25 protein-coding genes (1 of these 25 running past the window's edge) are annotated in these 41581 nt (G+C 37.4%); 11 read left to right on the plus strand and 14 right to left on the minus strand.

Going from position 1 to position 41581, the window contains the following annotated elements:
• The 13 genes from FTT77_RS13415 to FTT77_RS13475 form a co-directional block, all read right to left on the minus strand.
• On the minus strand, nt 1–1375 hold the beginning of the coding sequence (locus FTT77_RS13415; protein WP_227504984.1) for an LPD1 domain-containing protein. The gene continues 5852 nt to the left of window position 1, outside the view; only the first 1375 of its 7227 coding nucleotides appear in the window; it begins with the start codon at nt 1373–1375; the stop codon falls past the left edge of the window.
• A 265-nt stretch (nt 1376–1640) separates the two neighbouring features.
• Entirely contained in the window at nt 1641–2300 is a 660-nt protein-coding gene (locus tag FTT77_RS13420) for a hypothetical protein (protein WP_005028677.1), read from the minus strand.
• An 83-nt stretch (nt 2301–2383) separates the two neighbouring features.
• A complete protein-coding gene (locus tag FTT77_RS13425; RefSeq protein ID WP_151532484.1) occupies nt 2384–9670 on the minus strand; it encodes an LPD1 domain-containing protein in 7287 nt (2428 codons plus the stop codon).
• A 208-nt stretch (nt 9671–9878) separates the two neighbouring features.
• Nucleotides 9879–11120, minus strand: coding sequence for a hypothetical protein (locus FTT77_RS13430; RefSeq protein ID WP_180087402.1), 1242 nt, complete (start codon nt 11118–11120; stop codon nt 9879–9881).
• A gap of 12 nt (nt 11121–11132) precedes the next feature.
• The gene (locus FTT77_RS13435) at nt 11133–12323 is read right to left on the minus strand and encodes a hypothetical protein (RefSeq protein WP_005028684.1); all 1191 of its coding nucleotides are present in this window, start codon (nt 12321–12323) and stop codon (nt 11133–11135) included.
• Between the two features lie 5 nt (nt 12324–12328).
• Nucleotides 12329–13165 carry a hypothetical protein gene (locus FTT77_RS13440; protein ID WP_005028686.1) on the minus strand — a complete coding sequence of 279 codons (837 nt, stop codon included), beginning with the start codon at nt 13163–13165 and terminating at the stop codon, nt 12329–12331.
• Between the two features lie 12 nt (nt 13166–13177).
• The gene (locus tag FTT77_RS13445) at nt 13178–14140 is read right to left on the minus strand and encodes a hypothetical protein (protein WP_005028689.1); all 963 of its coding nucleotides are present in this window, start codon (nt 14138–14140) and stop codon (nt 13178–13180) included.
• A gap of 25 nt (nt 14141–14165) precedes the next feature.
• Nucleotides 14166–14966 (minus strand): hypothetical protein, encoded by an 801-nt coding sequence (locus tag FTT77_RS13450; RefSeq protein WP_024160804.1) that lies wholly within the window; start codon nt 14964–14966, stop codon nt 14166–14168.
• Nucleotides 14967–14975: 9 nt separating this feature from the next.
• A complete protein-coding gene (locus FTT77_RS13455) occupies nt 14976–15404 on the minus strand; it encodes a hypothetical protein (RefSeq protein ID WP_005028693.1) in 429 nt (142 codons plus the stop codon).
• 68 nt (nt 15405–15472) lie between these two features.
• Nucleotides 15473–16366: a hypothetical protein gene (locus tag FTT77_RS13460; protein WP_005028694.1), complete on the minus strand. Its 894-nt coding sequence runs from the start codon at nt 16364–16366 to the stop codon at nt 15473–15475.
• A 2-nt stretch (nt 16367–16368) separates the two neighbouring features.
• Nucleotides 16369–20811 carry a hypothetical protein gene (locus FTT77_RS13465; protein WP_005028696.1) on the minus strand — a complete coding sequence of 1481 codons (4443 nt, stop codon included), beginning with the start codon at nt 20809–20811 and terminating at the stop codon, nt 16369–16371.
• A 312-nt stretch (nt 20812–21123) separates the two neighbouring features.
• Nucleotides 21124–27756 (minus strand): strawberry notch C-terminal domain-containing protein, encoded by a 6633-nt coding sequence (locus tag FTT77_RS13470; protein WP_005028698.1) that lies wholly within the window; start codon nt 27754–27756, stop codon nt 21124–21126.
• A 31-nt stretch (nt 27757–27787) separates the two neighbouring features.
• The gene (locus tag FTT77_RS13475) at nt 27788–29422 is read right to left on the minus strand and encodes a hypothetical protein (protein ID WP_005005782.1); all 1635 of its coding nucleotides are present in this window, start codon (nt 29420–29422) and stop codon (nt 27788–27790) included.
• A 1692-nt stretch (nt 29423–31114) separates the two neighbouring features.
• Here FTT77_RS13475 and FTT77_RS13480 point away from each other — a divergent pair.
• From FTT77_RS13480 to FTT77_RS13505, 6 genes are all read left to right on the plus strand, one after another.
• Nucleotides 31115–31591: a hypothetical protein gene (locus FTT77_RS13480; protein ID WP_005005780.1), complete on the plus strand. Its 477-nt coding sequence runs from the start codon at nt 31115–31117 to the stop codon at nt 31589–31591.
• 167 nt (nt 31592–31758) lie between these two features.
• Entirely contained in the window at nt 31759–33549 is a 1791-nt protein-coding gene (locus FTT77_RS13485; RefSeq protein WP_005005779.1) for a hypothetical protein, read from the plus strand.
• Nucleotides 33542–34144 (plus strand): hypothetical protein, encoded by a 603-nt coding sequence (locus tag FTT77_RS13490; protein WP_005005776.1) that lies wholly within the window; start codon nt 33542–33544, stop codon nt 34142–34144. Before FTT77_RS13485 ends, FTT77_RS13490 begins: the two co-directional genes overlap by 8 nt.
• Nucleotides 34145–34269: 125 nt before the next feature.
• A complete protein-coding gene (locus FTT77_RS13495; protein WP_024160863.1) occupies nt 34270–35115 on the plus strand; it encodes a hypothetical protein in 846 nt (281 codons plus the stop codon).
• A gap of 685 nt (nt 35116–35800) precedes the next feature.
• Nucleotides 35801–36931: a hypothetical protein gene (locus tag FTT77_RS13500; RefSeq protein WP_005005771.1), complete on the plus strand. Its 1131-nt coding sequence runs from the start codon at nt 35801–35803 to the stop codon at nt 36929–36931.
• Between the two features lie 7 nt (nt 36932–36938).
• Complete coding sequence (locus FTT77_RS13505; RefSeq protein ID WP_005005767.1) at nt 36939–37451, plus strand: hypothetical protein; 513 nt, start codon at nt 36939–36941, stop codon at nt 37449–37451.
• Between the two features lie 65 nt (nt 37452–37516).
• Here the strand turns inward: FTT77_RS13505 and FTT77_RS13510 are convergent, their stop codons facing one another.
• Nucleotides 37517–38170 (minus strand): hypothetical protein, encoded by a 654-nt coding sequence (locus FTT77_RS13510; protein WP_005005764.1) that lies wholly within the window; start codon nt 38168–38170, stop codon nt 37517–37519.
• Between the two features lie 164 nt (nt 38171–38334).
• On the opposite strand from FTT77_RS13510, the gene FTT77_RS13515 reads away from it, so the two are divergent.
• The 5 genes from FTT77_RS13515 to FTT77_RS13535 are packed head-to-tail and all read left to right on the plus strand — an operon-like array spanning nt 38335 to nt 41493.
• Nucleotides 38335–38757 (plus strand): hypothetical protein, encoded by a 423-nt coding sequence (locus tag FTT77_RS13515; RefSeq protein ID WP_005005760.1) that lies wholly within the window; start codon nt 38335–38337, stop codon nt 38755–38757.
• A 5-nt stretch (nt 38758–38762) separates the two neighbouring features.
• On the plus strand, nt 38763–39272 hold the full coding sequence (locus FTT77_RS13520; RefSeq protein ID WP_005005759.1) for a hypothetical protein: 510 nt from the start codon (nt 38763–38765) through the stop codon (nt 39270–39272).
• Nucleotides 39273–39281: 9 nt separating this feature from the next.
• The gene (locus tag FTT77_RS13525) at nt 39282–39770 is read left to right on the plus strand and encodes a hypothetical protein (RefSeq protein WP_005005757.1); all 489 of its coding nucleotides are present in this window, start codon (nt 39282–39284) and stop codon (nt 39768–39770) included.
• The gene (locus FTT77_RS13530) at nt 39763–40542 is read left to right on the plus strand and encodes a M48 family metallopeptidase (protein WP_005005756.1); all 780 of its coding nucleotides are present in this window, start codon (nt 39763–39765) and stop codon (nt 40540–40542) included. The genes FTT77_RS13525 and FTT77_RS13530 overlap by 8 nt, the downstream gene beginning before the upstream one ends.
• Before the next feature lie 15 nt (nt 40543–40557).
• Entirely contained in the window at nt 40558–41493 is a 936-nt protein-coding gene (locus FTT77_RS13535) for a hypothetical protein (protein WP_005028393.1), read from the plus strand.
• Nucleotides 41494–41581: the final 88 nt, after the last annotated feature.

A 41581-nucleotide genomic window follows, 5' to 3' on the forward strand; every position in this document is an offset into this window, starting at 1 on the left:
CGGCAACATCATCAATTTCTGGAGTAGGGAGGTCATTTGCAATGTTGAGTAGATCAGACTCAGTAATAGATGCCTTCTCAGTTGCCTCAAAATTAACATCAAGGTCATTCAAGATCTCGTTAACATTTGATTCATTGAGTTGTTCTTCTAGTTTACGCTGTTTGATTTCAGCAGATTGGTGATCATAGAGCGCATTAAACTTAGGAACGATGTTTACAGAGAATTCAGAGAACTCTTGGCTCAGATCGGCAAAGAAAACTTTACCTGTTGGCATCTGGCGTACCATTTGTTGTAAGACATCATGGCGAAGCATGGCAGCGTCATACACCATCTTATCTACAAGGCGTGTTTCAATACCTTGTTTAGACGCCATCCATGTGCCGTGTTCATCTTTATAAAAAGCTGGAATACCTTGTTTAGCTGATTCTAATAGCTTTGGATACGGCAATTGCTGTTGATTAAACACACGGTCTATCACAACAAGATCAGAAGCTAATTTTTGTACATAAGCATCAACATCTTTAAAGCTCATGTTAAACATTCTGTTGCCACGGCCATGCTCAATCAGCTGATTAAAAGTGGACTCGTATTCATGAGCAAAATGCACCAGGTTAATATTGTCATTTAACCCCAATGCTTCATACGGATCATGAGCAAAGATTTCAGGAATATGGCGCAAGTCATCAATAATCAGTAACGAACCATCTTTTTCGTAATTGACGGGTACTGCAAATGGAGACAACTTAATTTTGGCTAGATTATCTAGACTTTCGCCACTGGCCATCGCCGATTCTTCATCTAGATAGACTTTAGAGAAGATATTTTCATAGCCATAATCTTGAAGACGATTAAAAGGAATTTTTGAAGACTGAAATTGAGCCAAGTAGGATTTGTTCGATTCCTGAAGACTGGTTTTCAGCGTATCAAGGATATTAGATCCATTGTTTAGCTTACTGACATACACTTCAGGGAAAGCAGAAAGGCGTTCGGTCGCTGATGCGAAGTAACTTTTCCAGTTCGGAATGTTCTTCTTAAACGGTAGATTGGTGAGATAAATATCTTCTTGCTTAGTCGGTACTTTCATATCGTTGGTAAACGCTGGAAAGACCTTCTGAAGATCGTTTAGATCGATACCAGACTTTGCCGGGTTCTTATAGTAGTACGCATGAATACCATCATCATTTTGCACTTCATAAAAATGGGCATCCATTAACACTTGTTCAAATTGCTTAGAACTGTTTTGTTCAATAGATTTTTTGAATTGCTCAAATTCATTAACAACAAGCATCGCCGTTTTTGGGCGAAAATTGTTGGCTGGCGATACTACAAGACGCGCACCAAGACCAGTTAAATTAGGCCATTTAACTTCATTCACTTTATAGTCTCCTACTTGGTCACATAGCATGATCCAAGACTTTAAAACGACTCTTACGAGTACTTATATGTGCTTATATTAAACTAAAAAATTAACTTTGAGGGAGGGTTTAGGCGTTATTCTTTAAAATAGTATATACCGAGTAAATAGCACTGTTTAAATACCTATCATTTTTAATAAAACCATCTAAAACCGTGCACTATTCTTTCTTTTTTTATAAATAAAAATGCCACCGTATAGGTGACATCTTGCTTAAAGCTGATGGTTACATTTTAACAAATTCGTTTTTAGCGAGTTCGTCTGGTTGGGTGCCATCTTCTACACCTACAATAATTCCAGTACCACGAATAAAGTAGCCACTATTATTCGGATATTGGACCAAGGTAACATTATGCTCAAGGTTACTTTCTAAAAAGGTAGTGCCGTATCCCCAAAACTTATTTAATCCTTGCCATGGAGCATCCTTAATATAATTGTTTTGGGCATATTGAATGGTGTATTGACCAATTGGAAGAGATATATTGACAGTTTGCTTTTTGGGTACCTGAACAACGGCTCGTAACCTTTTAGTGGCCTTATCTCGAATGATAAACACAGTATCAACATTTTGAGATTCCATTGAAACAGGACCAAAATGTTGTGTGTTTTCCATACTGGAAACATTAATCACTTCTTTTTTAAATGGCATGGCTGCACTATTGGCTACCATTTTTTGATGTTCAGCATAGTCTTTTGCCATTTGTAGACCGTTTTCAGGTTCATTCGGTTGGCCTGGATTGGCTGACTCTACTGATTGAGCTTGTTTCGATATTGCCCGTGTAGCACTTTGAGCAAAGAGATCGACCAATCCGAAATGATTAGCCACAGATATAATTGCAACTGCTAGACCAAAACCAGCAAATTGCTTTGGAATTGCTATTGCCATAGTGCCCCCTGATTCCATTTATAAGATTTAAATAAAAAAAAGATGCCACCCACAGGGGATAGCATCCAAGATCTCAAAATTGCTTATAGTGCCAATTCAGGATCGCTATTCTTTTGTTTGCTTAATTCTGGATCTGCTTGTACTTCAATGTTGGTCATGAGCTTAGTCCAATATTCATCGTATTCAGCTTGTGACATCTCATTAATGACTTCATTCCATTTAACTAGGTTCTCATGTTGATCTGTACCCGGTTGGAAGAAGTGCATTGCATTTCTGACATACTGCTGATGATCAGCAAAACGCAGTTCAGCAATATTTTCCTGAATATAGTCCAGGCCTTTCACCGTAAATTCGCGAATCTCCTTCATGATTGCATCTTTTTCTATACCATGCGGTTGAGTTACAGAAGATGAACCACCTTCAGGACATGGGTAAACAAGCCAATCATTACGCAAGTTCATTTCTGCTAAGGTCACTTGTAAGTACTGCTCACCACTACGGGCAAACATTTCATGTGCGGTCGTCCAATACGGCTTCTTAGCACTTGTTAAGCCCTCTAATACCATCGCATTTTTGTAGAAATCAGTTTTTAGCTGAGATTGATTAGTTGATGTTAAGCGATCGTTCGTCTGTAAGCTTAAAGAAATTAACTTTAAGTGTTCATCTGACAATGGTTTAGGGCTGTTTTCTTTGATGAAGTCGAGTGCACATATCGCAAACTGACTACGCAACATTTGTCGATAATCACGGAATACAACTGATCTAAAGACTGTACTGTTCGCTGCACCAAGTACTTGCGCTGCAAAGACACGATCATGATCAATTTCAGAACGAGATTGCGAGATATATTTGTTGAGCTCAGTCCGTGGGATTGGATACTCATTTTCAGACAAGAACTTATGCAAGCCTTGGGCAACGTGCATATAACGTCTATGTTGTATGGCGTCCTTTTGGAAAAGTTCAGGATCTTCATGACGATTAGCGAAGTTAATCAATGAAGATAGTTCAGTATGCAACTTGCCACGTTCCGCAATAAACGTATTAATTTTCTCTTTTATGCTGTCTCTATCTGGCGTAAACAAATCAACAATGTCAGGTTGATCTACCAATGTTTTATCCAAAATCGTTTTGATGCTGGTTTCATAAAACTTGACTTGATTCTCAAGATTCGTGCGAAGTACTTCTATCGAGTCATCCTTTTTCATTGGCAAGTAATACATCGCTTGATTTACTTTGGCTGCAGCTTGCAACAAATCTTGGTTAATGTTGGCATACTTCTCAGACTTAATGTTATTCAATTCTGCAAAACGAGTTAGATAAGGCTGTACGTTTTCCATCATCATTTTTGGTTGATTGCGTGTCATCGCACTAAAAATGAGATGGTCATAGGCATGGAAAAATTCATGACCAAACGAGCCAAAACCTGAATTCTTGGTTAAGTTAATCACACGGTTAGATGGCTCGTAATGTGCCATCGCAGCGGAACGTCCACGCGAACCAAAAGCAACACCCAACATACCGTTAAAGCCAACAAATTTCGGATCTATATCAAGTGCCTTAGCAAGAGCGAAACAACCGTCATATGCGTTATTTAATGCGATTTGACGATCGCTCTGGTTCAAGTACTCGCCAAACTCTACGGCTTTAAATCCAAAGGTCGCTTGCAAGGTATGTGCTGTAACATCTTGGCCATTACGTGAAGCAATGTTTTCCGTCACAACCACATCACTGAGCTTGAATGCCTTACGCATAGTACGAGGCTTAGCATACTCTTTGAATAGGGCATCTAAGGTACTCGCCGTGTCATCTACAATGTTCGATACATTCTTTTCAGATAACGAGACTTCTTGAGTATCATCATTCTCTGCAGTTGCGTCTTTGGTTTTTTTAGCAGTTAACAGATCCATTACTTGTTCAGATAGACCAGCATCAGATCTGCTAAATAGCGTACTCGAATCTATAATGTTGCCACTTCTAAAAGTAACAGTCGCTTTTACTTTGTCTTGGAACGGTTTGGCATCAATCGCACTACGTATTTTTTTATAGATAGAGTAGGTGCCTTTAACTGGCGGTAACTCTTTCCGTAAATGATGAAGTGCTTCAGTGAGCGTTTTACGTGCTTCACTACTATCGGTTTTCGCCAATTCAGAACTAATAATCATGTCAGTGGCAGCATATTCAGCATAGCTTTCTACCAATGAAAATAATGACCGATCTAATGATTTAAACGCCGTGAACAGATCTTTGTCTTCATTCAAACGAACGTATAAATCACATGCATTAGGAATAAATTCACGAACTGTTTTTGCTTCCATTAAAGCATCACGCATACTTAAAACAGCGTCATAGTATCCAGCACCTACTTTTTTAAACTGTTCTTCAGTGGCATTTTCAAGCGGATAACGTGGCTGATCATTCGTCATCTTGCGTACAGCGTCAGTCAGCAAGTGAATGTAAATATCTCGACCAGCTTCTTTTGCTTGTAAAACCGATTCCTTTTTCCAAATTTTGTCACGCGTAATTAGGTTTTTGACTTGCAAAAGCGACATATCTTGAATCTGACTGAGCGATAAACGTGGACCATACAGATCCTTTTTCGCACCAGGCATTTTCATACCCGTATCTTCAATAAGTCCAACTTCAGAACGTGACTCAGTGGCTTTCGGTTTGGTTGTTTTTGGCTCTTTTGGTGCTTCAGCTTCAGGCTTACCCTCAGACTCAAACAGTGATGTTTGCTCTGGAGCAACTGGCTCAGTCGGCTCTACAACTTCTACCGTTGCTTCCTGTACTTCTGGTTCAGTAGGCTTTTGAACTTCAGGTTCAGTTACGATCGGTTCTTCAACCAATGGTTCTTGGGCAACTTCTACAACAGGTGCGCTTTGAACCATATGTTCAGGTTTATATACTTGATCGCGAGACTTAAATAATTCTGCTTTTTTGAATGATTTTGCAAAATCAGTAATTAAGAAGTTCTTAGAGTTCGGGTGCTTTGGCGTAGGAAGAATTTTATAGCCTTGATCAACAAATTGCTGATGTTCGGCATTATTCACAATGGCCAGTTTTAACGGAGATTGATCATCGGCAACTTTAATCGCGAGATCGAACCGGTCTTTAGATTCAAGTAGCTTTTCACCAAAGGTAAAATCAATTTTATTGACCAATGTTGAAATATTAACAGCCACAATCTCATTAAGGCCTTTAACATCAATATTTTCAAAACCGGGTGATAATGGCACCTTGATTGTCTGCAGTATGTTTTCACGTAACCCAAGATCATTTAATACTTGGTCCACAAGATGCGCTTTTATCCCGTTTAACTGGAAGTCTTTAAACAATCCACCACGCTCGTTGAATTTAGCAAACTGCTCAACATTATCAAAAACCCGTAATTGATCATGCTGTAAAACTGGTGTGTCTTTATCTATGACAGAAATCACTAAATCAGCACCGTCATTGGCCACAATAATTTTGGAGCCGTTTTCAAACGCTTGATCCATTTCTTTTTGATGGATGTAGTCGGTAAAGACGTTCATCAAATCAACATTGGTCATCACATCATTGCTTTTCACAAAATCGATTAGATCTTGTTTCGCCGTTGGATCGATGTATTGATTATCGGCATCACGCAAAGTTAATGCCTTGTAATCGTCCAACTCAGGGTTAAACAATACCTTTTCTTTAAGGTGTAGGTTTTCGATCGACTGGAAGATCTGATAGCGTTTTTCTAATGAGTCGATCAAGTACTGCATTTGCTCTTGCGTACTTAAAACTGAATCATTGCTAAGCGTCAAAGCTTTAAACAGCGCCTTATCGTCTGCAGCTAAGTCATTCAGACTTGATTTAACGATTAAGCGATCGGTAGACGGAATCTGTTCACCGCTGAAATATAAGTTAATCGCACCGTGCTTTTGTTCATCAGCTGGTGAAACCGTGAGATAAAAATTTATCTCAGGAAACTCAAACTCTTTGATACGTTCTGGATTGGTGATAATGCTTAAAAGAGATCCCGTTTTTGTCTCGAGAGATTTATTTTTTAGTGCCGTCCATTCTTCAATAGAACGATTTTCAAATGACTGCAGTAGGGCAGAATTGATTAAATCACGGTTGAGGTTAAATCCATTCTTGAGTGAGTCTGGAGTCGATTGTAATGCTTCAAGCACAAGCCCATGTTTAAAGAGATTGCCAAAGTCATTTTCACTGTTAACATCGGTCTTTTCAAGTGGCAAGAAACTTGATGCATGCTCATAGACATTCTTAACTTCAATATCAAGCTTTAAGCCTTTTTCATATTTCGGTACCGCTTCCTTGGTCAAAATACGATTAAGAATTACATTCTTAAGGTCATCATAGGTCAGCTTGTTTTTGCTGATCGGATTAGAGCTCAGGATATGTTCAAACGAAGAAGCACCATTAATCATAATGGTTTTTTGCTTTTGTAATGAACTAACCTTTTGACCTAGATCCATCGGCAGTAAGCGAATGAAGTTCTGATCAGATGCTATCGTACTGCTATACACCGCCAAAGAACGTGCGCTAACTTCAGGCTCAACCATCAAAGCGTTACCTTCAGCTAGGTAGGTTTTTACCGCTTCTTCAGTCAACGTGACGACATTTTCAATTTTCGAGTCTTTTGGCGCCGTGACTTCATTGTAGGTCGGTGTTAGATAACCTAGTGCCATCAAAATATGCTTGTGCTCATTATTAATAATGGCAGTAACCGCTTCAGATTTAGACTCTTCACCCACGGCATTTTGATAAAAGTCTTGTAGATAGCGCTTATACGCCATACTTACCGCGACCTTTTTATTTAAGGCAAAAAGCTGTTCTTGTGTATTTGAGTTGAAGTGGTCTTTATGTATCACCTTAGGCAGATAGTTTTGAAAGCTGTCTACCACATAGATTTCATCTTTTTCGAGTGTTTCTTTTAAAGACAAAACTTCATTGGTCGCAGCAAAAACAATCGCGTTGGCCAGTGCATTACCAGGATTCGTGCGTACACGTAATTCCTCATTTATCGCATGATTGAGTTGCGACCTAATATCAGGTAATCGGTTAAGGATAGGGGAGTCAGGATTGTTGCCAATATTGCTACTCAGCTCAGAAAGCACATGAGCCACATCGATACGCTTATTAAAACCCTTGTAGTTACCGTCCTGTTCTAACAGGTTATAGAATCGCTCTAAGCTTTCATCCGATAAATATTGTGATGCAATGCTATGGGCATCACCATCACCAAGCGCCGTAAATTGGCTATTAATACTATGCAGTTGTTGAAGAATACGAGGCATTTGCTGATGAAATGAAAAGTAGTTTTTACCTACATTTTCAGCACTGGTCGCAATCATGTCCTCAATACTGTTATCCAGCACTGATACAGCATTCGAGAACACCATATCGTTAAAATCTGGCATTGCAGATTCTTGAGATGGTGAATATCCCAAAATAGAATATTCAAACTTTTCGACTGCAGATAACTCTTGATCTTGTTCATCATAATAATGAACCACATCAAACTGGTTAACAGCTTCATTCCAAAGCCCGTTAGGTTCTTCACCTAGATCAACGTTGAAATGATAAATGTCAATGTCATTTGAGGTGTGAGTAGCTTCAAACTCGTTCGCCTCATCCAATAGACGTTGCATTTCATCTTGCAATTCATCATCGGTGACAACGCTTTGTAGGAAGTTATCCAGATCCGTGCCGTATTCTTCACGGTCTATCACTGAATCAAAAAAACTATCATAAAGATTGTTCAGACGCGTAGAAGCAATGTTTAACTGACTTAATGCCAATTCCATTTCATAAGCTTGATCGTCATAGGCTTGCTGATCCAAAACATACGCATTTTCAGTAGCAACAGCGACTTGAATCGCAACCGCTTTTTCAATACGCTCACTGATGGTATGTGTTGCTTTCGCTTCAACAATCGCTTGACGTTCTTCTTTGAGCTTTGCAATTTTTTGTAGGTATTCTTGCTTAATTTTTCGCATTAAAGCGAGTTTAGTCAAAGAGTCCTTAATGACTGGTTCTGGAATGTTCGGCTTAAACTTGGTGTGTCTAAAAAAGTGATCAATTCGATTGAACAAACGTTTTACTGGAACCTTAGGTTCAGGCGGTATGGTTTGCTTAATTTGATTGAGATCCAAGCTTTCTAAACTTGTACCGATGTCATCCAAACTTTCATAAATTAATTCACGATCAAAACTGCTATCACCAATTGAGTAGGGATCAAATGTTCTTAAATTATTAATATTATTTTGAACGCTTTGGATCAGGTCCTTAATCTTATCGGCAAGGTCGAATTCTTCTACATCTAAAGTTTGGTTGTTGTATTCCCAAACTTTCCAATCATTGTCCACCAGCTGTAACGCAGTTGTTTCTATACCAAATGGTGCCAATGCTGACGGGATGCTGTTTTCTTCGTATGAATACAAACAGTCATTGATTTTCGTGACTAAGGTTTGAAGCTTGATCAATCCTTGGTGATTAACGGCATGATCATCCGATCTAAGCGCATTCACAATTGGATCAATGCTCGTATTCAGCCCCTTATTCAGCTCTCGAATATCAATAAATTGCTTCGGTAAGCTGTTATACGCTGGCCATGCTGGATGTGAAGATATTTTATAATTGGTCAGCTCAGGAATTTGCGTAATATCTTTTAGGGCAAGTACTTCACCGCCTGAATTAACCGAAATCACTAGCTGTTTGCTTAGTTCAATAGGCTCTATCGTATCTTCTATGAGTCCAGCATTTAGCGCTGCTTCTTTATCAACATAATAACGAGTCAGTGTTTTATCTGCTTGGTACCCGTAATTGTCTAAATCAGCCAACGGCAATGGATCTACGGACTGCAGTAATGTCGGTAGCTTATTCCAGCCTAAATCTGCTTTATTGAATTGTTTAACCGCACCCATAATGGTTGTATTTGGGGCAAACGGTTTTTGCTGTTTTGCTTGGTAAAGCACAACGGACTTTTGATTATTGAGTTCAAATAGGGATTGCCACTGGTTTTTTTCAGCACTACTCATTGGGTTTTGCAGATATATATCTGACATATCCATTTCAATGAGGTCATTTTTAGAGTCGTAAGGAAAAACAGATTTTATGTCAGCAAGAGAGAGACTATCTTGCGAACTCTTATACATAAAACTAAGGTCGTTATTTTGCTCATTGGTGATATAAACAAACTTTCCAGTCTTTTTTAAACCTGTTAAGAAGCTGTTTAAGGATGTGTTCAACTTTTTCTCTAAAAGCTCAACATCTTTAATCTTAATAATGGCTGCTTGGTTTCTTAAATCAGTTTTAGGGGTTACTACAAGTTGAGCGCCAAAGCTACTCAGATCCAACCATTTCTTTTTAGTTGACATATAAACTCCATGGCAATATGTATAAGCATCTTTTAATTAAAATATCAAAGCACCATCGGTTACTTTTGAACGGTATATACTAAAGATTATAAGAGAATTTATATAAAGAAACTATCTAAAAGGGTTTTAAACAAAGAAAGGGATGGCTTAAAACCATCCCTTTTTTTTAAGTTTTTTTCATTATCAGCCTGATAATGAAAAAATCAGGCTATTTACTTGCCATTGTTTGTGAAAGTGCAATCCTACGAATGTTACCCGTAGACTTAGAACGATCAGTCACTTCAATTGAGCCGTCAGTTAATTTGCTTTCAGCAGAAACTAGCGCAGCCAATACCGCTTCTTTACGTTCATTTGACTTGTATTGTTGATATTGCAAGTTCAAGCGTTCAGTACTTTGAATTAAACCATCGACCATCAAACCACGTTCATCTTTAATCGCTTGTGATTTAGCAAAGTCTTTGTAATCTTGCCCTGAACCTAAATAACGAGAGACACTTTTTTCCAAGTGTTGCATCGGTGCAAGTTTGGTACTTGAATCATGACTATTGGTACCACCACCAGCAACAGGGGAGTATTGCGCTTGAATTGCTTTCAAAGAGGTAATTGCTGGAGAAGTTAAAGCATCTTTCGCCAGTTTAGCCATCACATAATCTTGACCAGCAGATGTTTTCGCAATTCTACCGTCAATTGGAGCATCAGGTAGACCAACCATGTTGTTGATCAATGCATTTTGAGCACGAGCCATCGCCGTGTCTGGCGCTGCAGTCGTGAATAAAGTTGAAGCTTGTAAACTTAGACCAGCATTTTCACCAGCAGCACCACATAGTCCAGACGCAGCCTGAGAAGTGGTACAAAACTCATTATGAGCTTGTAACATAGCTTCTTGTGCTTTGTGAGGGTTCATGTAGACACCAGGCGCAGCAACCACTTCAGAGCCAACTTTATTTAAAATTGAACTATCAGCAGATTTATTGTCTTGTTGAGCTTGTTCACGATCGCCTAAAACTTCACACGCTTTAAATGCTTGGCCATGTGCACCAAACTCAAATTGAGCTTTTTTCATTTGCTCACTTTGTTTAACAGCTTGGTACGCCGTTACAAGACTTTGTGCGTTTTTATGTGCGTTATCTGAAATACCTTGAGCAGATACAGCCTCTTGTTTCGTCAGGATCTTAATCGCTGCCGTCACATCATCTTGTTGCTTTTTAATGCCCAAAGATAAGTTTGTGTCCAACGCACGTAACGCAGCGCTTTCCACCGCATCAGCCTGTTGAATAAGCATATTCAAGGTATTTACTGCCATCGGGTTGCCCACGGAAGCACAGTAATAAGCAGATGCAGAACCGCTAATAATGGCGAGGGTTAAACCGAGTGCACTAATTTTTGAACGAGAGCCGTGCGCTTGTGGCGCTTTCATAACTTTACGTGATGTTCTTTTCGGAGTACGCATTATTTAGTCTCCTTAAAATTGAGGCATAGTTTGTGAAAGCTTAACTTTCACTGACTGGCCGTATTTCGTTTTCACATCATCTTTTATCGGCTGAGATTTCGCTAAAAGTAATGCAGACAATAAACCTTCTTCACGCAAACTTTGCTTGTAAGTTTGAAGATCTAAATAAACAGAAACGCCGTTAATGATATTGGCTTCTTTAAGTAGACCGCGTGGATCTTGCATCGCCATCGCCATTTGCCATTTTTTAGCTTCAGGACCACCGTAGTAACGTGCGATTGTTTGGTCGATCAAATCGTTGGCAGACACCATTTTGCCGTCAATATCTTTGAATGATTTTGTATTTTGCGCGTCAATAACCGCCAAGCTATACGCTGGCATAGCAAGTAAAGCTGTTTTTTGGTTGGTTGCTTGCAAATAATCTCGACCAGCTGGAGTACGTGCCGTTGCATTAGACAATGATTTATCTGGTGTACCTAAAATGTTTTCACGCACGTAATGTCTTGCAAGAGCTTCTTTTGAGCCAGGTGCAACAGACTTAAACAGTAGGGAAGCATTGGTATCGCCACCCGGTAATTTAGACAACGTACATTGACCAGCTTGTGCTTCAGCAACCGTACAGAATTCAGCTTTATGCACGTTTAGGCGTTGATTAATCACTTCCTGTTGAGAGCCAACTAATTTACCGCCGACTTGAGAAGTTTGAGTCGCCATATCAGCTGCTTGATCAATCACTTGACCAGATGCACTCGACATATTTGTATTTTCAGCCAAAACCTCACAAGACTTAAAGCCTTGACCAGTATTGGCGCCATAAGCAAATTGTGCTTTTTTCATGGTATCTGACTGTAAAAGCGCTTGAATACCAGAGGCAATAGTTTGGGTGTTTTTAGTTGTCGCATCGGTAATTTGGTTAGCAGCTTGCGCCTTTTGCTTCACCGCAACTTTAAGCGCTGCAACGATGTTTTCAGTCGAATCATCTAACTTTCTACGGGTACTTTGAGATACTTGTTGAATATCATTTGCTTGGTTGCTTGCATGCTTAGGAATCTGAGAAGACATCTCGCTCATAATCGTACCCAAACCAACCGTAGCCCATTCAGCAAAAACAGGACTACTAATCACCAAAGTTGCACCTAAAATGACAGGTACAAACTTTGATTTTCCTTTAGGCTGTCTTAAAGTATTTTTACGCTTTCTCATAGTCATTACTCAAAGAATTTGGCTGAAGCATTGGAGTTTGGTGTAGTGCGTTGCATCACATTATTAGCCACCGAATAGTTAGCCAGTGATGAAAGAGTACTTCCAGCCATGTATTTATTTTGAAAATCAACGCAAGTTGATGAAGAGCATTCCATCAATCCGACTGGAACAACGTTGTTAGATGCAATTGACGAGTAGTTCAATGCAACAGTCGCTTGCTGTTCAGAAAGTCGAGAACGAGAAAAAACAAAAGCAGTATCAATGTCGCCATACTGCAGACCATTTGGAATCAAATTACAGACACCCATTTTTGCTTCTTCTACGCCACACGAGGTCGCCAAGTGAAACGCATATGGTGAGGTTGCTTCATCTGTTGAATTTGAGAAAAGTTTCCCTGAAACATCTTGCATGTATTTAGAAACGTTAAAGTCTTTTAAGTTTCTATTGAGATCGGTTTGTTCACGTTCTTCAAGAGCCGTACAAAAAGCTGAATCAGGGAGGGCAGCATTCGTACCAGAATTTAAAATCGCTTTTTTGATCTCAATATTTTTATCGACACTTTGAATACCAGCAACGATCATTTCTGAATCACGCGTTTGGTTATCAACAATTTGATTTGCACTGACCGCTGTTTGTTGAGTAGATACACGCACAGCAGAACGTACCATCAATTGCTGAGCTTGTATTGCAAGCTCAGAAAGGATAGTGCCAAGACTAAAAGCATTGGTAAAAAGTGGTACGGATAATAGACCAACCGTTAAAGTACCCACCGCAATTGCTTTAACAGGTGAAAACTGATTAACAGTAATTCTTCTTTTACGCAGATTATTTCTATTTTTCATACCACCCCCAACTTAAGAGAAAAAGTCTTTAATTGATTGGGTGACAGAAGTAGATTCTGAACTTGAAGTTTTTGCGTTAGACGGTGTGCTAGTACTGGCTTTTTGATCAGTTGAATAAGAAACTGGACTAGTCGAGCTACTACCATTGATTGTATAAGTATCTCCACCCTCAAAAGCACCGCTAGGCATAACTAGACCAGGATCAAGTTTACCAAGTTGACCATTCACAGCAGTACCAAGCGCACCCGATACATCAGTATATTGACCAGCTTTGTTGATTTCACCTATAACATCATTCAATGGGCCAACAAGTTCAGTACTTGCAGTTTTCATTGCGTCACACGCTTTTTTAGTCGCGTAATCGACAACCATTTGTTGCGCTGCATTGATGATTGTATCAAGTGATGGAATAGTCACAGAAAGGTCAATGATTTTACCGATGTCAGCAAAACAGCCACCTTGACTAGCTGGACTGAACATTTTGTTAATATCGATTGGACGACCCCAAACCGTCATTTGTAGATCTAAGTTGTCTTTAACGACTTTACCGATCCCATCAGTTGCACATGATTCAATATTGGTTTGAATGTTTTGAGCAGCTGCTTGTTCACCTTTTTTAACCGCCATGAAGTTGTTTTCAGCAGCAGTAGAGTTGAATGACGAATTAGAACTGGTAGACGAATAATATCCGCTATTTGAATTCGACAAAGGCGTATCACCACCAGAGCTACTTGCAATGGTCGATGATGTTGCGATGTTTAAGTTACCCATGTTTTGAGTATTACTGGTAACAGAAGCAACGGAACTTTGTTGAACTGCAATAGCACTTGAACACCCAATAACGGTAGCAACAAAAATGCTTAAAGCACTTTTAGTTTTAAAAGCTGGCTTAACATTTTGTAGATTAGGGTTAGTCCTTAAAGTCTTGCCCCGAACTTGTTGTAGCCTTTTAGCTTTCTTGTGATTGTTACGCATATCTAGCCCTTTAAAAGAGTTATGATTAATGTTTTTTAGAAGCAAGTTCGCAAAGCACTACAACATCTTTTACTACAGCTTCACTACTTAAATATAAGGTAGCTATAAGGTGTTTTAACTCATATATCCTTTTAGCGAACTTATATATAGAATCATAATACCATTCTTCACCATATTGTAGTATATACTTCTCATTGGTTAAACATAGTTTTATGAATTCTTTTAAAATAGGACGCTTAAAAATAATAGCTGTCGTAATATATATAAACTGAGTACTAACCAAACACATTAAAGTATTAATTAGCTCTACTTCCTCTTTTAAGCATTCCTGTAAAACCGATGGCTTTAGGGTTTTAGAAAAACCTTCCTCAGTCACAATATCTTTTAAAAAACCTGAATCCGAGTACTTATTTTTCAGAAAATTACTTAATTCATGCACGTTCTTTAAGTAAATATTGATCTGATCTTTAGACGCAGTTTTGAAATGTTCCTCTACACGTTTTGGATCGTTTAACGTGATGTCGAGCATTTCAGATTCATTGTTTTTTTGATTTAAAAGCACAAAAGCGGTGAAGCTGGTAACTTTGCGTGTTTCGCCAAGATAGCCACTACTGCAAGCATTCAAAAAAACAAGGCAATGCTGTTCAGTAAGATACAAGCCGTATTCTTTTGGTGTACCTGGTTCAAAGAAATTGAGTGAACGCTTATCAAAATGAAAAGTGTTCTCTAAGGTCTGACAAAAGTAGTTAATAGAGTGTACAAAAGCTTCTGGTACAAAGGTTGTAGGCTCTTGAGACAATGCTATGTTTTGGCTTTCTATGCTCATTCCCACGATTTAGTCCTCTTTGAGAGGTAGGGCGTAATAGCCCATTTGACTTAAAACACGTAAAGGAATATCAAAGTTAAGACTTTGCGTTAGACCAGATTTAGGGTTAAAGGTTTTAGCTGAAGCTATAAACAAAGTTTGCTCATTAATAAACACTTGAATGCTATTCGTGACTTTTTGTTCATCAAGTATGACGCCACATACAATATCTAATTTCACATCAAACGTATAAGCATCCATTTGAACGTCTATTGATTCCCAATCGATCGTCATGAACAAGTTTTGGTTTTCAAATTCCAAATTACCTTCTTCAAGAGCTTTATGGATTAATCCCTTTTCTAATAATTCCAAGTAAAACGCATGTAAAGGCGTTGCATCTGCAAAACCATGAGGATTAAACGGCGTTCTTGTCGGTTCAGTGATTTTAGTTTGAATCATGTTTAACTCCATTAAAGGGTATTTAGATTCTATCTTAAAACACCCTAAATGTTTTTATTTAAAATTAATTAAAACCCATTGCTATAAGTTGAAGCGCTTTCTTTAGTTTTAACGTTTTCAAGATTGCTTTGCGTAATAGTATCTTTGTAATGCTGACTAAACGTATTTTTACCCGTTTCGTTTATGTTCTTAAGCTCATTTTTAATGACCTTAAGATAGTCTTGATATTTTGGTGACTGTTCTACATAAACTTCGGTCGCTGCAATTGAGAACATGTTCTTATCATTGGTTGCGATCGGAAATAGGGCAGTATAGGAAGCATCTTGCTTGAGCTGGTCTACAGTTGTTTGTTGCTCAATGATCTTCGCCTGATAGTCCAACAATGTTTTATTGATGTTTTCATGACTATGGATAACGAAATTCAACTGTCTGTCATTCGGACGTTCAAGGGTAAACGGCTGATCGATACCAGAAAGCTTATTACAGATCTCCATATTGTATCGGTAGGCTTCAAACGAGTCTGAAAAGTGATTAAAGTCTTTTCGGAGAGCATTATTGTTTTCTAAGTCTTGCTGAAAGTCTTGAAAGCATTGCAATACATATTCATCTTCATTTTTTTCAACGAATAATTGAGCGATGTTGGAGCACTGGTGCCGTTCGCAGAGATCCGCAAGCTTTTGAATGCTTTTAACCTCATTTTTCTTTTCTAAGATATTGCGTAAATGTAGCTGAGTTGCCCGATACTCTTGCATCAACATATTGTGATGCTCGACAAATAGCTCATAATCGCTTTTAAGGTACGGACTGGCACCTTCAATCTCACGCTCTACCTTTTCATGCTTAGAGTTGATTTGAACACGCTCACGCGTGGTATTCACTGTATTTTGACCAAAACCACCTAAGATTTTATCAAAAGTAATCATCGCATCGATGTCGCCAGTTACGTTTTTATAGAGATCCATGATTAACGCCCCAATGTTTGATCATTGTCATGATCGTTTCTACGTGCGACTTCTAAATCTATATGCTTATCAAGGTCACTCAAAAATTGAGATGTCGTATTTTTCTCAAGCTTTACTTGGTCTAAGTAGTTTTTAGTATTGAGATTCAAACCATCTTGGAGCGCTTCTAAGCGTAGGCCAGTTTTATCAAAATCAGCTTCAAGGATCTGATTCACTTCTTTGATTTTTTCCATGTCTTGCTGTTCTAGACGGTGTAACTTCACATCCTCATGAATCGCAGCGATATAGTGATCGGTTAAGATCTCTTGCTTTAAGTGCTGAAGCGCAATTTCCACGTTTCCTGTTTCGGCAATCACGGCGTTGAAGCTGTCAAAGATTTGACCTGTTTCAGCCGAGTTTCTAAATTCAACAATACGAGGCTCAACACTATTAAGGTTTACAAACTTGGCATCACCATACGCAGTAGGTAGTACTAGATGATCATCCATACATTCAAAAAGTTGCTTATATTCAGCATTCATAAGATTTGATGCTGCTTGAAGCTTTAAATCTTGTTGTAACGTGTCTAGGCGTTGGTTGAGATGTAGAAAGCTTTGAACATACATCTCGTTTTGAGAGTTTTCAGGCGCAACAACGGTTGAGGCCATACCTTTAACAACATTTTTCAGTTGCGTATTTTGAATCTGATCAGCAATTTGATTAAGCGCGTTAATGTGATCGGCTTTCACAAGGTTATTGTTTTTCAGTTGTTCAATAAATTGATTTTGTTCAATCACTTTTTCACTTTCCTTTTCGCTGAATAACGAATCTTTAATTTGTTGTTTCACCTGGTCCAAGTTAGAGAAGAGGTGAAGTACTTCTTGTTCATTGCTGTTATTGACTGCATTTAGCAATGTAACAAACACATCATGGCTGATTAGTTGTTGCTGATTATTTTCCGCATTCTGAAATTCAGCAATTTGACTACGGCTAATGACTTCAACACCAACATCATTGATATAGCTTGCGCCAATCGGGGAGAGTTGATTATCTGGAGCTTTTACGGCGTAGTACTCGCCTGATTTGCCATCATCTTTGGCGCATAGACCAATATATGTATTGCCATCTTGCGTAATGATTTTTGAACCGATGCTATTGAGTGCTGCAGAGGGTTGTAACGTACTCAAAGTTTGAATCAATTCTTTTTCGCGATTTTGATGAATTGCATTACTTACTGCCTGGTAAACTTCAGGATCTAAATAAGTCACCTGATTGGCAGATTCTTCATTGAGCGCCGTGACAGTATTCCACTCTAAAATATCTTTACGCGGTATCGTTGTAATACCGGCATTAATAATATCTTCCGTGGTAATTTGACGATCAAGGTTAGTAATGGCCACGGCGTTGTATTCGGGTGCAATTGATTTATGACCTTCCGAATCTGAAGTCAGTACCACGAATTGACCGTAATCCGTTTTCACCATGGCACCTACAACACTGAGCTTGCCTTCCAAAATCATTTTTGAAAGTTCAAGTTCACGTTCGGCAGATCTGGCATAAGTATTAGTCTGTTCTGCAGTATTGTTGATGGTATCGGCTTTGAGCTTGTCTAAATATTCACTTGAAAATTTACCAAGCGCATTTAACTCGTCTATCGGCTCGACAGACTCCAGCTCATACAGTGGAACGGTAGAGGATTCATTCACGATGTCTTTAAGATAAAGCACATCTTGTTCAGTGATATTTTCGAGATCTTCAATCACCGAAAGAGGCACAACGATCGCACGTTTATCCAGATTATCGGAAGCTATATCCAAAACAACCATATTGGTTTGGGTTGTTTCATCTTCATAAACCATACCGACAAACTGTTCAATTTCAGCATAAGAAACATTGTTGTGACGGTCTTTAAAGAATGCTTCTAAGTCAGAATCATGATCAACATAAATACTGTCATAAGGGTTCATTGGTTTACCGTCATTGTTTTGGTCTTGGCTTTGCGGTGCTGATTGAGTTGCCGACTGTTCTGCAGTATTGCCTTTAAACTTACCCAAAAGGTTTGAAAGTTTAGATTTGACTTTCTTTACTTGATCCGAAATTATTTGACCTGATTGATAGGCACGTTGAATAAACTGATCTTTGTATGAAGCTTTGGCTTCTTCAGTCATTTGTTCTGGATCTTGCCCTAATGGATATTCGGCACCAAGGAACATACGTGCTTGTTCTAAGTACTGAGAACAAATGGGTTCAAAAAAGCGACCTTCAAACTCATGGATCTTTTCAGACTTAATGCCTTCATGCAGTTCTTCAATTGAGAGAAACGTTACTTTGTCTTCAATCGCTTCTAAATAGAACGGCGTAATCGGGGTAGGTGCATCGCTACCTTCCACTTGAGGCGGTAAATCTGCTTCTTTAACTAGTTTGATAAATGGGGTAGAGGATTCAACACCTTCGACAGAATCCTTACCGACTACATCAATCACGATGTATTGTTCACCGTCAATGGCATAGACTTTACCGACATTTAGATCGAATTCTTCTAAGGTAACGCCGTCACGGTCTTTATTCAGTTGAGTGGTATATGGATCGTTTAAAAGAGGCAACATTTGCTCTTTAGAGATCGGTTTTAAAATATCGGCATTCTTACCAAGTTCAGTCAATTTTGATTTATCGGCTGTATTGGCAAGCTGTTCGGGTTGTTGTGCGTCTGGATGGTTACTTTTAACGGTAACATCAGGATTGATTGGTTTATCCCAAATGTTTTTCAGGTTATCAAGGCTTTTGTTCTTGTTGAACATGGCCATAATCGCTGCAATGATCAACTTGATTGTTTTCTTAACCAGTTCAATCATGACTGCAATCATTTTTGCACTGAGCGCAGCGAGTTCATCAGCGACCGTTCGTGGATGGCCGTGGCTATTTTCACGCGCTAAAGGAGGACGTTCGTTACCTTCCTCATTTCGCATATCCTTAAAGCTTTTAGAGGCAACGCTACTTGCAGCCAAACTTGCTTTGTCTTGTGGACCACCAGCAATGTTTAATGTGCTCTTTGGTGTACCTTTTGGTGCATTCGGATCAGCTGATTCAACATCTTCCTTTACTGTCTCTTTAGTCTTCTGATTTTCTTTATGTTCTTTCAAAAGTAGAGCAGCTTGTAACTGGTCGCTATGTTCACGGGTTTCTAATAACTGAATTACTTCCTTGGTTAACGTGTCCGTATTGAATTCAAGATAGTGAATCTCAAGTTGTTCAAGTCGAGCAGCTGTATGGTCGCTATTCACACGCCATTGATCCATGACGATAGATTTTGGCACTAAGCCAAGTTCTTCAGCTTCAATCCCACGAATTAAGCAAAAGTCACGCACTTGGCGCATCAATGCGTTAATTTGGTTTTTATCGGTTAATTCACCTGAAAAATAGGTATTCGGTGCACCCGTAACTTCGTTGTAGATCTGCTGTTTTGCTTCACGCACGACTTGGTTTTGGTTAATCAGGCCTTCAATCGCGAATTGACGATTACTCAGGAAGTTGAGGGCATTTTCTTTAGTTGCACCCTTCAGGCTTAAACCATAGTAGGGCTGAGTGATAAAAGATTTTGTCTCAAAGTTAAAGAGGGTTTTTTCAGCCACTTGAACGGCTTCAAATGGATTCTCTTCTTTGGAAAGGAGGAAATCAGGATCATTGTCTGATAGGTATAATTTAGAGTCTGCAGTTGTATAAACACGGTCTTCAACTGGCAATGAACTGTTATTTTCAGCAATATTGCCTAATCCTTGGTCCAGTGCGTTTTTAGTCTGGATTTTATTCAGAGCCGCAATAAACTTAAGATCATCATCATTCTGCAGATCAAGCCCGATGTCTGCAAAGAATTCTAATTGACTGGCTGGCTCTCTTTGCTCAAGTGCATCAAATACTTTACCAATCAGAACAGGATCAAGTTCAGCTAAATCATTGACAGTGACAGCGGAAAGATCAAACGTGTTTTCAGGAATGATGGACCGTTCATTCTCGTAATTCGGGTAACTACTACGCTCATAATCACCTTCGTCAAAAAACATCGGTTCATCATCGTTCAACCGAGTATCTTCAAGAGGGGGAGCGTAATCATAATCTGGGTGCCCAGGAGGTACAGAGTTACCGCCCATAGGCTGATCATATTGTTCATACTGATCATACTGATCATACTGATTATTTTGATACCCATCATCTTGCATGACTGGCGGTTCTTCCATTAATGGAGGTTCAGATAGGGGATCATTGGGATATGGTTCAGACTGGTATTGTTGCGATTGATCTTGTGCAACATTGTTTTGTTGTGGCGTAGGCTGGATGGATTGAAATTCCACGCCGTCCAAACTTAAATCATCCCACTGTTCCAGGCCCTCATTGAAAGTTAATGATTGGCCGTCTTGCAGTTGATCAAGTGTTTGCTCGTCAAAATTATCTTGTTTAGGGCTTTGGTCCATATTTGATCCTTATGACAGGTGGCCTTCCTGGTTTTAAGAGTCCTTTTTAGAATCTGTATCAACATTCCAAATAAAGTCTTCTTTAAAGTCAGAATTAAAACCAGTTGTGATGTCTAATTCACTGTCAAAATCCACTAAATCTGAGTTATTAGAAGATTCCTCTAAGGGATTAGAGTTGCACATAAAATACCTGTATTTGTTTTTTAAAACGTCAATGTGATCGTCACGGATATGATACATGGTATATACGAACTAGACCACACGTAATTGTTATTCACGTATGGTCTGGTATATACCTTTTAAGGGAGGGTTTTAGAAAGATAATTGCTGGATTTCTTGATCGTTATCTAAGGTTTTACCCTTAGGTAACTCAGCCTTATAAGCTGGCTCTTCTGGAGGATTAAGCATACGGTTAATTTCATTTAAAAAGTAATCATTACCATCAGGAAGCTTAGATTTTAAATCCAAAAAGGCAGCTTCAATTTTGGTTGTACTGTCCAGCTCGTCAACAAAGCGTTCAACATCCTTGAGATCAAGCGCAAATCTAAACTCATTACGGCCTGGCTCAGTAAAGTGGATGTTCAACGATTCATCTGTTTTACCGCCTTTAGGATCATGGAATACGTTGGTATTCGACATAAAGCGATTGAACTGTTTTGCAACAGATTTCACCGTCACATTAAAGCAGTCTGACCCGTTGTAGTAGAACTCAATACTTGCTTTCTTGTACGGGAAATTAACCTTAGTACCCACATAGTTATTGCGGTTGAAATCAATGTTTACAGGCAATTGATTAAAGAAGTTCGCAATCTCTTTAACTTGCTTAAACGTCACTTGGTTTTCAAGAGAGCTTTCAAACAAGTCAGTTGGTGTATTTGATGGCAATAATAACGCACGGTTACGCATACCATCAGCATCGGTAAATATAACGGTTGAATGTCGTAGATCTAGTGAGCTGACAATCTTATGTGCCTTGAACATATTGCCCGTTAAGGTAATCGCTTGTCGTGTGACATCACCAGACGGCGCTTTCTCAAAATAGGTACGCGTATAACGGGAATAATTGTTTTGTTCAGTAAATAAGTTCACCAAGGGTTGACGATCCTCAACATGACGTCTATTCACATCAGCATAAGAATAAAATTCAGGATTGAAGCGTTTTAGGATAATACGTCCTTTTTCACTCACTGGAGCTACCCAATCCAAGTCTTGCTTGGCATTTTGCATGGTGTAATTGATCAGTGGAACTTTAAACGACTTCTTATCACCAGGGTAAACCAAATCAAGCTTAACCGCATTCGGTGTGATTGCACCTACACGTAACGGCGGTAGGTCTAGACGTAGCAAAGCACCTGTTTTGTGATCTGGCGTCACTTCATCATCAAAAAGACTAGGTTTTGAGATAAGGAACAATAACCCATGCGCTGAATGACCTTCTTTTTCGTTCCTTTCCATAGAACGAGCCAAGAATTTTAGATCCTGAACAATTCGATACATGCGATCAAAGTTAGAGGTCAAAATAGGATCATTGGCAAGATAAACCGCTTCAGCTACTTTTTCAAAAGCATCTGCAGAGTGATCATCAGGTTTACGAAATTGAATATCATCAATGTGTTTTACATTGGCTTCAACAACACCGAAATGATCAAATACTTCGTGTCGATAATCACGAATCACTTCACCACGCATTTGCCCATTTTTGAAAAATAACTTTTGCTTAGCAAAGCCTTCATATTTTTGGTACATCAATGCCTCAAAGTTATAGGCATAGTGTAGTAGTCCGTGTACCGTTTCATTGATGTTTTCATTGATACGTTTAAATTGACGCACCAGATAATCATCACTTTCTTTGAACATGAGTTTTAGATTGTCAGCACGTAATGGCTCAACATGTTCAATGTATTGCAGACCTTCAAAACGCACAGGTAGATCAAAGGTATTGATCTTGGCTGCTTCTGTTTCTGAAGTCACGGTAAAGAAGTTGTCCTTCACTTCAAACTCACGGACTTTTTTAGCTTTCCAGTCTAAAAAGTTGGTCTTGAGAGGGTTACGACCCAACAAGTCTAATTCACGGATCTTATCGTTATAGTCAACAACCAAGTCTTGATAAACCTGTTCTTGCTGACTAATCGGCATCAAAATCAGTTTAGATAGCAACTGGTTCACATGATAGTTTTGCGCCGTGCGATATGATGGTCCTTTTTCATCATCCGAAATATCAATATCAAGTGTGTTCGCCAAGTTTACGTTATTTTTTAAATAGTCCAACGCTACCCGGTTGCCAATGTAGTTGAGCATGTCAGGATAATCGTTTTCGTTAAACTTGGTTTCTGAGTTGGCAGAGACGTTCGCTGATAGGGTAGACAGTTTACGCATCATCATTAAGTGCATACGTGTTTCTGCTGGAATACCCGAATCTACTGTCGTCATAATCGGATGTGATTCTTCACCACGGCGACCCACACGACCGATCATCTGAATCGTATCGGTAGAGTTCTCAGGTTTTTGCAAGAAAAACAACTCACGTTGGCGCAAGTGATCCGATGGAATTGTAGGATCAGGGTTTTTGGCTGCATGTAGAGAAATACCCGTACAACCAGAGCGAGTCACAATAACAACATCGATTTCACCAGATTGGAATTTTGATTGAACCAAAATCTTACCTTGTGTCGTATTGTTCTCTTGTTTATTAACCTTCCATTTGCCGTCTCTTGTTTCCGTTAAGTGGATCTGACGGCCAGAGATTTCATCAATCTTGAAGCCAGCTTTTGTCACCTTGTTACGTAGTACGTCCAAAGGCATCAAAGGTAGGTCAGGGAACTTTTGAATCTTTTCTTTGATACGATCCAAAATGATTTTATACGGACTTACCACTGGATCGCCGTTTTCATTAAATGTCACTTCCGTACTGAGCTTCTTAACGAACGAGTTACCGTAGTTATCTTCAGCTTTCACCACATCGATGCGATCTAACATCACTTCAAGCAAGTCACGGAATTGTGGGAGTTCATCTAAAACAGAAATTTGACTTTGCAGATAGCTACCGCGCTTATATTCAAGCTTAGTCAATTCCTTTTGAATATTTTTCGCTGCTTTTTCATCGCCAGCGTCACGGTTTTCTTTGATCATGAGTTTTTGAAGCTCATTTTCAAGAAATTCAATTTCTGACGATACCGACTTGAAGTTATTAAACGCTTTTTCTTTTTCAGGCGAATCAGCGGTAACGTCTTGCGCCGTATCTGCTTTTAAAATCGCTTCCATGCGACTTTGCATCAAAATGTTGAATAGACTCTCACCCGTATTTTCCAAACCAATCACGGGCTTTCTACCCTCATGTAATGCCTGAATCACAGCATCACTTGTAGAGTCAGTTTTCAATGCCAATAGGAATTGCTTTTGGATCTGGTACATTCGAGATCCAAAGTTCATCACACTCAAACTTAAACGGTTTTTCGGATCGTCTGAATCCTGATGAAAGTCTAAATTGGCAACAGCATCATCATCATTGGCAATGTTTTCTAGCGCATCGAGGCGAATATCTTTAGAAAATTTCACCATGTCCGTCAAGATGTCAGAAAGAACATCTGAGTAATTGTGAAATTTCTTAATTTCCTCTTCAGTTGGCACAAAGGTTTGAATGGTAATGTGCGAGAGATCTTGCTCTCTACGAATCATGGCAGAGCTGTCTACCAAACCTTCAGAAATAAACTCCAAAATTGGACCATCTGCATTATCGATAACCTTTTGTAAGTCATTACGAGATACGGATCGAGGGAACAATTTATGGAAGAATTCAAGATTTTCAGGTTTCTTAATTGCCGATGCAGACTGGAAATTAATTAGATTGGTCTGATCAATAACATCTAAGAAAAATTGACTTGTAGCTGATTTCAAGGATGCTGCACGGTGCGTTTCATCCATCACCAAAACAGTGTCTTGATTAATAAAACGAGTCAATAACGCACGTTTCCGGTTTGGTCGGTTAAATTGGCTATACGTTGCCAATACCAAGTCATGTTGCGCTGGAATATCTTCAATTTCCTTAGGTAGATCTTGGCCAGTGAATAAAACCTCTTCAGTACCAAAGCGGTTAATCACAGCATCCGAGTTAAAGATAAACGGATCTTTAAAGAACTTGTCACTGTCTGTAGCAACAATATCACGCCAAATGTCGTTCAAGAGTTGCGTTGTATCTGTAAGGAAAACAGGGGGCTTTCCTCTTAACGCACTATATCGTAAACACGCAGCTGCAATACGACCTTTACCTAAACCCGTCTGGTCGCCAATAAGCACAGGTAAGTTTTGGTCAAAACGTAAAATGATATGGGCAACCGCATCGACCTGTTCACATGCAAAAGCGGACTTTAGTGCATCAAAATTGTCATATTGCAATTTCTTAGCGACATAGGCATCAACAAGAGTAGGGTAGTTACCATTATCGACTTCAGCTTGGAAATTGATACCCCCAAAACCTAATACATTTTGGATGTGTGTAGTCAATTGAGCATTTGCCTGATTAATCGCTTTAATCTGGTTTTTAGCCACTAAAGCAATTGGCTCAGATGCCATAGACATCGGTATATACTTAACTTGGTATATATTTTCCGGAGTTGGTTCTGTTGTGTTTTCAGCATTAGGAACAGGAACAATCGGCTGTAAATTTGATTGGTCAGATTCAACAGTCGGTTCTTCTTTTTGCTCAGTACCGATCGCTAATTCAGAATTTAACTTAGCAATCTCTTCAGCAGTTAAACCCGGTTCCTGTTTTACTTGCTCTACCGCTGGTTCTTCAGCTGGTGTTTGTTCAGGTGTTTCACCCTCATTGGTCGCCGTGGTATCACCTACTTGAAGATTAACGTCATCGTCAAGGTCTTCATCCAGATTTTGGTTCTCGTGCGGATTCTTTACCTCAGGCACGAAATCATTGTCATTTTCATTTTCAAACGTTGGTGTAGCTTCAGTTGGTGTAGGTACATCATCATCTGAACTGGTTGTTTGCGTACTAACTTCAACGGTTCCGAAGTCAAAAGAAACTTTATTCGGTTTTGATTTAGGTTTACGACCAAACATCGGTTTTGGTTTGACAGCTTCCTCTTGCTTAATCTCTTCTTCTTTAGCGACCACGACTTCATCAAACATAGTGACTGCAGACGTAGGCGTTACACTTGATGCAATATCTTCAAGTGGCGAAACAGGCTGTTCATCACCTAGACTGGCAAACAAATCGTCATTTTCTTTTTCAACAGGCTTAACCTCAACAACAGGTTCAACCACTGGTGCTTGTTGTGCTTGTTGCTCAACTGGAGTCGGAGTAGTTGGCTTGAAGTATAGATCCTTATTCGGATTCAAACGATTATAGATTACGTTATTAGCCCATCCCCAAAGTTCGTCATAGTCCGTAATGACTTTCAACTTATCTGGTACCACAGAAGATTGGTAAGTTTGTAGTAACGCTTGTTCGTTTTTACGATTGCCTACCACTAACATACGAACATTTTGATTAGCGCCGTTTCGTGCATATGCATTGCCGTGGATTTCTACAACCGCCTCAACTTCATAATGCTTATAGAGATAATTAAGTAAATTCTTTGATTTACGCTCAACCGTACCATCTGAAATCTGTTTATCTGAGCCAATAATGAAAACTGAACGCCCTTGATCGTTTCGTGCGTTTAGTGATTTAACCAGAATGGCATGGTCCAATTTATCCGTACTGAACCAGACGTTTTCTGATGGATCTACCAATAATGGGTTTGGATCTACGCCGTTACGCTGTTGAACCAAAATTGGTGCAACACGTTCTAGTTTATCCATAGCACCAAAAGGAGGGTTGGCAATCACATAGTCAACTTTTTGCTTAAACGTTTGCTCAAAATCAATTTGTGTAGCATCTGCAGTAACAACCGTGCATTCATAATTTTGAGTCAGTGCTTTTGTACGTTCAGCACGTTTGGGATCTAACTCAACCGCATAGACAGAAGCATTACGCTCTTGGGTTAATAAACCGATTAAAGATCCATTACCCACAGTTGGCTCGAGCACGGAAAAGTTTTGTTTTGTTCGGTTATCACCCTCAATCAATAAGCGCTGAGCCACAAGTGACATCGGGATTGGAGTCGAATATTGCTGTAACATACGAATCGTATTGTTTCGCATGGTCTTAGTCGGCATGCGATTGTATAACGCTAAACTCGTTTTAAATGAGCTCTCAGTAAAATCAAGCTCACCTAACTTTTCGACCATCACTGTTTCAAGCGCTTCTTCTGCAGTATGGATCTGTTTATCTGTTACCTTGGATACATCAACGTCAGCATTTTTGGCTTGCGTGATTAGAGCTAAAAACTTTAAAAAGTCCTGGTGATTATGGCTCTTTGTTTCATGTTCTAATTGATAGATATAGCCTCTTAAGCATTCTTTTAAATCTTTTTGCTTGGTCGCACGTAAGTACAGACTAGACGGCTGATCATTAGGACCTTCAGGTATTTGCGTACCTTGGGCATTCACGTAAAAACGGTTATGAGCTGAAGCATAGATTTTGTTGCCATCAGAGTTATAACCGAGTGGAGTTGCACTATTCAACGCAACGTTCAATCGTTGTGGCACCAATGTTTTTGCTTGGGCATTGAACAAATCATGCAATTCTTGGCGAGTCGCAAGCACACTACGGATAAATTCTTTTGGAATACCCAAAACTTCATGAAACAGTCTTGGTTTGATCGTTTCATTCAAATTGTATTGATACAAGTGACCGTCAAAGTGAGGATAAGCCTCAAACTTCATCGGTGTAAAACCAATGTTATTCAAATTTTCTTTAGATAGTTTTTTTTGAACGTCCAATAAGAGTAATTGGCTATCCGTCTGGCCAACACGCCGTACATCGAGATATACACCAGCTTGTGATAAGTCGATCCATTTAATTTTTTCGTTTAAATCATGAGTAGTCATAGCGAACCTGAAGAAGAATTATTAAATTTGATTAAAAAGTCATGTCGTTATAGACATCAGAAGTCGCAGCCTTTTCTTGGCTTTTCTTAACATCCATTTCTGGCTGTCTGACTTTCATCATTAACTCTTGTGGATCAGGTAAAAGATCGTGGTTGAAGTTCTTAGATAACGGACTATCGATTGAAGCTTTATGTTGCTGTACATGCTCTACCGTAATTTCTGAAAAGTTCAACGCATTCATACGGGTTTGAGTAAGTTCAACAGGCTCGATAAACGAGACAAAACAATTATTCGAGTTCCGTTGGTGTGGTTGAATAACAATAAACGCTTCAGCAAATTGCTGTTTTGCATGCGTCAATTTATTCATGGTCTGACGATCAACTTGACTTAAAAATTGAGGATTTAAGTCGTGCGGTTTTGGATTGCCGTAGTCATCGGTAAATTGATTCACTAGGGGAGGTGCACCAACACCACGAACACCCTCACCAGTACGTAAATCTATTTCTGGATCTACCTTGCGAAAACCAGCGTGAGGCGTTTTATTGTTGAAAAATTTCTTTAAGAACGTGTCTTTGTAAAGCGCACCTAGTTGTAGTTGTTGGCCATGATAAACCTCAGGCAGTAATTTTTGACTCACCAAGCCAGCGTAAAGACGTTTTAAATTTTGATTTTTTTCTTTGTCTACATCTTCATTGTAGAACACTTTAATTTGTCGATCGCCAAGTAATGCAAACAGGGCAATACGGGCCTGGTCCATAACATAAACGTTCTGAGCCTGTTTATCGAACTGGTCTTTTTCATGCTGGTTGGATGGTACAAAATTTGGATCAAAAGTTGCGGTGTGAAAGTCATTGCCGTTCAAAATATCTTTGATACTTTCAATCGGATCTTTAGCAACCCGATAAGACTTTTTAGTTTTATCAATACCGCCACGTTGCATCAACGGATCTGGCTTAGCGAATTGCTTAACACTTTCACGATCAGCACTGTCATAGGTTGGAATCAATGGGATTGTAGTTAATACAGAACCAGACTCATAGCGCACAACAATTTTTGAAAATGGAATGCGCTCAGGTTGGTTGTCAGTACTATTCGATAAAGATTTAACAAGAAGCTGTAAATTATTTTTAATAATAGCGTTATGAAGTGCTGGAGAATTAATTTTTACATTGGGCACTTGCATATGTGCTGCATCTTCAATGATTTGAGCTTTAACAAAGAAATCGCCGTTTTTTTGTTGATGCACATTGATAGAAGTGACTGCTTTGATTAATTGTGAATTCGGGTTGTTACTCATTACGTTGCACCACTGAGCAACATAAGTTTTATAACCGTCAAGAGATTCGTAGGGTGAGTCAACACATTTGTCAAAACAGATAATTCGACCACGGTTAGCACCGCGATTATGTGTGTCTAATGAAGTACGTTGGTTACGTCCAGAATCAAATTTTGCGTGGACTTCATCTACTGAAACATTCTCAGTATGATGCTTGTTGAGTTTATTAATGATCTTCGTGAATTCTTCAGATGAACTCATTCGTATGCGAACTGGTTCATTGGTAGACATATCAAAGCCGTATGCATACAGCTCGTCTTGTTCATCATGTTTGTAAAATTGATCTACAGTCATGACGATACGTTTAATCGTATTATCACTTTTACTCATTTCTTAAATTCCACGCTTTATATTTTTGATTGCTGGTCATTGACTCAAGCTATTTATAAAATACTACAAAACCTCATTGGTATATACTAAGGAGGCAAATAAAAAATTAAAAAATATATTAAAAAGTTTAAGAGTAAATTTTTAAAAAGAAATTTTTTGTTTATTATCTTTCTAATTAAGGGAAGTTAATTAGGGACATTTTTTATGCTTATTTTTCATGATATTACAGGATTAGTACGGAAAAACACAAATGGTACGAGCGAAAATCAAATTCATTTGAGCGCAAATTGAATTTGAATTTTTAGAAAATAAGGCGTTTTTAGCTGGTTTTTGATGTTTTTATCCACTTTCCTATTAAATTCTATCCACAAATTAAGTTCTTGTATATTAGAATGAATTTAAAAATATGAGTAAAATATTGTTCATTTTTTAGCTTTTTGCAATATTGGAAATTTGCAAACTAGCAAGTGTTGTAAGTCGCTGTTTATAATAAAATTAAATAGAATAAAAAATACTTCCAGCGCAAATTAAATTCATTTGAGCGCAAATTAAATTCAAAACGTTGCGGATAACTTCTCCAATTTCCTGAGAGCCTTGATAATAAAGACTTTCAGATTTTATGAGGAATAGCCCTTATATATGACCCAACGATCGCTATTTAGCTTGTTTTACGACAAATCAATAACTTACGCCATTAGGACGGAAGAAAGTTTACAACCCATTTATAAAAAACTTTCGCTGAGTTCAGACTATAACAGAAAATCAATGAGTTACGCCATTAGGACGGAAGAAAGTTTACATCCACTTATAAAAAACTTTCGCTCGTATTTTGACACAACTATAAATCAATAACTTACGTCATTAGGACGGAAGAAAGTTTACAACCCATTTATAAAAAACTTTCGCTGGAAGTTAGGTACAGCCAAAAAGTTATAACCTAACCTTAAAACATACTAAACATACTATCTATGATAGTTGAGCTATTGGATCTGGACAAAAAAGTAAAATCAATAACTTACGCTATTAGGACGGAAGAAAGTTTACAACCCATTTATAAAAAACTTTCGCTCGTATTTTGGCACCACTATAAATCAACAACTTACATCATTAGGACGGAAGAAAGTTTACACCCACTTATAAAAAACTTTCGCTCGAAATTTGCCAGCAATATAAATCAACAACTTACATCATTAGGACGGAAGAAAGTTTACAACCCATTTATAAAAAACTTTCGCTCGAAATTTGCCAGCACTATAAATCAACAACTTACATCATTAGGACGGAAGAAAGTTTACAACCCATTTATAAAAAAGTTTCGCTCGAAATTTGCCAGCACTATAAATCAACAACTTACATCATTAGGACGGAAGAAAGTTTACAACCCATTTATAAAAAAGTTTCGCTCGTATTTTGGCACCACTATAAAACAATAACTTACGTCATTAGGACGGAAGAAAGTTTACAAACCATTTATAAAAAAGTTTCGCTGGGTGCCTATCTTGAGCACATATTTATTTGATCAAGTATTACATTGGTTAACTTACATTGTAATTGTGAATATTACTCATATAAGGCACTGTTTTTCATAGTCTTATTTATTAAGAAATTACTGTTAAAAATGCTTTTAATCGTAGTCTAATTAACGAATTGATGCTATAATGTCTACTCAGAATGCCTATGGGAATTCGAGATATGCAATATCAATCATTTAGTCTTAGACATCAAAAAATACTCATTGACTTCAATGTGTTTAGCTCTGGCTCGTCTGATATTTTGCTAAAAGGTGTTTTATCTGCCGAATTGCTTATTCTAGTTGATAATTTAAATGCATTTTATTCTGCAGAAGACGGTAGATACGTTGTATCAGCTGAAAAAGTTAACCACGTTACAGGTCTAGATTTTAATAAGAAAACTATCAACCAGATCATGCGTGAAGCTTGTGATTTATCATTTATGATTGATACAGATGCGAAGCAAGCTGCAGCACCTATGATTGACGAAATTCAAATCTTATCAAGTGGCGATATTACTTTTAAACTCACTAAAAGCTTTGATTTTTTTAGAAATTCTCTTAGTTTTAAAAGCATATATGAGAAGCTACCATACAGGTTCACTACTTCTAAACTAGAGTTACCGCAGATCGGTCAACAAATAATGTTAATTGCGTAATTAAGCCTCTGACGAGGCTTTTTTATTGTCTAAAATTTAGTTAGTATATACACAGCTTTAAAGCGAAAAGACTACAACGTTAGTTGGGTTGCAAATATATTTTTATTTTTATTTTTTAATTCAATCTCAGGCAATGTACGTTGTACGTTGTCTAAAGTGGAGCAGTTATGCAAGATTCTTCACAAGTCTGCATAAGTAAAGGAATTTCAGAAGATGAAATTTTTGGACTATCGCAGTCAATCAAAGACTCAATTATTAATGCCGAAACAAAAACCATGGATCTCTTGGGTTACGGCAACAAAATCAGTAATTTCATAGTCGAATGTTATCTAGATATTCCAGTTGTTGATCAATTCATTTTTTACTTAATGTTGGTGAATGCCAAAAATAAGTATGCACATCAGCTGCAGCGCGTTATCGCTGAAAAACCTGAATTATCCCAAATTGAAGCATTACAACTAGCGAACAACTTTGTTCTGAATTTTGAATACATCCGTCAAATTCTTTTATTCAAAAATAAAGCTAATTACCTTAGCAATGGCCGTATCAAATCTTTGGCATGGAATACGCTAAATAGTGTTGGTAAAGTGATGCTACCAATGAGCTCTTTACGCCAAATGGACAGCGAACCATTTTCAAGAAATGACGTAGACAGCGTAACTCATAAAAGAATGTTTGCCAGTACGGGCTATTTTGAATTAGATAACAATGCGTTTATTTGCTATCAGCTTGAAGAAACGTTGATTGCCAATCTATCTGAATTAGATTTTGATAAAAAGGGGCGCTACACAGTTCTCGACACTTTAACGGTTCTTGGATTTAAGGACCGTTTTGATCTTTATATGTATAACTTGATGAAGATCAATGAGTTTCGTGGCGAAGTGGTTATTCCTTACATTGACTTCAAAGCATTAACCGAGTTTTCAGTAGAATTTAAATACAAAGCAAGTGATTTTTACCGTAAACGACTTCTTGTTTCATTAGAAAGACTGAATAACAATCCATCTATTGAATTATTTATTTCTGTTAAGTATGAACCATGCAATAAGCGTACACCAGATCGTGACAATTTTTGCAATTATCGTTTTCAGATTCAGTTGAAGTCCAACTATCGTAAAGCGCTTAATACATTAAATGAAATGTGTGCAAAGGTTCAGGATGAACAGGGCAATGAGCTTAAAATCAGTAATGCGCTCTTCACTTCAGCAATTCGATTGAATAATGGTGAACCTGAAAAAGTAATAGAACTTGTTAAGGATCGTTTAGCTGCTTATACAACTAAGAATGGACCATCATATTTAGCTAAAAATCTTAATTTGGTTGCGTCTTATGTTACGCGAGCTCTAGAAGATCTATATAAAAGTAATCACTTCTTTGAAAGATTCCTAAACGATATGAAGCAAGCAGATAATTTACTTTATCTGAGAAATCGTGATAAGAAAGTTGAGATCGAAAACAAAAGTGCATCTACTTTCTCAAGCGAATTCATTAATATTCGCGACAAAGTTGATGTTACCACTTGTGAAATTCTTACAAACGCTGAGTACATTTCAAAGAAAACGGAAGCTACTGTAATTATTGATTATGCTTTCATACGTAATTCTATTTTTATTACACATCCTCATTTGCGCCACCAGCGAAATGCAGACGAGAAAAAATACATAGATCTCGTGTGTGAAAGCACAAAGCTTTGCCAAATATTCTTTGGTACGGGTAATGAAAATAAAAAAACGTTAACTCAAAACTATTTAACAGAACTCCTGTTTGAACATTTTTTTGATGATAATTTCCACTTGAACTCAGATGTATTAAAGAATCTTCTAAAAAAAGATAAGGACTATTGGGTACAAGAAAAGCAAAAGACATTTATGCGGTTGTGGAAACTTGCAAATGAGTTCAGTTTAAAAGCTATTAGTCCAGCGAACTACAACGGTAAAGAGAGTTCAGACAATGAATAATAAACTTTATTTATGTGCAATTTTTACGGCTACTATATTGAGTAGTAGTGCAAATGCCGATTTTAGTGATTGGTATAAAAAAGCAACTTCAAATGAAGATTCAACTCAGCAAGTGCCAGCTCAACAACAGCAAGCACCTGGTCAAATTCAACAGCAAGCACCAGTTCAGGTTCAGCAACAGCCGATACAGCAAAGACAATATAATTCTAATCGGAACACCACAGCTACGCGTTACCAAAACAATAATGCAAATGTCACTGGTGATTCTGGCCTTGAAGCACGAATGAATAACTTGAATTCGACCATTGAGAATCTAAACAAGTCATCAAAAAGTGGTGACAACCTCACGAATAACTATCTAAATATTGTTCAATTCATAGTGATAAACGAAGAAACACGTAAATTGGATGGTAAAGACAATACATCACTGATCAATAACATGTTGGCTGGTATTGTGAGTTGTCAGAATAAATACAAAGTCGATGTTATACAAAAAGTGAATAATCAACTCCCAAGAGATGTTGCTAACACCGTACAACGGTATTTAAGCCAGAATGGACGCTCTATTGGTGCAAACGGCAACTGTTTATACTAATTAAACCCCCTTTTAAAACCGTCCTTAAAAGGCGGTTTTTTTTATTCTTAAAACATACCTATTTATTTTAAAACCACATTCTATATACTACTAACAGTTTAATGAATATTAATGTGGGTTTTATCATGATCAGTTCTAAAACAATATATGAACTATATCAATTGCTGAATCAATCCGAAGTACAAGAATTAAAATCATCTATAACTGAGACTTTTGGTGCAGATGTGGAAAGTGAAGTTGATAAAAGCCCGGTCTTACAGCAAAAGATCAATTATTTTATTTATCAATATATACATCTCAAGCATCCAGAAAGAACAGACAAGATCTTATTCGATGCAAATGAGTCGGCTCACGAGGTTGTAAAAACAGAACACCTTAAAAGTGAGCCAGTACCCTTATTAAAAGATTTTGTATCAAACAGCAGCAATAAAAGTTTAGCACCTGAAGAACAAAAAGATGTAATTGCAGTCACTTTACCAGCCGAATTATCTGACATTCCTGTTGAACCAACAAATCAAAACCATACAGGAAATAATGAAGTAAAACATGACTATAACATTATCCTTGATGGTCGAACTAAGCTAAATATATTGCTCGAAAGATATTTAAGTGGTGTTGATGATGTGGCTCGTGAAATCATTGTGAAGTGCTTTCTTGTTATCTCTATATTTGTAGCACTGATCTCTCTTGTTATGGTTCTTCTGAATACGACCAATATTAACCAGATCCAAGAAATGTATGATATTGGCCATAAAACATTCCTATTCCAATATGCTGAAGTCTGCAATGTAAATGTTGAAGTTGCAAAAGCGAATCCATGTGTTATCTCAGAAATCAATAAACGTATTTCTGAACTATCAAATAGCAGATTTTGGAACACGTTCGGGGTGGTGCTTTTCTCACTTTTATCGTGCTTTTTCTTCTACCATATCTCTACTTACCGTGATTCTAAAGATAAGCACAACGGCTAGTCTTAAAAGGAGGGTAGGGTGTTTTAAAATGGTCTTAAAAGGCCATTTTTTTATTTTAATAACAAAGTTTTATAGTTGATAAAAGGTATTCTAAAAGTATAATAGATACACTCTTAAAACTGGAATGCGTTGTGCTTTTTAAAATTCCAAAAACGGGTGAGATTGATTCAAGTGAACAATCGATGACAGGCCTGGTACTCAAATCGGCATACAACTTAGTTGCCATTTTCAATATTTGCTACATCTTTGTAGTTGTATTCTTTGTGTTTGAAATGTTTTTAAATACAACGATATACAAGATTAAATATCTACCAGAAACCCTCAATACTCCATCATATATATTGCAAATCATCATATTCATTTTATGTTTTTCTTCACTTCTGTATGCGATAAACAAAATGTTTGATGAAAAGTATATCCCTACACGCAAAGAAATCTATCTATTCCTTATCTCTTTTACTATCAATAGTTTATCAATGTTTAATTTTTTAGCTACCAAATAACACTGTAATACCAAGTTCCCACCGTAGCCTAAGCAAAAGTTACCTGTTTTTTTGGGTTTTAAAAGCAGTGAACAAGGGCAGAATTAAAACACAAAAAAATAAAATTAATAGTTTTAAAAAATATTTTTTAAAACTAAATCAGTGATAATATGTAACCAACGTTAAGTTTAAGAAAGTATATTATGTCTGATATTCGCAGCATCTATTTTTACGGTAATAATAAAAGCATCAAATTGGGTAAAAACCCAATCTTAAATACTGTCTTTGAAATTTTTCCAGCCACTAAAACCCCTTTAAAGCGGATTCTTAATCATAACCACCAGTGGGTTAGTAATTGCGCTTTTTACGTGCCTAACGATGTGAAAAGTGAATGGGTTAAAACGGTAACACTTTCAATTTTGACAATCTCAATTATGGCTTCCTTCCGTAATGCAATTGCACAGCAAAAAGGGTTGTCACCAAACGATGAAGCACTTGATGAAGAGGTAGAGAACCTTGTGCCAGATTCGTTATTCAATTCTGCTATTGAATTATCGGATCTTAAAAAAAGTTTATTAGAAGTTCTGCCAAATTTAATGAGCGAATACCTTGCACAAAACTTTGGTGAATACGAAAGCATTATTACAAACGGTGTAGCTAAGCTTTTTATTGATAACCATGAATTTTTGGATAAGCAACTTGATTCTGATGCTGGAACAGATAATCAGATTTCAATGTTAAATTTTACTGACAATGCAGATGAATTATTTCACACAACAAACTATATTTTAGTCCGTATTGCTGATTCAAATGAAAACTTGAAAATCAACTTTACTAACAGCAAACCACATGCAGAACACTTAGGCCGAATTCTGCATACATTGTTGGGGGATGAAAGTTTTGAGATCTCAAAAGGTTCAATTGAGATACCTAATGACGAAGATGGCCAAGAAATTTTCATCTTTGAAAAAGAAACGAACTTTATTGATTTTTACAATTCATTATTGCTGGAAGTTAGTTTTTTTCTAGATCATGCAACAGTCTTAGAGCATATAGAAAAGTATGCACCAATTAACCAAACACTAAGCAGTTTGAGTGAGAATTTAGAAAAGAATATTAACTTTGTCATTTCTTCATTCAAAGAAACTCGCGATCTATCTGCATATTTAGAAAGCCGTGCTCAAATCATAGGGTTAATTCATGAAGCTGCACAAATCGCCAGCATTGAAATACAGCCAGTTGCTCAGGCTAAGGACCTTAAATCGTTAATTGAATCGCATCACCTGGTTACTTTTAATGATAAAGACACCTTTAAACAATTTAATTTATTTTGAGGTGAATATGAAATTTGTTATTAAAAATGGCATTGGTACACGTAAAGTCGAAGTGGATCTCGCATTAGATATACCATTGGTGCTACAAAAATCCATTTCTGTAATTGAGTATGAAGATTTCTTTAAATATTTTAGTGAGCAACATTTTCACATTTGCAAATTTAGAACGTTGAACTTTAAAGATAATAGCGTAGAGGGAAGTAGTAAGGAATTAAATCGCTTTATCTGGCTTGCTATGGCACATCAAGCTTATATGGAGCGTAAAGCTTTACTACCAAGTAAATATATTGCGGATCTAGAAGCTTCAATTTCAAGCATGTTTAATTTAGAGAGCGAATCGCGAGAATGGTACCGAGCTATTCACAAAGCCATAGATGCTTACCTTAAATCACAATTTCCTGAAGCAATAGAGTTTTTACCTTCCAACATTGCACCACTGGATGAAGTGACTAAAATTCTTATGCAAGAAGTACAGCCAGTGATACCAGTTGCAGACGAGCCAGCGAAGCTTTATAGCTGATTCTAGAAATAATTAAGACATAAAAAAACCATCTAAAAATTAGATGGTTTTTTTTGTTTGTGTTTTTATAATTTTGCGAATACTTCAGGATTGTCATTCATAAACTGTTCAATGAAATCATTGTCTAATTCGACATGTTTTGGAAGCTTCTCATGTTCACGAACAATGGATTTTATAGATTCAATATTTTGCTGATTGAAAACAGGTGTTGTACGGCTCTTATAGCCAGTATCAGCCATCGCATAGCGATCATCAAACATACCTGAAGAGGTATTAGAATCGACTTCTGAGTCGCTTATAGATAGTGTTAAGTTGCGGTCTTCAGCTAACTTTAAAATGAATTCGTCAGAGATAAAGTTACGTAGCTCATGCAGCATAGATTCAACTTTATTGTGTTTAAAAAGCACCTTTGCAATTGAACGACAAGATAAGAAACCTTTTGTGATGTTTAGATCTAGTAATTTTTGAGGAATGATTGGATCGCTTTTCTTGTTGCTATTCGCGATCTGTTCAACTTCTTCATCAGTCATAGAAGCTATAATGTTTTTAAAGAAATTGCCATATTGAAACTTTTCAATTTTCTCCAGCATTGTCACTTGTTCTGTATCTAATAAGCAAAAAGAAATAGGTTTAAGCTTGCGTTGGTCGGTTTTGCTTAAACTGCCATTTTGGTTTAAGCGGTTCTCTTTGGTTTTAGCGTTAGTTTTAGAGTTAGTCATTTTAAACACCTTTCAATATGTTTTAAACTTTGGTTAATACCAATAATCATATTATAAGTGGTTTTAGCTAAAATACAAAAAATGAACATTTTGTTTTTTTAAAAAAATCTTTTAAATGTTTTTCGTATATACTATAAGAATATCTATCTTAAAAGGTATAACTCGTGATTAAAACTGATACAGGCGATACGGTTGGAGGGGGTTTAACGAATCCTCAGGATGAAGTTCTAGCATTGTTAGAAGAGTGCTTAAACTCTGAACAATATACAGCTCGTATTACTTATATTTGTGAAGATGGCGGTCAATTAGTAGGTAAAAAGGCAGCTTTAAAGATTTTAAAGGAACAAGAGGACAATGGTTTAATGCTGGTTCCAATACCAGTCTTAGGAAAACAACTAAGAGTCTGGAGTGGTTTAAGTAAAACCAAAATGTCTAGTCACACAGGATTGTACAACAATATACAGTGGTCAAAGTTTGAAAGTGGCGAAAAGTTAATAACAAAGCAAGCGTGGACATTACTTCAACTTAGACTTGGGGTTCATCCAAAATACAAATTGGTTTTAAAAAATGAATTAGATGTCGAGTGAATTATATGTTAGTGAAATTAGCCCTTAGTGGTCATGCTTCTCCAGAAGCTTTAAGTAAATTTGAACGTATCAAAGCGTATGTGCCAGATAGCGCACCTGTTTTGGTCACATACTTTAATAAACAAGTTTTATTAAGTGATTTACTGGTTAATTTTTCTAATTTTTTACCATCGCTCGAAATCACAAAAGATAAAGACATGCTGGTTACGATTAGAGGAAATGAAACACCTTTAGTCGAATTTATTGTCAATTTAAAACTATACAGCATGAAATTAGGCAAACTTTTCTTTGAATTTGAGAATCAATTTAAAGAAAAAGAGCAAGACTTTAAGGGCTTTATTAAACGTCACAAACTTAAAGGTTTTGATCATGCCAATTTTGTTAATTACGTGAAACTAGGTGCATATGATAGTGCTTTAGACATTATCAAACACCAGTACGAAAGCGTTAAAAAAACATTCTTTGTACTGTTTAAAGATCGTTTCACCCTATTAGAAAGCAAGGGTTTTATTTAAGGATATTCTATGGAAATGTTAGATCCATCAAACACAAACCCTGGGCTCTTTTTAGTCATAATGGCTACGGCAATTGGTACCATACTTTTTGGTTTTTTAATTGTCGCTTTAATTGCACGATATAAGTTCAAGATTAGAGTTACGGTATCTAGTTTTATAGCTGCAGTTACTTTATCTGTATTTAGCTTTATATGCTTTGGTTCACTTGGTCCGATGGAACCTAAATACAGTACTTCAGTTGTTCAGCTTTATGCGTTGGGCTTACTGGCTGGTACTTTAATATTAAATATAGTTCTTCTGAAATTATTCAGCCCTAAAACTATTGAACAGTTAGCTTTGAAAGGTTTTAATAAGTCAGAAAATGAACAAAAAGAGCATTACAAAAACATCTTAAAAGAGTTTAAATGTATTACTGATTTGGAAGATAAAAACAAGCTTAATAAGCGCAGTTTTAACTTGTTAAATGTTTTTAAACATAAAGGAAAACAAAATGTTTGATTTTAAGATGAAATCTTTGTGTGTTTTGGCTGTTGCCGGATCTCTTTTAACTGGTTGCGTATCTAGTACTATTGATGGAATGGGTTCTAAACGCAAACAAATCATGTTGTATTCTGAAAAAGAATATCTTCAGCAAAGTACTCAGTCTTACAACAACATCATCACGACTGCTAAACAGCGTGGATTGATTGTGAATAACGCTCAAGTAAATAGAGTAGCAAAACGTCTTATCGCACAAGTTCCACATTATCGAGCTGACGCAGCAAATTGGAATTGGGAAGTTAATACAATCCGAGATAATGAAATCAACGCGTTTTGTCTATCTGGAGGCAAGATCGGTGTGTTGACTGGTTCTATCACAAAAATTAATGCAACTGATGATGAATTGGCTGCACTGATCGGCCACGAAATTGCACATGCTTTACGTGATCATGGGCGTGAAAAGGTAAGTAAAAAGCTTTTAACTGGTTTAGGTGTGCTTGCAGCTAGTTCGGCTGGTCTTGGTGACATGGTTGTATCTGGCACAAGTTTACTAGGCGATTATGGGGTTAACTTACCTGGTTCGCGCAAACTTGAAAGTGAAGCGGATCTTCTAGGTGTTGATATTATGGTTCGTGCTGGTTACAACCCACAGGGCGCAGTCAGCTTTTGGAATAAAGTAGTAGCCCAAGAAAAACAGGGCACTAAAATTGATTTCTTATCAACGCATCCTACTTCAGAAAAAAGAATTGTAGCGATCCAAGAATACATCAACCAAAATTACAGGAAATAATATAAGGAGCTGGTTATGGATATTTACACAGTTATCCGAGTGAGCAAAAAGTTGTTTGACCACGGTTATGTTGTAATACCAGAACACAAAGTAGATTTTAAATCGGCTTTACTGCTCTTAAATGAACAAACCGTTGATGATCGATTTCTAATATCTAAAGATATAGTAGGTGCTGAAATCAGAGGGAATTTTGCCTTAATTGAAAAGGAGGGGAAGTTTCAATTGTTTACCAAAGGAATAGATTACTTTTGTTTGAATGTTGAGCCTGAAAAATCCAGTACTGATCCTAAACCTGAAAAAGAGGTAAAAAAGAGTAAAGTAGTTCTCAAAAACCGTTATTTATATAAAAGTGGCGTGAAGAAGATAGGGGAGCTGGACACGTACAAGAAAAGAAGCGTCAAGATTACGAATGTAGGAAAACCATTTGTACTAAAACAAAAATTGCATGACGTTCCAGATTGGCTTTTTGAAAAGCTAAAAGACCAAGATGTATGTTGGATCTATTTTGAATATGCTGAAGAACAATTATCAGAGGCACCAATAGAAACTGCACCAATCAATTTAAAAAGTGACATTGAAAGTTGTGTTAAATACTTTAAGTTACATGGTGAAAAAACAAGAAAAAAACCAATTATCAATGCTGAAGCACCAGGTAACGTAAACCTATTCAGATATTGTGATTTACGGCGCATTGATCAGGAATTAAAAGTCTTATTTGTTTGTAGTGAAAACTATCTTTGGTTACTGGAACAAAATAGACAAGATCCACTACCTAACATCAAATTAAACAATATTAGTTTTGGCGGTTGGATCATTCCCAAGACGACAAACCAAGATATGTTGAATAAGCTAATAATGTTAGATAAAGAATTAAAAACGAATCCAGATGCTTATCTTCTAAGTGTACGAGAGAGAGATGGATCCGTAAATTTGAACAACTCCTATAAGTGATATTCTGCTCCTCAAATGATGTTATAAACATCAATATATGGAGTATTTTATGGCACGTAGACCAAGAAGAAATCATTCAAATGATTTT

It is taken from the genome of Acinetobacter sp. YH01010 (assembly GCF_013420775.1).
Lineage (GTDB): Bacteria > Pseudomonadota > Gammaproteobacteria > Pseudomonadales > Moraxellaceae > Acinetobacter > Acinetobacter amyesii.

Coding starts and splice junctions, on each gene's coding strand:
- FTT77_RS13420 (WP_005028677.1), bottom strand. CDS start 2,300: ATGGCAATAGCAATTCCAAAGCAATTTGCTGGTTTTGGTCTAGCAGTT.
- FTT77_RS13425 (WP_151532484.1), bottom strand. CDS start 9,670: ATGTCAACTAAAAAGAAATGGTTGGATCTGAGTAGCTTTGGCGCTCAA.
- FTT77_RS13430 (WP_180087402.1), bottom strand. CDS start 11,120: ATGCGTACTCCGAAAAGAACATCACGTAAAGTTATGAAAGCGCCACAA.
- FTT77_RS13435 (WP_005028684.1), bottom strand. CDS start 12,323: ATGAGAAAGCGTAAAAATACTTTAAGACAGCCTAAAGGAAAATCAAAG.
- FTT77_RS13440 (WP_005028686.1), bottom strand. CDS start 13,165: ATGAAAAATAGAAATAATCTGCGTAAAAGAAGAATTACTGTTAATCAG.
- FTT77_RS13445 (WP_005028689.1), bottom strand. CDS start 14,140: ATGCGTAACAATCACAAGAAAGCTAAAAGGCTACAACAAGTTCGGGGC.
- FTT77_RS13450 (WP_024160804.1), bottom strand. CDS start 14,966: ATGAGCATAGAAAGCCAAAACATAGCATTGTCTCAAGAGCCTACAACC.
- FTT77_RS13455 (WP_005028693.1), bottom strand. CDS start 15,404: ATGATTCAAACTAAAATCACTGAACCGACAAGAACGCCGTTTAATCCT.
- FTT77_RS13460 (WP_005028694.1), bottom strand. CDS start 16,366: ATGGATCTCTATAAAAACGTAACTGGCGACATCGATGCGATGATTACT.
- FTT77_RS13465 (WP_005028696.1), bottom strand. CDS start 20,811: ATGGACCAAAGCCCTAAACAAGATAATTTTGACGAGCAAACACTTGAT.
- FTT77_RS13470 (WP_005028698.1), bottom strand. CDS start 27,756: ATGACTACTCATGATTTAAACGAAAAAATTAAATGGATCGACTTATCA.
- FTT77_RS13475 (WP_005005782.1), bottom strand. CDS start 29,422: ATGAGTAAAAGTGATAATACGATTAAACGTATCGTCATGACTGTAGAT.
- FTT77_RS13480 (WP_005005780.1), top strand. CDS start 31,115: ATGCAATATCAATCATTTAGTCTTAGACATCAAAAAATACTCATTGAC.
- FTT77_RS13485 (WP_005005779.1), top strand. CDS start 31,759: ATGCAAGATTCTTCACAAGTCTGCATAAGTAAAGGAATTTCAGAAGAT.
- FTT77_RS13490 (WP_005005776.1), top strand. CDS start 33,542: ATGAATAATAAACTTTATTTATGTGCAATTTTTACGGCTACTATATTG.
- FTT77_RS13495 (WP_024160863.1), top strand. CDS start 34,270: ATGATCAGTTCTAAAACAATATATGAACTATATCAATTGCTGAATCAA.
- FTT77_RS13500 (WP_005005771.1), top strand. CDS start 35,801: ATGTCTGATATTCGCAGCATCTATTTTTACGGTAATAATAAAAGCATC.
- FTT77_RS13505 (WP_005005767.1), top strand. CDS start 36,939: ATGAAATTTGTTATTAAAAATGGCATTGGTACACGTAAAGTCGAAGTG.
- FTT77_RS13510 (WP_005005764.1), bottom strand. CDS start 38,170: ATGACTAACTCTAAAACTAACGCTAAAACCAAAGAGAACCGCTTAAAC.
- FTT77_RS13520 (WP_005005759.1), top strand. CDS start 38,763: ATGTTAGTGAAATTAGCCCTTAGTGGTCATGCTTCTCCAGAAGCTTTA.
- FTT77_RS13525 (WP_005005757.1), top strand. CDS start 39,282: ATGGAAATGTTAGATCCATCAAACACAAACCCTGGGCTCTTTTTAGTC.
- FTT77_RS13530 (WP_005005756.1), top strand. CDS start 39,763: ATGTTTGATTTTAAGATGAAATCTTTGTGTGTTTTGGCTGTTGCCGGA.
- FTT77_RS13535 (WP_005028393.1), top strand. CDS start 40,558: ATGGATATTTACACAGTTATCCGAGTGAGCAAAAAGTTGTTTGACCAC.